Annotated in this window: 44 protein-coding genes and 4 pseudogenes (1 of these 48 cut by a window edge); 30 read left to right on the top strand and 18 right to left on the bottom strand. The window is 32.3% G+C overall.

Features of this window, described 5'->3' with window-relative positions; genetic code table 11:
* From GFJ36_RS14355 to GFJ36_RS14335, 5 genes are all read left to right on the top strand, one after another.
* The coding region (locus GFJ36_RS14355; RefSeq protein ID WP_242015995.1) for a M4 family metallopeptidase at positions 1–1,207 on the top strand (1,207 nt) is incomplete at its 5' end.
* 491 nt (positions 1,208–1,698) lie between these two features.
* Positions 1,699–4,257, top strand: coding sequence for a type I pullulanase (pulA, locus tag GFJ36_RS14350; protein WP_227557229.1), 2,559 nt, complete (start codon positions 1,699–1,701; stop codon positions 4,255–4,257).
* Positions 4,258–5,130: 873 nt separating this feature from the next.
* A complete protein-coding gene (locus GFJ36_RS14345) occupies positions 5,131–6,108 on the top strand; it encodes a SagB/ThcOx family dehydrogenase (protein WP_141522845.1) in 978 nt (325 codons plus the stop codon).
* Between the two features lie 32 nt (positions 6,109–6,140).
* Complete coding sequence (locus tag GFJ36_RS14340; RefSeq protein ID WP_157349660.1) at positions 6,141–13,151, top strand: non-ribosomal peptide synthetase; 7,011 nt, start codon at positions 6,141–6,143, stop codon at positions 13,149–13,151.
* 55 nt (positions 13,152–13,206) lie between these two features.
* Entirely contained in the window at positions 13,207–14,661 is a 1,455-nt protein-coding gene (locus tag GFJ36_RS14335) for a pyridoxal phosphate-dependent decarboxylase family protein (RefSeq protein WP_000164811.1), read from the top strand.
* Between the two features lie 111 nt (positions 14,662–14,772).
* On the opposite strand, the gene GFJ36_RS14330 is transcribed toward GFJ36_RS14335, so the two are convergent.
* Entirely contained in the window at positions 14,773–15,729 is a 957-nt protein-coding gene (locus GFJ36_RS14330; RefSeq protein ID WP_087984474.1) for an alpha/beta hydrolase, read from the bottom strand.
* Positions 15,730–16,041: 312 nt separating this feature from the next.
* On the bottom strand, positions 16,042–16,209 hold the full coding sequence (locus GFJ36_RS29160) for a hypothetical protein (protein ID WP_176546169.1): 168 nt from the start codon (positions 16,207–16,209) through the stop codon (positions 16,042–16,044).
* A gap of 530 nt (positions 16,210–16,739) precedes the next feature.
* On the opposite strand from GFJ36_RS29160, the pseudogene GFJ36_RS14325 reads away from it, so the two are divergent.
* The 3 genes and pseudogenes from GFJ36_RS14325 (at position 16,740) to GFJ36_RS14315 (ending at position 19,768) form a co-directional block, all read left to right on the top strand.
* A pseudogene (locus GFJ36_RS14325) lies at positions 16,740–17,337 on the top strand (undecaprenyl-diphosphatase).
* 308 nt (positions 17,338–17,645) lie between these two features.
* Complete coding sequence (locus GFJ36_RS14320; RefSeq protein WP_097890138.1) at positions 17,646–19,079, top strand: ABC transporter permease; 1,434 nt, start codon at positions 17,646–17,648, stop codon at positions 19,077–19,079.
* An 11-nt stretch (positions 19,080–19,090) separates the two neighbouring features.
* Entirely contained in the window at positions 19,091–19,768 is a 678-nt protein-coding gene (locus tag GFJ36_RS14315) for an ABC transporter ATP-binding protein (protein WP_087984471.1), read from the top strand.
* Between the two features lie 295 nt (positions 19,769–20,063).
* Here GFJ36_RS14315 and GFJ36_RS14310 read toward each other — a convergent pair whose 3' ends face one another.
* From GFJ36_RS14310 to GFJ36_RS14295, 4 genes are all read right to left on the bottom strand, one after another.
* Positions 20,064–20,246 carry a hypothetical protein gene (locus GFJ36_RS14310; protein ID WP_087984470.1) on the bottom strand — a complete coding sequence of 61 codons (183 nt, stop codon included), beginning with the start codon at positions 20,244–20,246 and terminating at the stop codon, positions 20,064–20,066.
* 328 nt (positions 20,247–20,574) lie between these two features.
* A complete protein-coding gene (gene bla, locus GFJ36_RS14305) occupies positions 20,575–21,507 on the bottom strand; it encodes a class A beta-lactamase (protein WP_087984469.1) in 933 nt (310 codons plus the stop codon).
* A 429-nt stretch (positions 21,508–21,936) separates the two neighbouring features.
* A complete protein-coding gene (locus tag GFJ36_RS14300; RefSeq protein ID WP_157349667.1) occupies positions 21,937–23,409 on the bottom strand; it encodes a sensor histidine kinase in 1,473 nt (490 codons plus the stop codon).
* Positions 23,402–24,067: a response regulator transcription factor gene (locus tag GFJ36_RS14295; RefSeq protein ID WP_087984467.1), complete on the bottom strand. Its 666-nt coding sequence runs from the start codon at positions 24,065–24,067 to the stop codon at positions 23,402–23,404. Before GFJ36_RS14295 ends, GFJ36_RS14300 begins: the two co-directional genes overlap by 8 nt.
* A 448-nt stretch (positions 24,068–24,515) precedes the next feature.
* Here GFJ36_RS14295 and GFJ36_RS14290 point away from each other — a divergent pair, with 448 nt between their 5' ends.
* The 6 genes from GFJ36_RS14290 (at position 24,516) to GFJ36_RS14265 (ending at position 29,339) form a co-directional block, all read left to right on the top strand.
* Positions 24,516–25,208 carry an HAD family hydrolase gene (locus GFJ36_RS14290; protein WP_157349666.1) on the top strand — a complete coding sequence of 231 codons (693 nt, stop codon included), beginning with the start codon at positions 24,516–24,518 and terminating at the stop codon, positions 25,206–25,208.
* Positions 25,209–25,409: 201 nt separating this feature from the next.
* Positions 25,410–25,781, top strand: coding sequence for a DUF4180 domain-containing protein (locus tag GFJ36_RS14285; protein ID WP_087984465.1), 372 nt, complete (start codon positions 25,410–25,412; stop codon positions 25,779–25,781).
* Positions 25,782–25,886: 105 nt separating this feature from the next.
* Entirely contained in the window at positions 25,887–26,390 is a 504-nt protein-coding gene (locus tag GFJ36_RS14280) for a MepB family protein (RefSeq protein ID WP_141542831.1), read from the top strand.
* A 138-nt stretch (positions 26,391–26,528) separates the two neighbouring features.
* The gene (locus GFJ36_RS14275) at positions 26,529–27,299 is read left to right on the top strand and encodes an arylamine N-acetyltransferase family protein (RefSeq protein WP_087984463.1); all 771 of its coding nucleotides are present in this window, start codon (positions 26,529–26,531) and stop codon (positions 27,297–27,299) included.
* A 144-nt stretch (positions 27,300–27,443) separates the two neighbouring features.
* On the top strand, positions 27,444–28,097 hold the full coding sequence (locus tag GFJ36_RS14270; protein WP_060486779.1) for a YdeI/OmpD-associated family protein: 654 nt from the start codon (positions 27,444–27,446) through the stop codon (positions 28,095–28,097).
* A 126-nt stretch (positions 28,098–28,223) separates the two neighbouring features.
* Entirely contained in the window at positions 28,224–29,339 is a 1,116-nt protein-coding gene (locus tag GFJ36_RS14265; protein WP_097890197.1) for an NAD(P)/FAD-dependent oxidoreductase, read from the top strand.
* 43 nt (positions 29,340–29,382) lie between these two features.
* Here the strand turns inward: GFJ36_RS14265 and GFJ36_RS14260 are convergent, their stop codons facing one another.
* The gene (locus GFJ36_RS14260) at positions 29,383–29,832 is read right to left on the bottom strand and encodes an NUDIX hydrolase (protein ID WP_087984461.1); all 450 of its coding nucleotides are present in this window, start codon (positions 29,830–29,832) and stop codon (positions 29,383–29,385) included.
* A gap of 48 nt (positions 29,833–29,880) precedes the next feature.
* The gene (locus GFJ36_RS14255; protein WP_087984460.1) at positions 29,881–30,138 is read right to left on the bottom strand and encodes a hypothetical protein; all 258 of its coding nucleotides are present in this window, start codon (positions 30,136–30,138) and stop codon (positions 29,881–29,883) included.
* A 201-nt stretch (positions 30,139–30,339) separates the two neighbouring features.
* Between GFJ36_RS14255 and GFJ36_RS14250 the strand changes: the two genes are divergently transcribed.
* The 4 genes from GFJ36_RS14250 (at position 30,340) to GFJ36_RS14235 (ending at position 33,478) form a co-directional block, all read left to right on the top strand.
* Entirely contained in the window at positions 30,340–31,770 is a 1,431-nt protein-coding gene (locus GFJ36_RS14250) for a PQQ-dependent sugar dehydrogenase (protein WP_087984459.1), read from the top strand.
* A 74-nt stretch (positions 31,771–31,844) separates the two neighbouring features.
* On the top strand, positions 31,845–32,417 hold the full coding sequence (locus tag GFJ36_RS14245; RefSeq protein WP_097890140.1) for a YybS family protein: 573 nt from the start codon (positions 31,845–31,847) through the stop codon (positions 32,415–32,417).
* 39 nt (positions 32,418–32,456) lie between these two features.
* Entirely contained in the window at positions 32,457–33,020 is a 564-nt protein-coding gene (locus GFJ36_RS14240) for a GNAT family N-acetyltransferase (RefSeq protein WP_087984458.1), read from the top strand.
* A gap of 77 nt (positions 33,021–33,097) precedes the next feature.
* The gene (locus GFJ36_RS14235) at positions 33,098–33,478 is read left to right on the top strand and encodes a nucleotide excision repair endonuclease (protein WP_001048941.1); all 381 of its coding nucleotides are present in this window, start codon (positions 33,098–33,100) and stop codon (positions 33,476–33,478) included.
* Positions 33,479–33,531: 53 nt separating this feature from the next.
* Here the strand turns inward: GFJ36_RS14235 and GFJ36_RS14230 are convergent, their stop codons facing one another.
* Positions 33,532–33,738 carry a hypothetical protein gene (locus tag GFJ36_RS14230; protein ID WP_087984457.1) on the bottom strand — a complete coding sequence of 69 codons (207 nt, stop codon included), beginning with the start codon at positions 33,736–33,738 and terminating at the stop codon, positions 33,532–33,534.
* 132 nt (positions 33,739–33,870) lie between these two features.
* Here GFJ36_RS14230 and GFJ36_RS14225 point away from each other — a divergent pair, with 132 nt between their 5' ends.
* From GFJ36_RS14225 to GFJ36_RS14205, 5 genes and pseudogenes are all read left to right on the top strand, one after another.
* Entirely contained in the window at positions 33,871–34,650 is a 780-nt protein-coding gene (locus GFJ36_RS14225) for an undecaprenyl-diphosphate phosphatase (RefSeq protein ID WP_060486786.1), read from the top strand.
* Positions 34,651–34,721: 71 nt separating this feature from the next.
* A pseudogene (locus tag GFJ36_RS14220) lies at positions 34,722–36,044 on the top strand (FAD-dependent oxidoreductase).
* A 62-nt stretch (positions 36,045–36,106) separates the two neighbouring features.
* Positions 36,107–36,637 (top strand): GNAT family N-acetyltransferase, encoded by a 531-nt coding sequence (locus GFJ36_RS14215; protein ID WP_087984455.1) that lies wholly within the window; start codon positions 36,107–36,109, stop codon positions 36,635–36,637.
* A 13-nt stretch (positions 36,638–36,650) separates the two neighbouring features.
* On the top strand, positions 36,651–37,172 hold the full coding sequence (locus tag GFJ36_RS14210) for a YfiT family bacillithiol transferase (RefSeq protein ID WP_087984454.1): 522 nt from the start codon (positions 36,651–36,653) through the stop codon (positions 37,170–37,172).
* Between the two features lies 1 nt (position 37,173).
* Positions 37,174–37,647, top strand: coding sequence for a GNAT family N-acetyltransferase (locus tag GFJ36_RS14205; protein WP_097890143.1), 474 nt, complete (start codon positions 37,174–37,176; stop codon positions 37,645–37,647).
* 121 nt (positions 37,648–37,768) lie between these two features.
* On the opposite strand, the gene GFJ36_RS14200 is transcribed toward GFJ36_RS14205, so the two are convergent.
* Positions 37,769–38,146, bottom strand: a complete 378-nt coding sequence (locus GFJ36_RS14200) for a PH domain-containing protein (protein WP_000522465.1) — start codon at positions 38,144–38,146, stop codon at positions 37,769–37,771.
* Between the two features lie 179 nt (positions 38,147–38,325).
* Here GFJ36_RS14200 and GFJ36_RS14195 point away from each other — a divergent pair, with 179 nt between their 5' ends.
* The 6 genes from GFJ36_RS14195 to GFJ36_RS14170 all read left to right on the top strand — a co-directional run bounded on the left by GFJ36_RS14195 (position 38,326) and on the right by GFJ36_RS14170 (position 42,795).
* A complete protein-coding gene (locus tag GFJ36_RS14195) occupies positions 38,326–39,177 on the top strand; it encodes a patatin-like phospholipase family protein (RefSeq protein WP_088063630.1) in 852 nt (283 codons plus the stop codon).
* 12 nt (positions 39,178–39,189) lie between these two features.
* Positions 39,190–39,561, top strand: a complete 372-nt coding sequence (locus GFJ36_RS14190) for a YxiJ-like family protein (protein WP_088063629.1) — start codon at positions 39,190–39,192, stop codon at positions 39,559–39,561.
* Between the two features lie 268 nt (positions 39,562–39,829).
* The gene (locus GFJ36_RS14185) at positions 39,830–40,195 is read left to right on the top strand and encodes a hypothetical protein (protein WP_088063628.1); all 366 of its coding nucleotides are present in this window, start codon (positions 39,830–39,832) and stop codon (positions 40,193–40,195) included.
* A gap of 80 nt (positions 40,196–40,275) precedes the next feature.
* A complete protein-coding gene (locus tag GFJ36_RS14180; protein ID WP_142314804.1) occupies positions 40,276–41,472 on the top strand; it encodes an alpha/beta hydrolase in 1,197 nt (398 codons plus the stop codon).
* 21 nt (positions 41,473–41,493) lie between these two features.
* Positions 41,494–41,901: a DnaJ family domain-containing protein gene (locus GFJ36_RS14175; protein ID WP_097890144.1), complete on the top strand. Its 408-nt coding sequence runs from the start codon at positions 41,494–41,496 to the stop codon at positions 41,899–41,901.
* Between the two features lie 78 nt (positions 41,902–41,979).
* Positions 41,980–42,795 carry a YwqG family protein gene (locus GFJ36_RS14170; protein ID WP_097890145.1) on the top strand — a complete coding sequence of 272 codons (816 nt, stop codon included), beginning with the start codon at positions 41,980–41,982 and terminating at the stop codon, positions 42,793–42,795.
* Positions 42,796–43,527: 732 nt separating this feature from the next.
* On the opposite strand, the pseudogene GFJ36_RS14165 reads toward GFJ36_RS14170, so the two are convergent.
* Both GFJ36_RS14165 and GFJ36_RS29630 read right to left on the bottom strand, forming a co-directional pair.
* Positions 43,528–43,671: pseudogene (locus GFJ36_RS14165) on the bottom strand (RidA family protein); the annotation flags it as partial.
* 2 nt (positions 43,672–43,673) lie between these two features.
* Positions 43,674–44,444: pseudogene (locus GFJ36_RS29630) on the bottom strand (LAGLIDADG family homing endonuclease); the annotation flags it as partial.
* Between the two features lie 293 nt (positions 44,445–44,737).
* On the opposite strand from GFJ36_RS29630, the gene GFJ36_RS14150 reads away from it, so the two are divergent.
* Positions 44,738–45,700 (top strand): MBL fold metallo-hydrolase, encoded by a 963-nt coding sequence (locus tag GFJ36_RS14150; protein WP_097890146.1) that lies wholly within the window; start codon positions 44,738–44,740, stop codon positions 45,698–45,700.
* Positions 45,701–45,760: 60 nt separating this feature from the next.
* On the opposite strand, the gene GFJ36_RS14145 is transcribed toward GFJ36_RS14150, so the two are convergent.
* From GFJ36_RS14145 to GFJ36_RS14120, 6 genes are all read right to left on the bottom strand, one after another.
* A complete protein-coding gene (locus GFJ36_RS14145; RefSeq protein ID WP_097890147.1) occupies positions 45,761–46,699 on the bottom strand; it encodes a hypothetical protein in 939 nt (312 codons plus the stop codon).
* Between the two features lie 97 nt (positions 46,700–46,796).
* Complete coding sequence (locus GFJ36_RS14140; RefSeq protein ID WP_097890148.1) at positions 46,797–47,309, bottom strand: NUDIX hydrolase; 513 nt, start codon at positions 47,307–47,309, stop codon at positions 46,797–46,799.
* Positions 47,310–47,331: 22 nt separating this feature from the next.
* Positions 47,332–48,462, bottom strand: a complete 1,131-nt coding sequence (gene dnaN, locus GFJ36_RS14135) for a DNA polymerase III subunit beta (protein WP_088063623.1) — start codon at positions 48,460–48,462, stop codon at positions 47,332–47,334.
* Between the two features lie 30 nt (positions 48,463–48,492).
* A complete protein-coding gene (locus tag GFJ36_RS14130) occupies positions 48,493–48,936 on the bottom strand; it encodes an NUDIX hydrolase (protein WP_088063622.1) in 444 nt (147 codons plus the stop codon).
* Positions 48,937–49,217: 281 nt separating this feature from the next.
* Positions 49,218–49,733, bottom strand: a complete 516-nt coding sequence (locus GFJ36_RS14125) for a DinB family protein (RefSeq protein ID WP_157349659.1) — start codon at positions 49,731–49,733, stop codon at positions 49,218–49,220.
* Between the two features lie 215 nt (positions 49,734–49,948).
* Positions 49,949–50,250 carry the 3' portion of a GNAT family N-acetyltransferase gene (locus GFJ36_RS14120; RefSeq protein WP_087984444.1) on the bottom strand. It continues 115 nt past the right edge of the window, so the window shows 302 of its 417 coding nt (coding positions 116–417); its start codon lies off the right edge, out of view; the stop codon is at positions 49,949–49,951.

Genomic DNA, 50,250 nt, shown 5'->3' with positions numbered 1-50,250 from the left:
CAATTTTATTTCTGAGCCTGAAGTTAAAGAAGTTATTTTTGTTGATGAAAATAATGGACAAGCTAGCAATGCATACCAAGTTACATTTGAAGCTGCAACACCAAAATATGTTTCCGGAACTTATTTAGTAAATGCACAAAATGGTGATATGTTAAAAAATATGGTACAAGAATCTAACTTAAAAGCAAGTGAAAAACTAGTTGGAGCATTAAAGAAAAGTAAAAAAAGCAATCTTACATCATTAACTGGAACAGGAAAAGATGATTTAGGTATATCACGTACATTTGGAATCTCTCAACAAAGTAATGGCAAATATGCTCTTGCTGATTATACAAGAGGGCAAGGAATCGAAACATATGATGTGAATTATAGAGACATTACTAAAGAAGAAAGCTATTATCCTGGTACATTAGCAACTAGTACTTCGACAACATTTAACGATCCAAAAGCAGTAAGTGCTCATTACTTAGCAACAAAAGTATTTGATTTTTATAAAGATAAATACAAGCGTAATAGCTTTGATAATAAGGGACAAAAGGTAGTTTCAGTTGTACACGCTTGGGATTCTGGAGATACGAATGATCCGAAAAATTGGCAGAATGCATTAAGTGCGAATAATGGAAGTATGCTTGTATATGGAGATCCTATCGTCAAGGCATATGACGTAGCTGGCCATGAATTTACACATGCTGTTACTTCTAGCGAATCTAATCTTGAATATTACGGTGAATCTGGTGCGATTAATGAGGCACTATCTGATATTATGGGAACATCTATTGAGAAATACGTAAATAATGGAAGCTTTAACTGGACGATGGGAGAACAAACTGGATCTGTTTTCCGTGATATGGAAAACCCGGCTTCTGTTCCATCTTCACTTGGAGTACCTTATCCAGATGATTACAGTGAATTTAACGATTTTAACGGATGGGATCAAGGTGGCGTTCATTTTAATTCAAGCATTATTAATAAAGTTGCGTATCTCATTGCAAAAGGTGGAACTCATAACGGAGTAACTGTTAAAGGAATTGGTGAAGATAAAATGTTTGATATCTTCTATTATGCAAATACAGATGAGTTAAATATGACTTCTAATTTCAAAGAATTGAGATCAGCATGTATTCGAGTGGCAACGAATAAATATGGAGCAAATACTGCTGAAGTTCAAGCAGTTCAAAAGGCATTTGATGCAGCAAAAATTAAGTAAGTTAGAAATATAGTTTCCATTCATATATTATTACGTTATGAAAAACAGCTACTGTCATTTTAAAGATGGTAGCTGTTTTTTTATACAGCAATGTATGATTGAAAATACACTTACTAAGCAATAATTAAGTTGTATATCTTTATGAAGTTACGACACATATATAAGGTTTAAAGTATATAAAAACAGAAAATTAATAATATATTGACCTCTTAATAGAAAGTGCTATAGAATGAAAGCGATAACAAACGATTGCTTTAAAATGATTTCCTTGATCTTTTAGTATTTACAAATATATGCAGACATAAATAAATCTATTTTTTTAAACATTAATGCAAACGTTTTCGTATTAAAAGATCATTGAAATACATATGTGAAAATAGCCAATATGGGGGTGAAGTAAAAGAGAGTTCTAGATTAATTTAAGTAGTGTAATTTAGTACGAGCATAATAAATTGTACGTACTATTTAAAGAAAGGGTGTATGTGGTGCAAATGATAAAAAGATTAATTAACAAATCAGTTTTATTACTTACTATAATCGTTATGTTATCATCTGTTTTCTCTTTTCAAAGTGTAAAAGCAGTTTCAAATTCGAAAACAACTGAAGTTATCATTCATTACAAAGAACAGTCTGGAAATACAAAGGATTGGAACCTTTGGTTATGGGGAGAAAATGCGAATGGTAAATCATATGAATTTACTGGTGAAGATGAATTTGGAAAGTACGCTAAAATTAATTTAGATGGTGACTATGATCGTGTAGGATTTATCATTCGTACAAATGATTGGGAAAAAGATGGTGGCGATCGTTGGATTGAAAATATAAAGGACGGTCGTGCTGAAGTATGGATTCTTTCTGGTGATGATAAAGTATATACTTCTAAGCCTTCTTCGGATCTATCAATTCAAAAAGCAACTATTGATAGTTTCAATGAAATTACTGTAACGACTAATGTGCCGTTTCATATTAAGGAACGGAAAATTGAAATTGAAGGCATTAGAATTAAGGATATTAGTCCTTATGATAGAAACAGTGGGAATGTTACGAATAAGTTTAAAATAATTACGGAGCAGAAAATTGATTTAAAACAATCATACAAAGTTAAAATCGAAAACGTAGCTGATACGTATACCGAAATCGGTAAAGTCATTCGTAGTGCGGAGTTTGATCATTCATTTTATTATGGTGGTAACGATTTAGGTAATATATATACACCACAACATACAAAGTTCCGTGTATGGGCTCCTACTGCGAGTGAAGCGAAATTAGTTACATATAAAAAATGGAACGATAAAATAGGTACTGAAATAAACATGCAACAAAGTGAAAAAGGCACTTGGAAAGCAGAACTTACAGGGAACCAAAAAGGCCTCTTTTATACGTATAAGGTGAAAATTGGGGATAAGTGGACAGAAGCAGTTGATCCGTATGCGCGTGCTGCTTCTGTAAATGGAGATAAAGGTGCAGTTGTCGATTTAGAAGAAACAAATCCTAAAAAATGGAAAATGAATAAAAAGCCAAAATTTAAAAATCCGGAAGATGCAATTATTTATGAATTGCATGTACGTGATCTTTCTATTCAGCCCGAAAGTGGTATAAAACATAAAGGAAAATATTTAGGTGTAACTGAAAAAGGAACAAGAGGGCCTAAAGATGTGAAAACAGGACTTGATCATATGAAAGATCTTGGTGTTACGCACGTACAGCTTTTACCGATATTTGATTATGCTTCAGTAAATGAAGAGAATTTAAACGAACCACAATATAACTGGGGATATGACCCGAAAAACTTCAACGTTCCAGAAGGATCCTATTCTACAAATCCATATGAACCAACTGTTCGAATAACCGAATTAAAGCAAATGATTCAAACACTGCATGATAATAATCTTCGTGTAGTAATGGATGTAGTATATAACCATATGTATAACGCTGCGGAATCTAATTTTCATAAGTTAGTTCCAGGTTATTATTATCGTTACAATGAAGACGGAACATTTGCAAATGGAACCGGAGTAGGAAATGATACAGCTTCAGAACGGAAAATGATGAGGAAATTTATGGTTGACTCCGTCACATATTGGGCAAAAGAATACAATTTAGACGGATTCCGTTTTGATTTAATGGGTATTCATGATTATGAAACAATGAATGAAATACGTAAAGCTGTTAATCAAATTGACCCTTCTATTATACTGCATGGAGAAGGTTGGGATTTAAATACACCTCTTGCTGCTGAATTGAAAGCAAATCAAAAAAATGCAGAGAAAATGAAAGGGATTGCTCATTTTAACGATAATATACGAGATGGATTGAAAGGTAGTGTATTTGAGGAGAAAGAAAATGGCTTTGTAAATGGGAAGGAAAACATGGAAGACCGTATTAAAAAAGGGATTACAGCAGGCATTGACTACGATACAAATTCGTCTACGTATAAAGATCCGGAGCAGGTGCTAACTTATGTGGAAGCGCATGATAATCATACATTATGGGACAAACTTGAGTTAACTAATCCAGGTGACAGTGAAGAAGTGCGAAAACAAATGCACAAATTGTCTTCTTCAATATTATTAACATCACAAGGCATTCCATTCTTACATGCAGGACAAGAGTTTATGCGCACGAAATATGGTGATCATAACAGTTACAAATCTCCTGATTCAATTAACCAAATGGACTGGTTACGCCGTGCAGCATTTAATAATGAGGTAGAATATATGAAGGGCTTAATAGATTTACGCAAAAAGTACTCAGCTTTTCGAATGACATCTGCAGAACAAATTAAAAAACAGGTCTCTTTTATTGATACTCCCAAAAATGTTGTGGCTTATTCAATAGAGGGAAATGGTAAGAAAAACGAATACTTTATGGTGGCTCATAATGCAAATAGAGAAACCGTTGACATAACGCTTCCATCGAAAGGTCCTTGGAAAGTACTAGTAGACGGTAAACAGGCGGGCAGTAAAACACTTTACGTTGTTCATGATAATAAAATTAAAGTTCCTGCATTAAGTTCATTAGTTTTAAAAACGGAGAAACCAATTAAATAAAAGCAAATAATGTGGAAGTATATATAGAATTGAGTAATTTAGATACGGATTATAAATGCAAAAAGCGAGGTGAAGGTTGTTTTCACTTCGCTTTTAAAGTTAATGTAATATAATTTCACATACTGTAATTATATTACAATTTAATAAAAGAAATAGACAAGAGATTATTGTTATTGTAACAGTGGGGGAAGAAGATGTCTTTGCGTTTATTTATAAAATTATCTGAAATACATTCTTAATTTATATAATTTTTATTACATATTCGAACATATAACGGACTAGAGGTTCGAGTTGTATTAATTCCTACAAATCGTTTAAAGATAGCAAAGGCGTAAAAAGTATATCGAATTAAAATAGAGAAAAGACACCTTGAATGGTGTCTTTTCTCTATTTTAAATACGATATGTAAGTGACTCACTTGTATGTAATAGTATGTTATATTTTTACACTAACTTCTAAAGAAAAATTTAAAACTCTATTCCTAATCTATTTGTAATAAATCGCATCAGAAAATTTTATCGATATAATAAATAAAACTTTCTCAACATTATTTGATTTAATAACTATATTCAACCGCTCTCCAATCCATTACAATAATTTCACATTGGAAATGCATGAGTATTCTCAATGTTCTAAATGGTTTATACCTTATAGGATTACTATGGGAAAGGATGTGAAATATCTAATAAAAAAACACTTTTTATGATGAAATAAAAAAAATTAATGAAGAAAAAGTTATTTCATTATTTTCAAGTTTCGTTGAAGTGCATGTATTTATAATCACTATGAGACAAGGATCAGAATCTAAAAAATATTTTTTGTAGATTTGAAAATTGCATTTCAAAAATAAGTTAAACGTTTATGGAGGGTTATATGAACGAGAAAATTTATTACTGGTCTCCTATTAAACATTGGGAGAAGTTGCATAATGAAGTTTTGATAGGGGAAATGAGATTTACAGGCATTCTGTCTGAGTGGTTTCCTGAGTTTTATTTTATGGCTCAAAAAGGTGTAAAAATTAGTGAACTAGTAGAGCGCTTTTCGTTAGGAAATATAGAAGAGACACAAAAAACAATAGAGCTTATGATAAAAAATCGTGTGTTAGTAAGTAACATATTACACCCAAGAGAAGTATTTTCTACACAAGAAAAGATTTTTACAAATCCATATAGCGACCAGATTCGCTTTTCTAAAGAAGAGTTAGATAAGTATATGAATGAACAATTAAATCGCACGCACGTTGCTGCACGGTCAACTGAAATTCAACTTGAAACAACAGATGAGTTACCTACTATAATCAAGGAACGTAGGTCTTGTCGTCAATTTGATATGGAAAAACATATTAGTTTTTTAGAATTTTCCCAATTCATATCAACTCTAAAACAGGTTAGGGAAGAAAAAATATACTATCATTACGCAAGTGCAGGCGGGCTATATCCCATTGATATCTTTGTTTATATAAAACCAAAACGTATAGAAGGTATGAAAGCTGGGTTTTATTATTATAACCCATCAAAAAATAGTCTTGTGATTGTAAACAACATTGATCAAGTAATCAAAAGTGATCATGAGTTAATTAACCAGGAATTATTTACTCAATCTGCTTTCTCAGTTTATTTGGTTTATAATGCGAACGCTTCCATCCCTAAATACGGTTCAGATGGATATTTATTTGCTTGTATTGAGTCAGGCATTATCACTGCTACCTTAAATATGGTTGCTGAGACATTAAATTTAGGCGTTTGTTCAGTTGGTCATATGAAATTTGAAGAGATTCAGCAATTTTTATGTTTGGATAACCATCAAGTATTTCTGCATGGGCTTGAAGTTGGCCTGAAAATTAACGAATAGAAGAAATGAATATTAGGGGGATAAAGATAAACATGCACATTAAAGATCGAAGTTCTATTCATGTAAATAAAGGGGTAGAAGCGTTTTGGAAGGAGCAATTATCTTCCGAGGTACTTGATTTTTCTGTATTTAATAGTGATTACCAACTAAATAAAGAAAATCCTTGTGAGCACGTTCAAATCATAATGAATGTAGAGTTGAGTAAAAGTATACAAAAAGAAAGTAAGTCTCAAGATTTATTATTATTTAGCTGGTTACAGACCGCGTTAAGAATTTGTTTGGCACACTATACAGATCAAGGAAAAATTACTATTGGTATTCCTGTAATCGAAAAAAATCTTGAACAAAGCGAGAATCTTAATAAATGGATTCCTTTAGGAAGTGAAATCCATCCGCATCATAGCTTTAAACAAGTAGTGAATCAGATTGAAGAAACGACTTTATTCGGGTATGACAATCAGGGGTATCCACTCTCAGAATTATTAGTGGAACATCCTTTAACTCCTTTTCAAATTGTTATTGGGATGGAAGGGTTACATAATAAAAATTCGATAGAAGAATATGCAGAGAATAATTTAGCGGTTTGGATACAAAGAAAATGGAATGAAATACATAATGAATTTGAATTTCAAATTTCTTTCAAATCTCATTCGTTTTCTTCTTTGCAACAGTTTGCAAATTCGTATCTTTATATTTTAAAGCAAGTATTAAAAAATCCGAATTTGGCAGTGAAAGATATTTGTATTATTGCAGAAGAAGAGAAAGAGTTGTTAGAAGGATGGAATAACAGTCAGACAAGCATAGACTTGTCTCTAACATTTCAAGATTTGTTTGAAGAACAAGTGTTAAAAACCCCAGATCAAATCGCTGTTGTTTGTAATGATCAATATTTAACATATAAAGAATTGAATCAGAAAGCAAATCAATTGGCTTCTATTCTTCAAAGTAAAGGTGTATCCAAGGAAAGTATTATTGGGGTTATGGTAGACCGGTCATTAGAAATGATCATTGGCATGATGGGAATTTTTAAAGCAGGTGCAGCATATTTACCAATCGATCCTAACTATCCAAATGAACGAATTGAATATATGTTACAAGATAGTCAAGCAAAATGTTTATTGAGCAAGCGAACGGAAGTAGAGTTACCGCAATTTGCTGGTGAAGTGCTGTATCTTGATGAGGAACATCTCTTCCAAGGTGAAGAAAGTAATTTAATTCGGGAAGGCGATCCTAATGATTTGGCTTATGTCATTTACACATCAGGATCAACAGGAAATCCAAAAGGAGTAATGGTGGAACAGAAATCTCTTGTTCATTTTTTAAGTGCAATGAGAGAAAAAGTAAAAGATAATCAATCATTCTTGTTTCTTGCTAGTGTTTCTTTTGATATTTCCTTGTTAGAAATATGTCTTCCTTTAACACAAGGCTCGAAAGTAGTCATTGCTACAGAGGACCAGTTTGCAACGAAAGAATTGGCTCATTTGGTCAAAGTACATAAGGTGGATTTATGGGAATCAACGCCATCGCGAATGGAAGTGATTTTAAGTGATCCAGAAGGGGTAAATTTTCTGAAAGATTTAAAATCTATTTTGTTAGCAGGAGAAGCATTTTCCATTGATTTGGTTGAAAAAATTCGATGCATCAGTGAAGCGACAATTTTAAATATTTATGGTCCTACAGAAACAACCATTTGTGCAACAGTAAAGGATTTGAGCTCCGCCAAAGAAGTTACGATTGGAAGTCCCAATCCGAATTATCATTCCTATATATTGAATAAGTATGGTCAATTAAAACCATTTGGAATTCCGGGTGAACTCTGTATTGGTGGCGTGGCGGTAGCACGAGGGTATCTTGGGAAATCTAAACTGACAGATGAAAAATTTGTACCGAGTCCTTTTACTGCAGGAGAAATGATGTATCATACGGGTGATCTCGTTCGTTGGTTGCCTAATGGAGATCTTGAATATCTAGGTCGAATGGATCATCAAGTAAAAATTCGGGGATATCGGATTGAATTAAGAGAAATCGAAAGCCAGTTAAGGGAATATCCAGAAATAAAGCAAGCTATCGTTGTTGATCAAGTATATGGAAATAGGAAATTATTAGCTGCGTACTATGTATCCGATAATAAGGTCTCTTTTGATGAAATCAGAAAATATTTAAGTGATAAATTACCTGAGTTTATGATTCCTGAAAAAATGATTCAGGTGGAAGAGATTCCGTTGAATCCAAATGGGAAAGTAGATAGGAAAAGGTTATTAGATATAACACAAACGGATTATGTATCAATTCCATACGTTGCCCCGCGCAATGAAATTGAACAAAAATTGGTGCATGCATGGGAAAAAGTTATGGAGACTGAGGGAATCGGTATTCATGATAATTTTTTTGCTTTAAAAGGAGAATCGATTAAAGCACTTCAGGTAATTAATTTATTAAGAAAAGACTGCTTAAAAATAAGTACAACAGATTTTTTTAAGCATCCTACGATTGCTCAACTTAGTTCTTGTGTAGAGGTAGATCATAAAGAGAAAAACTTTGAAAATAGACCAACTCATGTTAAAGATTTGTCTAAGTCATTTCCATTAACAGAGGTTCAGACAGCGTACATGTTAGGGAGGAATTCACAGTTTGAATTAAGCGGTATTTCACCTCAAACATATTTTGAATATGAAACAAAATTGGATATTAATCGTCTTTCAAAAAGTTTTCAAAAGGTAATTCATCGTCATCCAATGTTGCGAGCTGTAATTTTACCAGAGGGAGGACAGCAAATACTACAAAGCGTTCCTGATTACGAGATTGAAATAGTTAGTCTCATAGATTTAGATGATAGGAATCAAAATGCTCGCTTACAAGAAGAACGTTCTCGAATGACTAACCATGTATTCCCTTTGGGGAAATGGCCTTTGTTTGAATTAAAAGCCTTTCTTTTAAAAGAAGACACGTATTTATTATGTTTTCGATACGATGCTTTATTAATGGACGGAGCAAGCATGAACATAGTTGGACAGGATTTGTTGCATTATTATTATAAACCAAATCAAAAATTAGAATCTCTATCTTTTGATTTTCAAGATTACATGTTTATCTATGATGAAATGGAACAAAGTGAAGAATATAAAACAGCAAAAGATTATTGGACAAGTAAGCTTCCTGACTTTCCATTTGCACCTTCTTTGCTGTTAAAAAAGGATCCGGCAGAGATTGCTACTCCTAAATTCCAATCACTTACTAAGATCCTGGACAATGAAAAGTGGACAAAGCTACGAAAGTTAGCACAAGAGAAAGAAGTAACTCCTTCCGCTCTGCTTTGTACAATATATGGTGATGTGTTGGCATATTGGAGTAATCAACGTAAATTTGCAATTAATTTGACTGTATTTAACCGTTATCCTGTTCATGAAGAAGTAGAACAGATTGTGGGAGATTTCACATCGCTTATTTTGTTGGATGTTGATGTAAAACCAGAGCAATCTTTCTTTACTAGAGTAAAAGAAACGCAATCTACTTTATTGGATGGCCTTGAACACCGTCATTACGATGGAGTTAACTTTATTCGAGATTTTACTCGATACCACCAAATGACGCCAAAAGCAGTTATGCCAATTGTCTTCACCTCGATGCTAACAGGTACGGGTGCGTTTGCTTGGGAACAGCTTGGTTCTCTTCGTCATATTCATGCTCGGACTCCACAAGTGTATTTGGATAATGTAGTAATTGAAAAAAATGGAGAGTTATTAATTAGCTGGAACTATGTTGAAGAGTTGTTTGATGTTGATGTAATAGAAGCAATGTTTTCCCAATTTGTTGACTTATTGGAACAATTGGTGAAACAAAGCGACGTAACATCTTTGCAGATGAAAGAATCGGATCAAACTTTAATTGAGCAATACAATGAAACAACAGAAAAAATACCTTTAACTACTCTGTATCAATTATTTACAGACCAAGTAAAACGTACACCGGATGAAGTAGCAGTGGTATTTGAGCAAGAATGGTTAACATACTCGGAACTTCATAAACGCTCCAATCAAATTGCGCATTTCTTAAAAGAGCAAGACATTGGTCTAGGTGACAAAGTGGGTCTTTTAGCAAAAAGGCGAGTTGACACAATTGTTAATATGTTAGGTATTTTAAAATCAGGTGCCGCTTATGTTCCGATTGATCCCGATCATCCTTTAGATCGCCAAACATATATTTTAAAAAATAGCTCATGCAAGCTTTTATTAGAACCTAGTCTTTATGAAGAAAATCATTTGTCATTTTATACAACAGAAGATATGCCCGCTATTGCTGGTCCAGAAGATATTGCCTATATCATATACACTTCAGGAAGTACAGGAAAACCAAAAGGAGTAATTATTACTCACCAAGCGGTTACAAATACTATTCAAGACATAAATCAAAAATATGAGGTGAATGAAGATGATCGTATTATTGGTATCTCTTCCATGTGTTTTGACCTATCTGTATACGATATTTTCGGAGCTTTAAGCACAGGTGCAATGTTAGTAATGATTCGTGATCCGAGAGACATGCAAGAATTAATCCGCACTGTCGAACGTAGAGGGATTACAATTTGGAATACAGTGCCTGCAATCATGGATTTGGCATTGGATCAAGTAGGTTCTCATTTTGAATATCCTTCTTTACGTTTAGTTTTACATAGTGGAGATTGGATTCCGCTTTCTTTACCAGAAAAAATAAAAAGACATTTTCCGATTGCAGAAGTAGTTTCACTAGGAGGGGCAACAGAAGCATCGATTTGGTCAATTTATTATCCGGTCAAACAGGTGGAATCACATTGGAATAGTATTCCATACGGGATGCCCTTGGCAAACCAAACGTATTATGTGTTGAACTATGAAAAGAAAATGTGCCCTGTTGGTGTAATTGGAGATTTATATATTGGGGGAGTGGGCCTTGCTAAAGGATATTTAAATGATGAAAAGAAAACAAATGAAGCGTTTGTTTCACATCCTGATTTTGGTCTTATATATAAAACAGGAGATTGTGGAAAAATGCATTCTGAGGGATATATTGAATTTTTAGGCCGCCAAGATTACCAAGTGAAAATTCAGGGATATCGAGTAGAGTTAGAAGAAATCTCTCATTGTCTTCTAACTTATAAACAAGTCGAACATGCTGTCGTAATTGATCAAACAGATGAGAACGGGATAAAATTTTTAGTTGCATATGTGGTAACTGAGCAAAATATTAGTACAACAGAACTACGAAAGCATTTGCGAGATCACTTGCCAGATTATATGATTCCTTCTTATTTTGTTTATTTGGACCAATTACCCCTGACTCCAAACGGGAAATTAGATAGAAAAGCGCTCCCTACTCCGGAGAAACAAAAAAATGAAGTATTTATTGCCCCAAAAACTGAAATGGAAAAAATATTAACTAGTATTTGGCAAGAAGTACTCAAAATAGATCAAGTTGGAGTAAATGATCATTTCTTCGCCTTAGGTGGAGATTCGATAAAAGCAATTCAAGTGTCCGTTAGACTGTATCGACAAGGATTCGAGCTTGAACCAAAAAATCTATTTTCATTTCCTATATTAAGAGATATGGTTCAATTTGTTAAAAAGCTAGACCAGTTTTCAAGTTCACAAACAAATGATGTAAATATAATGAACGATAATAAAGCTACATTACTAAATGTTAAAGATAAACAACTTAATCAACATACACTTACCAAAATACAAGAAAAAATGCCGGATATAAAAATAGAACGTATTTACCCGCTAGCACCTTTCCAGGAAGTTATTTATGAGCATGCTACGAATGAACCTGATACAAATGCATATTTTGAACAAACAATTTGGGCACTTGAGGGGGAGCTGGATATTAAACTCTTTATTCAGTGTTTCCAACAATTAGTTGATCGTCATGATTCTTTAAGAACAATAATTGTGCAAGATGAACAAGCAAAACCTTGGCAAGCTGTTCTATATGATGTTCAAATAAATTCAGAAATAAAAAACTTGATTGAGATGACGAAACAAGAACAGCAAGAATTCCTAGATCAGTGGATGAATGAAAATTTAAGTCAAGGATTTAAAAATGGTGAACTTATGACCCGTCTCTGTATATTCCAACTAGGTAATAACGAGTATAAGGTAATTTGGAGTTCCCATCATCTATTATGTGATGGTTGGAGCGTCAGCATTTTGATAGACGAATTATTCCAGCTCTACGAAACTACAAATGCGGGAACTACGGCGGAGTTACCTATGGTAAAACCTTTTGAAACATTTATAGATTGGACTTTGGCACAAGATCATGAGAAAGCACGTCATTTTTGGCGAGATTATTTATCAGGATACAATCAGAAAATTAGTATTCCTAAAAAGAAAGTCCCATCTAAAAGTGAAGGGTTAAACTTCACTTTTATGGATTTAACATTAGACAAGGATTTGACTGATCAGTTACAGACATTTGTAACTAAAAATAATATAACTATGAATACAGCATTACTAGCTGTATGGGGAATATTACTTGGCAAATTTAACGGAACGAGAGAAGTAGTATTGCCTAATCTAGTATCAGTCAGACCTCCCGAAGTAGAAGGAATTGAAAATATGTTCGGTCTGTTCACAAATATTTTGCCTATCCGATTAGCATGGACAGAAACGCAATCTTTTGTGGATTTTCTGCAAAAGGTACAACTAGAGACATTGAAATGTAATGAGTATGCATACTATTCATTTGTTGATATACAAAAGCAAAGTGAATTAAAAACTGAGTTGACTGACCATCTTTGGGTTTTTGAAAACTATCCAACTAATCCAGCAATCTTTTCTTCAAATGAAAACAGACATTTTGCTATCACGGATTACGAAGTTGTTGATGAGCCACATGTAAAGTATGGAATTATGTGCTTCCCTGAAGAAAAACTTACAATAAAGTTTGGATTTGATCAAACGGTATATGAAGCAGAGAAAATACAGGAAATATTAAATCAGATCCATGGATTAATCAACATGATTCTTCAAAATCCAATACAAGCAATTGGTGATTACAAATTATAAAAAATAAAAAGGCGAGCAAGAACTCGCCTTTTTAAATAGAATAGGAGTAAATCAAATGACAAAAAACTTGCAGTTATCAGCCGAAGAGATGCGTCAGTTAGGATATCAAGCGGTTGACTTGATTGTTGATCATATGAATCATTTAAAAAGTAAACCAGTTTCAGAAACGATTGATAGTAATATTTTTAGAGACAAGCTAATTGAAACGATTCCGGAAAACGGATCTAATCCAAAGGAATTACTTCATTTTCTTAATAACAATGTGTTTAATCAAATTACTCATGTGGATCATCCTCATTTTATGGCTTTTGTGCCAGGTCCTAATAATTATGTTGGTGTATTAGCAGATTTTTTAGCAAGTGGGTTTAATGTATTTCCTACAGCTTGGATAGTAGGTGCAGGTGCCGAACAAATTGAATTAACGACAATTAACTGGTTAAAATCAATGCTAGGATTCCCTGATTCAGCTGAAGGACTATTTGTCAGTGGTGGTTCCATGGCTAATTTGACTGCACTTACTGTAGCGAGACAGGTCAAGCTGAATAATGACATAGAAAATACGATTGTTTATTTTTCTAACCAAACTCATTTTTCTGTAGATCGAGCACTTAAAGTATTAGGTTTTAAACAGCATCAAATTTGCCGAATTGAGACAGATGAAGACTTAAAAATTTCAGTTAGTACTTTAAGAAAACAAATAAAAGAAGATCGATTAAAAGGGAAAAAACCATTCTGTGTTATTGCTAATGCAGGGACAACGAATTGCGGAGCGGTGGACTCCCTCGATGAATTGGCTGATGTATGTGGTGATGAAGATATATGGCTACACGTGGATGGGGCTTATGGGGCTGCAGCAATTCTCAGTGAAAAAGGAAGGGAGTTATTAAGTGGAATTCATCGTGCCGATTCTTTAACGTTAGACCCGCATAAATGGCTTTTTCAGCCTTATGATGTTGGTTGTGTACTTATTCGAAATAGCCAATATTTAAGTGAAACATTCCGTATGATCCCAGAGTATATTAAGGATACAGAAACTAATATAGAAGAAAAAGTGAATTTTGGGGAGCGTGGAATTGAACTTTCTCGTAGATTTAGAGCATTAAAGGTATGGCTTTCTTTTAAAGCATTCGGAGTTACAGCTTTTCGTGAGGCAATTGATCATGGCATTATGCTAGCTGAACAAGTTGAAGAGTTTTTAAGGAAAGAAAAAGATTGGGAAGTAGTAACACCTGCCCAATTAGGAATTGTTACTTTTCGTTATATTCCATGTGAGCTAACATCTACAGATACAATTCATGAAATAAACAAAAAATTGGTGGAAGAAATTAATCAAAGAGGATTTGCTATGCTAAGTACGACTAAATTAAAAGAAAAAGTAGTAATTCGACTTTGCTCTATCAACCCAAGAACCACAAAAGAAGAAATACTTCAAATCATGATGAACATAAAAGCGTTAGCAGAGGAAATAAACACATCGCCTAAACATCTTATATCTGTTTCTCAACCTTAATATATTAGGCGGATTTTACATATTAATAGCCGATTCTTATTTAGAATCGGCTATTATATTTAAATGATAAATACATATATACTATTTATAAGTGTTTCTCTTGTAATGGGATTAAGCCTCAACCTTGGATACTCGTTTGAAACCAGTCTTTATTGCTTGTACTATTTCGTTCACAGCATAAATAGATACATCGGCATTTGGATTTAACCCTTCAAACCAGTGATAGGCATTTGGATATAAATGAAACTCCACATCAACACCAGCTTGTGCTAGCTTGCTTACATAGGTTAATGTTTCGCTGCGGAATGGATCTAATTGACCCACAAATGTGTAAGTATACGGTAAGTCACTATAATCCTCAGCTCGAGAAGGTGCTGCATAGGCAGGGATTTGATCCGTTCCATACATTTCTCCTAAATACATTTTCCAGCCAGCTTCATTTGCCTTTTGGTTCCAAATAAATCCCTCTTTAATTTCATTTGCTGAAGGTGTATCATTTCTGTCATCAATCATTGGATATAGTGGCATTTGTAAACAAATTGAAGGATATTTTCGATCTCGGGCTAATAATGATAATGCTGCTGTTAGTCCACCGCCAGCGCTTACTCCTGCAACCCCAATTCGATTCGAATCAATGTTTAATGACTTTGCATTATCAGCAATCCATTTTAAAGCTGAGTAACAATCCTCAATTGGTGCTGGGTAAGGGTGTTCAGGTGCTAAGCGATAGTCTACAGATACGACCACACAGTTAGCTTCTTTTGCAAACCTCATACAAGTATCATCGTTATCATCTATAGAACCTAAGATATAACCACCACCATGTATCCATAATAAGACAGGTAAAGATTTATGATTTGATTTTGGACGATAAATTCTTAATGGTAAAGGATTAGCATCTGGTCCAACAATGACTTCATCTGTTAACGAAAGGGAGTCATCAACAACGGTAGATGGTCTCATTTGAGCTATTCCTTCTCTAATTGATTGCAAGTTTTCCGGGCGTAAATCGAGATCTGGAAACATCTCTAACCCTTGTAATAATTCTGGATTTACTCTATTTTTCATTTGAGCACCTCTATTTGTAATTATTTTCAAATAAATGAAGTGTATTCTAAGTAGTTTAATTGTGAAAGAACACCATAATTAAATTGTAAATTGGATATGTTATAACAGTCAACAGAATATTCAGAAATAATAACCTTTCTCAAGAAGGAGTTTCACGCAACCAATAATACAAGTAGTGGATTTAGGAACAAAGTGTTTTCATGTCGTTGTATTTATGTACACTTAGTTTTCTAACTAAACCAAGTGATGATCTTTTTTATTTTAATGACATATTGCAAATGATACCTGTTCGAATTCATACTCGGTAAGAATTCATACATTTGTATTCCTTAAATGAAGATCGATTAATTTTGGAATTGTATAAGAGTTATGTCTTACTTTATTAGTAGCCTCTTTAATAACTGTATGAAGTTCATCCGCTGAACCATCTTTATTTCCAGCTACATGTTTAATTGCATTCTCTCCGCAATATGCTTTCACAATTTCCTCATCAGTATTGATGATACAAAACTTTACAATTGGACTTTAACTAACTACATATAAACTCCTTATATCTTAGATAAACTACCGATTAGCTCCATATAAACTCTAGATAACTAAGCTATCAAGGAGGTAAGAAAAAATGAATTTTATGATTGGTCTTATCGAAAATATCTCCTCAACTTCACAAATGATTATTTATATTGTATCGATTGCAGGTGCGATTATGTGAATGTTCCTGAACCACCATACACCGCTGTATCAGGGCTCTTACCAGTATAATAAGTATCAGGATTAAACGCCGCTTTAGATTCTTCAGTAAACATGAAAAATGACAAAACTGTAAGAATGCATGAATGTTTGTAAGAAAGTTCGATGTTTTCCTTTGTCTTTTTTTATTAAAATAAAAAAGAAGAAAGCGATTTCATAAGAGGTTGATATTTTAAGATGAGTACAATAACCAAAACTATTCAAGTAATGAAGGTGTAAGGCAATCAGTAAAACACCTTACTAAAAAGGAGGGATTTGAAATGTCTTTTTCTCAATTCAATATTGATATTTTTCGAGCAATTAATGATTTAGGTAAACAATATTCATTCCTAAACTCAACCATCGTATTTTTGGCAGAGTATATGGTATATATTTTTGCTTTAATTATTTTAGCTTATTGGTTTACTGGTCCCAGAAAAAGTAGAATGATGGTTATGCAAGCGATGTTTGCTTTTGTAATTGCTGAGGTGATTGGAAAAATAGCAGGGAAATTCCATCTAAATTATCAACCGTTTGCAGTATTGCCGGATGTGAATAAACTTGTCGACCATGCTGTAGATAATTCATTTCCTAGTGACCATACGATACTTTTTTTCGATTTGTTTTTCGTTTTGGCTTGTTCGTAAAAAAACTGGATGGTTATGGCTTATACTTGCATTTTGTGTAGCGATTTCCCGTATTTGGGTAGGGGTTCATTATCCTTTTGATGTTGCAATAGGGGCTTTAATAGGATGTGTTTCAGCATTGTTTTCTTATTGGTTAGTACCTAAATTTTCTTTTATCAAGCAATTGCTTACTATATATGAAAGAGTAGAGAAACATGTTTTACCATCCAAAAACAATTCAAAAGAATTTTGAGTATACAAGTATAAAAAAGACGTTATCTTTTCTGTAGAATTATAGGAAAGATAACGTCTTTTTCGTTTTATCGATATTGCAAAATATTAGATTGATAGTGATGTATCGGGACCCCGTAGTTAAATATAAGTTTGTTCAATTTTATCCAACCATTCAAAATAGCTTATTTTTTGTTTTTTAGTTTTTCTTGACTAAGCCAATGAATAACTACACATAAACTCCTTATATCTCTAGATAAACTACCGATTAACTCCACTTAAACTCTAGATAATCTATATAGAATACGAGTTATCAAGGAGGTAAGAAAAATGAATTTTATGAAACGTGCAATTCTCAGTATGAAAAAAAGGATAGGAACATCATTAATTTTGATGGCAGTTTTTCTGATTGTTACAAATTTGGTTCTTTCAGGGTTCACAATCCAAAATGCATCAAAAAAAGCTGCGGATGCAGCAAGAAAAAAACTAGGTGCAGATGTTACTTTAAGTCTTGATTTTGACAAATTAGGTCAACAAGCTCGGGAAACTGGCGAGATGCCTAATCCACCGAAGCTTAACACAAAAGAAACAGATCAATTAGCGAAGTCCAAGCATGTAAAAGACTATAATTACATAGCTAACACTTTCGGTATTTCTGATGGACTTAAACTAGTAGGAGCTTCAGAAGGAGAAGAAGAAGGAAAAGGTAAAGCGGGAATGGCGGCTGTGCGAGGCGGTTCAAGCTCTGGTACAGAAATAGATATGAATGCTTCTTTTATGATTGAGGGGGTTCGCAAGACTGCATTACAAGAAAGCTTTAAAAACGGAAAAAGTAAAATCATTGATGGAAAACCAATTACAGAGCAAATGAAGAATCAGAATGTAGCTTTAATGGAAAAACGATTAGCGGAATTAAACAATTTGAAAGTAGGAGACAAAGTTAAAGTGCAATCAGGAGATAAGAAGGAAACCCTTGAGGTTGAAATTATCGGTATTTACGAAACAAATGAGCAAGCAATGGGTCAACAAGCTCCTCCTATTATGGATCCAGCTAATAAACTATATATGCCGCATTCAACTATGAAAAAATTAGAAGTAGACCAAGGTATAAGTAGTGTTCAAGTCGTGTATTTCTTGAATGATCCACAATATATTGATGCATTTAAAAAAGAAGCAAAAAAATCTAATATTGATTTTAATTATTATAAATTAGATGCGCATGATTCATTGTACAAGCAAATGATTGGTCCTATCGAAAATATCTCTTCGACTTCTCAAATGATTATTTATATTGTATCGATTGCAGGTGCGATTATTTTAGGATTAATCATTATGCTATCAATTAAAGGACGTCGTAAGGAAATGGGGATTCTGTTATCTATTGGAGAGAAAAAGTGGAAACTGATGGCACAGTTCGTAGTAGAAGTAGTATGTATCGCTATTTTAGCATTTGGAGTATCCATAACAACAGGAGCCAAAGTTTCTCAATTTATAGGGGATCATTTACTTTCGAGTGAAATTGCTACAACAAGCGAAGAAACGGACACCACGCGAAATAATAGTACTGTAATGATGTCTGGACCTGGTGGTACTCTACAAAATCAAAAAGAAGATCCAATTGATAAAATTGATGTAAGTGTAACAGGAGAAGATGTAGGGAAAATGGGGGGGATTGGACTAGCTATTGCTATAATAGCAACGCTTCTTCCAGCATTATCAATTCTACGTTTAAATCCAAAACAAATTCTTTTAAAAGATGAATAAGGAGGAATAATATGGAAACAATTTTGCAATTTAAAAATTTGGATTATTATTATGAAAGTAATGGAAAAAATGTAGCGATACTAGACAATGTTAACTTTTCTTTTCAAAAAGGGCATTTCTACACGATTTTAGGACCATCTGGATCTGGTAAAACGACAACGTTAAGTTTAGGTTGTGGACTAGATGTCCCTAAAAATGGTTATGTACTGTATAATGGCAAAGATATTAGAAAAATTGGTTTGGATCGATACCGTAATCAAAATGTATCTGTAATTTTCCAATCTTATAACTTAATTACCTATATGACAGCTCTTCAAAACGTCTTAACAGCAATGGAAATTACAGGTGTTAAAGTGAAAAATAAGATGGTAAAGGCATTAGAGTTATTAGAGAAAGTAGGACTCACAGAAGCTGAAGCGAAACGAAACGTCTTGCAACTAAGTGGTGGGCAACAACAGCGTGTAGCAATTGCTCGAGCATTATCTTGTAATGTTGATTTACTTATTGCAGATGAGCCGACAGGAAACCTCGACGAAGAAACAGCAATGGATATTATAGAACTGTTTCAAGAACTTGCACATAAAGAGAATAAATGTATTATTGTTGTAACGCATTCACAGGAAGTTGCTAAAAAATCCGATCGTGCAGTTTATTTAAGTAAGAAGAAGTTGGTCGTAAACCAAATCTAATACGAATATCTTAGTTTTTTAATTCGCATAATTTTCAAAAAACAATCATTTCGAAAGCTTATATTTGATATATAATAAAATCAAGCCATAATCAAAATGGTCTCCCTGTATTGAATGTGAAGATAGTTTGTTGTTTCCTTTTTAACAATATTTGAAAAAGAACTTGTAGGATATTCTACAGGTTCTTTTTGTTATGATCAGTTACCTATATTATTGAGGAATTACATATAAAAATCGGGACATTAATTAGATGTAGAATCTAAATAATGTCCCGTTTAATTGTTTATCTGCATAGTTATTGAAGAATTAAACCTACTATCATAATTAAACTAAATACTATCATCCAGCCAAATGCACAATAGCCGAAGATTCTAATCCATTTAGGTAATTGATTCATGTTAACTTTATTTGTGGGAACTCCTTGCATAGAAAACACCATTTGTTGATCTCTATCCCTATTATTTTGTTGTTCATACATAACATCATCACCTTTCTAGAATAGTTGTATGTATAATATATCAGTCTGGAGAAAACTAAGTACCGAATATTAGACGAAATAAAAGTGATTCGACAAATATAGTGGATGGTTCTCTTTTCCAATACAGTATACTATATTTCAAAAAACGAAAATTTGATTACTCAAAAGCTATATATACTAAAGTATTTGCTCATTTAAAATATAGTAAACCTTTATCAAGAGATACTTATTATTCGATATTGATTAATTCGGATAAATTCACTAATACTTCTTAGCGTTTAGACACGTGTATGTCTTTCAAAATATAAGTACCGTAAAGTAGGAGTAATTATTTATTCTTTATTTTTAAAGCATTTAACGCTATTTTAGTTGCGTCTGCAATAAGTTTATCATCGTATTTCGCATCCTCTTTAGCATGATTAGAAAGTATCGCAAGTACAATTGGATTTTTATTTGGTGGCCAAATAATTGCGATATCATTCCTTGTTCCATAAGACCCAGAGCCAGTCTTATCGGCTACTTCCCATCCTGCTGGAACTCCAGCACGGATTAAGTTGTCTCCCGTAGTATTTCTTTTCATCAAATCTATTAAAAAGTTCCGTTTCTCAATTGGAAGGATATCACTTAGCGCGTAAGTTTGAAGACTAGTAGCTAATGCCATTGCGGTACTAGTATCACGAGTGTCATCTGGCTGCACTTCATTTAATTCTGGTTCAAAACGTTCAGGATTTGTAACAGAATCTCCTATTTCTCTTAGTGATTTTTTGAATTCACTTGGCCCACCTAATTGTTTAAGAATAAGATTTTGTGCAGTATTATCACTATATCGAATGGAAGCATCTGCAAGCTCCTTCAGAGTCATACCTGTTCCTACATATTTTTCTGTAATTGGATTGTAGTTCACAAGATCTTTGCTGGTATACTTAATTTTTTGATCTAAATCTTCTATTGATTTCTTTTGTAACAGTGCTCCAACAGCAAGGGCTTTGTGGGTAGATGCGTATGCAAAGCGTTCATCTGAACGATAAGTAACAGTTTGATTCGTACCAGTGTCCAATGCATAAATACCAAGTTTAGCATCATATTCTTTTTCAAGCTTTACAAAAGAATGCCTACTTGTATTTTCTTGTTTGGTTTGTTTCGATGGTTCGGATTGAATATTACTATTGGAACAGCCTATAAGCGTTACACATGAAAGTAATACTACAGGTAGCATCTTTTTATAATGTGCAATGTGAAGAACCTTCTTTGAAACTATCATACATTTTCAACCTCTTTCAAGAATATATGGATTTTGTATAAGTATTTTACATACCTATACAATTAACAAATGCACTGGATAGCACTCCTCTTGTACAAAATGAGAAGACTACCAAGAACACCTTTTTTATACGTAATAGACAATCTAAGTAACACATTTGTTCCATTTATGATTAAGCTTTTTAACATATCTATTAACTTTGTTTTTAGCATCGCAAACTCCATTTTTTTGAACTCTACTTAATTTAATATGGATTTAGATTGAGTTTTTCTTGTAACGGGAATTTCAATTGGATATCGCATATATAACAACTACTGATTTCATTTTAAAGTTGGATGGTAGAAATAAAGAGCTTAAAAAAACGAAAAGTCCCCCTTATTGATTCCTAATAAGATTATACTTGCTACAAAAACAAACAAACTCGTCCTACTAAGAGGGGAGTTTGTTTGTTTGTTGTTTAGATAAAGGAATGTTCATGCAAAATTGCACACTATGTTCCATATTTTTTATAGAATACTTTATATTTAGCGTTTCAAGAATTTGTTTAACAATATATAGCCCCAAACCACTTCCGCCAGTATTTCGATTCCTTGATTTTTCAATTCGATAAAATGGTTTGAAAATTTGTTGTATATCTTCATCTTTAATATTGATACCTGTATTTATAATTTGCATTTTAATTTGATCTTGTTTAGAATCCTTACTTAACTTTATATAGACTTTTTCATTATGTGGTGAATACATAACTGCATTATGGATAATATTTTTACATGCTTTTTCAAAAAGTACACGATCTGTATAAACAGAAAGGTCAGAGTCAATTTCTTTTATTATTTGGATGCTTTTTTGAGAAGCGAAAAATTCGAGACCTTTTGTGATTGTACCTATTAACTTTGAAAGATTAACTTCTTCTATTTTTAGTTTAAATGTGTGTTGTTCTAACTTTGACATACTTAAAATTTCACGAACTAATTGTTCCATACTTTCAATAATTTGATGATTTTTTTTTAAATATTGATCACGATTTTGATAAGGGCCAATATTGTATATCATCCCTTCTAAGTATCCTTTCATTACAGTAAGAGGAGACTTTAATTCATGTGCTACAATCGCAAAAAACTCTCTGCGTTTTGTTTCTATTTCTCTTTCTTTTTCAATATCATTTTTTAATTGTTCATTTGCTTTTTTTAAATCAAACATAGCTTGTTGTAAGTTAATAGACATGTCATTCAAACTATTAGATAATTCTCCTAACTCATCTGTGGAGCGAACCTCAATTTTTTCGGAGAAATCTAAATTTGCCATCTTTTGTGCACCCTCATTAATATAAATAAGTGGCTTTGTAATAAACCTGGAATAGAAATAAGCACTCCCTATACCAATTACGATCACAATGATACTAATATAGGGGAGAAAGCGCGCTAATACTTGCGAAGCTTCATCAATCGGTTGAAATGTTGCGAACACTACAAGCGTTAAACTAGCATCTTGGAATTGAATTGGTTCCGTAACATTATATGAATTGCTAATGGTACCTGCATTCTCAAATCGTGCTGCTTTAGTAACTACTGTTGTTTGTGTACCACTTTGAATAAAAGAAAATGAAGGCGAGTAAATAATTATTCCTTCTTTATTTTGAAGCGAAAGCATCGCGTTATTTTTTTTTGCGTATTCATCAAAAAGTGGTATCGCATCTTGAAACGTAAGATCTTTGGATTTATCAATTATTTCTTTTATCCCTGTTTGAAGTTGATCTGTTTTGTATTGCTCATAAAACGTAGGGAGAAAGAAATATAAAGTTAAATAAATCAACACTGCAAAGGATAACAAAATGAGAGATGTAGTCATAAAGAGTTTATAAGTAATTTGCTTCATCTTCATGATTTTTACAATTCTATTCATCAATTTTATAACCAATCCCCTTTATTGTTTTAATATAGGGGATAGCTAGTTTTTTACGTAGATTTTTAATATGTGTATCTATTATTCGTGTTTCTCCAAAATAATCGTATCCCCAAACTTTTTCTACGATATTTTCTCTTGTAAGTACTTTTCTTTCATTTTGAAATAGTAGTTGTAGAATTTCGAACTCTTTTGTCGTTAACAAAATTTCAACATCATTTACATATACTCTATATGCATCAACATCAATGCGCACTTCTTTAAATACCAAATAATTATTTACATTTTTATCATAACTTCTTCTAAGTACAGCTTGGACTCGTCTAATCAAAACATGAAACGAAAAGGGTTTTGTTATATAATCATCAATCCCAAGATCGAACCCTTTCATTTGATCTTCCTCTTCTTCTAACGCAGTTAGCATAATAATTGGTATGTTTGACTGACTTCGAATCATTTTAGCAACTTCAAATCCATTAAGATTGGGCATCATTACATCTAGAAGAACTAAATCAAAGGATTGCTTATTAAATTGTGTCATACCCTCTAATCCATCAGAAGCAACTACCACTGTATACTGTTGTGTCATTAAAAATTGTTTAATTAATTCCTGAATTTCTTGATCGTCCTCAACCACGAGGATATGATAGTTTTTCATAATATCACCTCTGGTAGTCATTATAGCCGTACTATCTGTAGTTTATGTGGAGATACAGTAGGAAACTTCATAGGACGTTTAACGTATTAACTCCATTTTCAAGATTGTGTATTCTCCATGAAAAAGTATTATTACCCATATTCCTTTTTTATGGAGAAATATTTGTGTGCTTGAAAAAACTTATCATATAAAAAGCTGAACGATTAATATTTACAAAAAAATAATGTATAATAATGTAAATTGTATGTAGTTTTTTTAAACTGTTTGAAAATATACTTTCGATATTTTACTAGAAGGGGAAAGGGAGATGAATTTAAATATAAAAGAAGCCAGCGAAATTTTAGAGCGTACGCTACAAACTTTTTAGTTTTTTTGCTAATTTAGTAAAGGCCTAAGGTGCGAACAAGGGATTATTTAAATCATGTGAGAAAGGTTGTGAAATTATTTGATGGGTTATAAAGCGATGCTGTTTGATTTAGATGATACGTTAATTGATAGGGATAAGGCAGTAGATAACTTGTTTTTATTAGTTTTAGAAAAAGGTTATGAGGATGTTAGTGATACAGTCAAAAACAATATGTTACAGAAATTCAAAGAATACGATAAAAGGGAATACGGCATTAGTGATAAAACGATAGTTTTAGAATCATTATTTGATGAATTCGCGCCGAAATATAGATTGCCACGCGATTATATCCAAGATTTTTGGAATTTAAATTTCCCTAAATGTTTTTCGATAGACCAAAATACTATTCATTTCTTAAATCATATAAAGAGGCACTTTAAAATTGGAATTATAACAAATGGCTCAACGCATAGACAAAAAGCTAAAATAATTAACACAAATTTAAACAATTACTTTGATACTATCATTATCTCTGAAGAAGTGGGACTTAGTAAACCTGATAAACGTATATTCGAATTAGCATTAAATAAGCTAAATGTACAACCAGAAGATGTATTATTTATTGGAGATGACTTAGAAAAGGATATTGCTGGTCCTCAAAATGCAAATATAAAAGGTGTGTGGTTTAACCCTCAGAAAATCAAGAATACTACCCAAATACAACCATATGCCGAGATTAACACTTTGGATAGTTTGTTAAGTTATGTTAATCCACAATATTTTTATAACAAGTAAAAGCAATTTCATATATATATTCAAAAATATAAAAAGAGAAACTATCATTAATTTCATTGACCGTATTAGTAATAAAAAATAGATATTTACAATAATAAATAGTGGCGATTTTAATAGTTGCGGCTAATTTAATCTATGGTTAATACGAAGTTTTTTAAAATAATTTTACTCATACTGTGTAAATTATAAAGGGGTGGGACTATGGAAATAAAGAAAGTAGTAATCGATGGAATCAATATTGCGGTCATTAGAAACGATAAGGTATTAATATCGGATGTTCAGTCTGCAATAGATACTATGGCAACAGTTCAATATGAAGTAGATGCTAAACATATTATTATCGACAAATCATTAATAACTGAAAGTTTCTTTGATTTAAAAACACGCCTTGCTGGTGATATCCTTCAAAAGTTTATAAATTACAGAGTAAAGATTGCTATTATTGGAGATTTCTCAATGTATACGAGTAAAAGCTTAAAGGATTTTATTTATGAATGTAATAAAGGGAAAGACATTTTTTACTTAGCAACTGAACAACAAGCAATTGAAAAACTAAGTACATTGAAGCATTAATAATACCATAGTAAAATCTCCCTCTTTTTCACGTCGCTTATTATTTACAACATATAAGAACTGATGTTTGTGGTAAACTAAGAGATGAATAAAGGGGGAGTTTTCTTGTACAATTTTAATGATACAATCCGAAATTTAAACAATTTAGTTTACAAACCTAACAATTTAATGATTACGAATCTAAAAGAAGAAAAGCAAAACGCAGAATATGTAGGATGTTTATTTCACTTAAATAACAAAACTATCCGTTTTAGAGTATCAAAAATTACGCCTAATAAAATTGGTCAATTTGTTTCTTTTTGGGAGAAAGATGACAATATGCATAATCAAGCATTTTCTTATGACGCTGCTCCTGACTTATTAGTTATCACTTGTATAGATGATAATCAACTAGGACAATTTATTTTCCCTAAAGAAATTCTTCTTAAAGAAAAAATATTAAAAACGCAAAGTCAAAAAGGGAAGATGGCTATGAGAGTTTATCCAATTTGGGATACCCCTGTTAGCAACCAAGCTAAAAAGAGCCAAATGTGGCAACTTCAATATTTTGTTGATATAAGAGATCATAATAATTTACCTATAGATAAACTATTACATTTGTATTTGTAGCTTCTTTTCTTAAGTAATCTTGTGAATTAGACTTTTTGTACCGGTACAGTTAAACGAAATGTACATTGTTTCAGTACCCCATCAAATTTACAATCAGCATATACTATTTTAACTTATAAATGTTAAGGGGTGCTGAATATGACAAGTCTACAATACAAACTGTTTACAAGATTGAATCTTACAAACCGTACTGAAGTGAAGTTTGAAGAATTAAATACAATTCTCTTTGCATTTGCACACACTATACCATTTGAGAATTTAGATGTTATAGCACGCAATGCGAATACAATTACTATGGAAAATTTACAGAATAAAATTTTAACTACATCTCGCGGCGGACTTTGTTATGAATTAAATACTCTTTTTTACTACTTTTTAAAAGATTGTGGTTATGATGTACAACTTGCACTTGGAACCGTATATAAAAATGAAATCAATGCATGGGCACTTGAGGATGGACATATAACGATTATTTTAAAGTATGCTAACGAACGATACTTAATTGATGTAGGTATTGCTTCCTTAGTACCTTTAATCCCTGTACCTTTTACTGAAGAGCCTGTTTCCTCTAAAAATGGTTCGTATCGAGTGAGAAAACGAGACACAAGTAAAGGAAATTACGTTCTAGAAAGAAAAGATACGAACGGAGAGTGGAAAGTTTGTCATGCCTTTTATAATCGTATCATTGATGAGACAGTAGTGAACGATGTTCAAAAAAGAGTAATAGAAGATGAGAAATCTATTTTTAATAAGGGACCAATTGCAGTGAAATTAACGGACTATGGCCATGTCTCTTTAACGAATACGAGTTTAACCGAAATAATTTATGGAGAAAAAACGAAACGGGTAATTACAGAAGATCAATATAGAGAGCTATTAAATACTTTATTTGCTATTGAGTTGAGATGAAACGAATAGATAGCCGGTTCTTACGCAGAATCGGCTATTTTATTAACTTTAATTTAAAATCACTATTAAAGTTTAATTTTATTAATAGATATAATACACTAGAACAGTATGTACAATGAATTTTGAATGTAAAGGAAGATTTTTATGTCAATTATTGATAAATTGAAACTTAATAAGTATACAAATATGGTCGTAATGAATGAACCTAGTGATTATGACATTTTCACAGGAAAAGAAACTGCATTTTCAAAAGAACACGATGCCATTTTTATTTTTGTAGAAACACTTGATGAAATGGTGAAACAAACGAATTATATTATTAGTAATGAAGAATTACTAATTGAAAAAGGCTACATATTCTTCGCGTATCCGAAAAAAGGTAATTCTCGTTATAGTACGTTTATTCACCGTGATGAAATGTTTCCTGCATTAAGCGTTGGCGAAGATGGGTATGTAGGACAGAGTGATATTAAATTTGCACGAATGGTAAGTATGGACGACGTCTTTACTGTTGTAGGCTTAAAGCGTGAAAAGAAAAAAGAGAAGAAAACGCCTGCTATGAGTCAATGTGTTGCCGATTATGCAGATCGTATTAAAGATGTTGAAGCATTATTAGTTAATCATCCAAATGAACTTAAATTTTATCAAAGTTTAACACCTGGATATCAAAAAGATTGGGCGCGTAATTTATTTTCTGTAAAACAAGAAAAAACACGTGACAAACGTCTTGAGAAAATGATTGAAATTCTTTCACAAGGCTATAAAACAATTGAATTATTCCGCAAGAAGAAAAAATAATGGTTAGGAAAATCACAATGGTGCAACAATTAATTGCGCTTAGCACATTGAAAAAAGGATTCCTTTCAGTATACTAAAGTAAGTTCTTATATTTAAATAATTAGCAAAAGAGAAAAGGTGTTTGAAATGAAATCGTATATTATAGTTGGAGCTGGTATTTTAGGAGCGTCTACTGCTTATCATCTTGCTAAAGCAGGTGCGAATGTTACTATCGTTGATCGACAACAATTAGGGCAAGCAACTGATGCAGCAGCTGGTATTGTATGTCCTTGGCTTTCACAGCGTCGTAATAAAGCGTGGTATAAAATCGCTAAAGGCGGTGCACGTTACTATTCTTCTTTAATTCAGCAATTAGAAGCAGACGGTGAAACGGATACAGGATACAAACGTGTAGGTGCAATTAGTTTACATACTGATGAGAAAAAGTTAGATAAAATGGAAGAGCGCGCTTATAAACGACGTGAAGATGCACCAGAGATTGGTGAAATCACTCGCTTATCAGCTGAAGAAACGAAAAAATTATTCCCAGCATTATCTGAAGAATACAGTTCTGTTCATATTAGTGGCGCTGCACGAGTAAACGGAAGATCATTACGTAACGCATTAATAAGTGCTGCAAAAAAACATGGCGCAACTTTTATAAAAGGAGACGCAGTATTAGTCCGTGAAGGTAATCATATTATTGGAGTTAAAGTAAATGACGAAACAATGGTAGCAGAAAAGGTAATTGTAACCGCAGGCGCATGGGCGAATGAAATATTGAATCCATTAGGAATCAATTTCTTAGTTACATTCCAAAAAGGACAAATTGTTCATTTACAAACGGAAAATACAGCAACAGAAAATATGCCAGTTGTTATGCCGCCAAATGATCAATATATTTTAACGTTTGACAATGGTCATGTCGTAATTGGTGCTACTCATGAAAACGAAACTGGCTTCGATCATCGTGTAACAGCAGGTGGTTTACATGAAGTATTCCATAAAGCATTAACTGTTGCACCTGGTTTAGATGATGGTACTATGCTTGAAACGAGAGTTGGATTCAGACCATTTACTCCAGGATTCTTACCTGTTATCGGACCACTTCCTAACTTCGACGGTATTCTTGTTGCAAACGGATTAGGAGCTTCAGGTTTAACAGCTGGTCCATATTTAGGTTCAGAACTTGCTAAATTAGCACTCGGACAACCAATTGAATTAGATTTAAACGATTATGACGTTGCTGGTGCAATTGAATAACAAAAAAAGATTAGGATTCGCTCCTAATCTTTTTTATTTATAGCTAATACTTTAATTGCTTTAATAACCTTTTGTTTAATTCCCACAATGCTGTTTTGTTACTATCCCATTTCAAAAGCATTACTGCATCCTCAAAGCATAACCATTTATAATTGGAGTGTTCTTTAGATAATGAAATATTTTTTGTAGAAACTTTAACTCCAAAAGAAAATTCTTTTATTACATAAACATCTTCTCCCCAAAGAAATCCTCCGACTACATCCTCTACAGGTAGTGAAGAAACAGAATCTAATTTTATATAGGGACATTCTTTTATAATACCAGCCTCTTCAAACGCTTCTCGTTTTGCTGATTCAATAGGAGTTTCACCATCTTCTCCACCACCAGCTATTCCTTGCCAATAACCATAATCACTTCGGTTAAAAATAGCGTATTGAATAGAATCTTCAATTATTATATAAGGAAATATTAATACTTGATATGGTGCTCTCATTGCATAACCTCTTTCTGAAAATAAGCTTTAAATAAACATGAATAATTGTTAATTATTATATGGAGTGGGAGTTCTTTTGAATAAAAACACCACTGATAAAATAAAGATTACAGCCTTCAAACTCCCCCAATACGGATAAACAGTATGATCAGTTAAACTAGCATATTGAAAGATATTCTCTAAACCGAAAATCCCAATAACGACTGCTAAGAGAAAAGCAGCTTTTCCAATAGTACTATTACGATAGAGGGTAAATAAGTATATTGCACATATAAGTGGTACGATGATTTGTAGTAAGATTGCCATGAATTGTCCCCCTAATTTTTATTTTATACTTATATTATATCAAAAATGTAATAAAAAGGAATGTAAGTTAATTGATGCTAAGTAGAAAACAGACTTGTACGAACAGGGATATCACACTTTTACGTCTATAGTTTTGATACTAATTTAACTACTCTCATCATATTCTTCTATTAAAAAGAATAACAAGGAGTGTAAAGTTAATTGACAAAAGTTAAGGTTCGTTTACGGCCCATCGTTCATAAAGTAAATTTACCGACTGTATTGAAAACAGCTATACTTCCAGGTGAATCGATCGAAAGACTATTTATCGCAACTCAATTAGGAGAGGTTTTTTACATAGGAGACGGAGCTATAAAGACATTTTTAAATATTCGTCACCGAATTATTAAATTAGGTACATTTGAAGAAGGTGTTTCTAGTAGCGGTTATGATGAACGCGGTTTGCTGGGACTAGCGTTCCATCCACAATTTAATCATAACGGCTTATTTTACCTTCATTATTCAATAGCTGGAACTCAAGGACCAGGTTCGCTTTCAGAACAATTTAAACCGAATCCTTGTGACCCGAAAACTTTAAATTTAAAGTGGACAAATAGAGATACTCAATATGATCATATTGATACAGTTGAAGAATGGGTTTTACAATCAAATGGCCAACCTCAAAAGCGAAGAACATTACTTAATATAAAACGGCCATTTTTTAATCATAACGGCGTAAATAGCTTAAACTTTTCACCTGAGACTGGAAAACTTGTTTTTACTAATGGAGATGGTGGTTCTGGCTATGATCCGTTTAATTTAAGCCAGGATGATTTAGAAATAGCGGGTAAAATAATTGAAATCGATGTAAGTAAAAATACGTCCATAAATAATCCTCCAGTAGTTACACGTTTTAATGAACTTCCTCTATCTATTCAAGAAACTCTTACATTAATTGCAAAAGGCGTACGTAATATAACAGGTATTTCATTTCAAAGGTTGCATAATCAATATATCAAATATGCCGGTAACGTCGGACAAGATATTGTAGAGTCTATTTTTTCTTTTGTTCTATATAAATCAATACCAGTTACCGAAATCGTTCAAACCCATTTAATGAGAGATACTCCTGATCAATATGGATTTATTAATTTTGGGTGGAGAGGATGGGAAGGGGAATTACCTACTTCTTTTATAAGGCACTGTTCTGAGAATCCTACTTTGGATGAGAGGATAACGGCTTATTATGATGAAACAATAGTAACATCAGTAAATCGTATTCAACCTCTAATAAGTTATTATCATAAAGATTCCAGACCGGATAAGTTTGGAGGAACTTCACTTACAGGAGTTCAACCATATATGGGGACTGCAATCCCAAATTTAACAGGTAGCGTCGTATTTACTGACCTTGCTAAGAAAGAAGAATCTCAGTCTCCAGTAAAGGGTGCGTTAGCTTATTCTAGAGCTGGTACGCATGGTAAACATACTGACTTTCATGTTATTGAAATCGATTATGATTTTGGTACGCAAGCGGCTTTTTATATGAGTTTGGGAACAAATTTAGATCAAACTAGATTATATTTAGGGGTCTATGGTTCTATGAAAGTAACGGATTTTAACAAAGGTACTATTTTTGAAATCGTTCCTTAATATGATAGACACTCTCGGAATTATTCATTATATAATCGTCCACTGTATAATTAGATATCTTTAGGGGGATTTTGATGAATCACTTTAGAAACTATTGGTATCAACCGATGATCGCGCATGATGCGAATTTTGTTCATAAAAGAAAGATGACGCCAGCAAAGAGGTTAGTGATTACAGCGTTACTCGGTTCACTTGCTGCTATTTTTCAATCTGCCGGGAACCTACTCCCTGGTATAGGCTTATTTATTAGTCCTTTTGCGACGCTGCCTATATTTTTCGCTATTTGTTATTCTACTCGCACGGGAATACTTTCTTATATTCTTACTATTCTCCTATTATTTATTATTGAGCCAAGCGAACTAATTGTCTTTCCTTTTACTACAGGTTTATTAGGTATAGCGTTAGGAGTATCCTTTATACAATTCAAGAGAAGGATTTGGATTGTTTCCTTTTCGGCGATATGTTTACTTATAGGAATTATGGTCGTTCTTGATATCTTTCGATTTCCTGTATTAGGTCCTACTGTTCATACAACTTTGGATATAAAAATTATTCTATCAATATTTATTCTGAGCTTTCTATACTGCTGGATCTATGTAGGCATTTGTAGAATAATGTTGAATAGAGTATATAAAGTATGGTATTAACAATTCCTCTTATATTATAAAAGAATGGAGATTTAGGTCGTGTATAACATTGAAATTAGGAGACCCAATTCGGATGATATAGATGAAATGAATTTGTTTTTTCGTCTTGTTATTACTGACACATTTAATAATGAAGGGTTATCACAATTATTGGATGACATAGAAAATGAAATACATACGAAAAAACAGTATTTGAAAAATGATATAGAGAGCAATGGAGACAGTCGTTACTTTTTATTAGCAATTGATACAAGTAATGATAAAATCATTGGAACAATTGAAATCGGTCCAGCAAGTACATTGATTCATAGCTGTACAGGTGGTGTATTTAAAGATTTATATGAAATAGGAACTGTATTCGTACTACCTGAATATCAACAAAAGGGTATAGGTAATTTATTACTACATGCAATGTATATTACGTTACTTAGCAGAGGAATAACAGAATACTGTTTAGATAGTGGATACAAAAAAGCGCAAAGTATATGGACGAAGAAGTTTGGAGAGCCTAGTTATGTACTGAAGGATTATTGGGGAGCATCAAGTGATCATATGATTTGGAAAAAAAGTTTACATGATATCCCTATAATATTTGAATTATAAAATGAAATATACCTCTGAACGTAGCTTTTCTTACATATGTATGCTATTATTTATCTTTATAATAAAAGAGGACGTGAATGAACTTGATTAAAATTAATATTCCTGAAGCTGATGTTTCAATTACTGAACGTAAACAAGTTATTAAAGGAGACGAGCCAATAATTACTCCAATTAATGGATTTATCGATTTCCACTTGTTCCCTAGAGATAAAGGCGGCATTTTTATGTTTTACAATATTAATGACGAACTTCTTTTCGTAGGTAAAGCTCGTAAAATTAGACAACGTATTAAGAAGCATTTTGAAGACAATGTTTCACCAATTAAAAATCACCGTGATGAAGTATACCGCATTGATGCATGTATCGTAGAGGATCCAACAGAAAGAGAAATTTACGAAACTTACATTATTAATGAATATAAAGCAAAATATAACGTTGATAAAGTATTCTATAAATAAGTAACAAAAAAACAATCCTAGCACATAGACTGGGATTGTTTTTTTATTTAAATTTAGTCCCCATATTTTTCTCCTTTTTTTAAATGATTCGCAACAATAAAACAGCATACACCTATACATATAAATACAATTCCAATTGTTTTATGTTTTCCTTCAAAGAAAGGAATATCAGAAATAACATTTGTCATACATAACCCTATAAACACAAGGATAGGTCCTGCCCACAGTAATACATTGCCGAATTTCGTATGTTGCCACATAGTAACCCTCCTTACTTCTGTTTACATATATATCCATAAATTAAAAGTAAATTCATAGAGAAATATAGTTTTTTTCATATCGAAAATTTAACCTTCATATATTGGTACAAGCAAACGAGAAAGGGGACCATCATGAATTGGTTAGAAGCTTTTATTTTAGGGATCATACAAGGTTTAACAGAGTTTTTACCGATAAGTAGTACAGGGCATCTTTATTTAGGAAGGCATTTGTTTCAATTAGATGAAGCCGGATTGTTTTTAGATACGATGCTTCATATTGGAACTTTACTTGCTGTGTTTATTTATTATAAGAAAGAATTTATATATTTAATTAAAAATCCATTTTCAAAACTAATGTTACTACTTATTGTTGGGACGATACCCGCAGTTGTAATCGGATTATTATTTAAAGACTTTTTTGAGGATATTTCAAAAACAGGTATTACGATTGGTTGGGAGTTTTTAGTGACAGGATTCTTTCTATATATGGCCGATAAACAAAAGAATGGTCGTAAAAAAATGGACGACATTACATATAAAGATGCATTTATCATTGGTTCCTTTCAAGCGGCTGCTATTTTTCCAGCAATTTCTCGTTCTGGAATGACAATTGTCGCCGCATTATGGAGGAAATTAGACCGCGAAACTGCTGCTTACTTTTCTTTTTTATTATCAACGCCAGCCATTGTCGGAGCTATTATTTTGCAATTAGCAGATGTTTATCAAGGGAAAGCAGAATCTATTTCTAGTACATCTTTAATCGTCGGCACATTATCAGCAGCGTTTTTCGGTTATATAGCCGTTTCATGGATGATTCAATATTTAAAACGTCACTCCTTAAAAGTATTCGCGTATTACGTATGGGGATTAGGCATTTTAATTTTAACGTTACAATTTACTCATGTGTTTTAATGTAGTAACTATTCGTTTAGATCCTGTTTCATTCATACAAGGCAGGGTCTTCTTTCATTAAGGGGGAAAATATGTTTAATAAGGCTATCGTTATTGGCGGAAGTATCGCAGGAAAACTCGCAGCAAAAGCATTATCATCTACTTTTAAAGAAGTAATCATTATAGAAGCTGGTGAAAGATGGGATGGAAAGTCTTCGAGAAAAAGAGTTCCACAAAGTAATCATCCTCATGTGTTATTAAAAGGTGGAGAAAAAGCGATTGAGGAATTGTTTCCTACTATCACTAATGAATTAATTGAAACAGGTAGTATCGTAAATAACTTTACTCGTGATATAAAATGGCATCAATTTGGTTTATGGAAACAGCAATTCATAGGTAAAGTACATATGATTCAACAAAGTAGGTTTTTGCTTGAATGGCATATCCAAAAACGAATTGATGATATTTCAAATGTTACGACTAAATATGGAACATCGGTTGAAGGGTTATTAATAGATGGAAAACGTAACAAAGTATGTGGAGTAAAAGCGAAATGTTTAGAGACTGGCACACAAGAAGAAATTCAAGCAGATATAGTTGTTGATGCAAGTGGATTCGGTTCAAAAAGTATAGCGTGGTTACGTGAATATAATATCGAAGTGCAAGAAGAGAAAGCGCGTATTGATTTATTTTACGCAACTAGAATGTTTAAACTTAAAGGAAATGAAAAATTAGACTGCTGTAATATGCTAATGTCTCCAAGTTTCCCAGATAATCCGTATGGTGTTCTTATTCAAACGATTGAGGATAATCGCTATTTTGTTACTTTCAGCGGATATGCAAATGAGAAAGCACCACAAACAGATGATGAGTTTTATGATTTTGCTGAAAACCTATCAATTTCTAATGTGACAGATTTTCTAAATAAAGCTGAGGCAATTTCAAATATCAAAACGTACAAAATTCCTTATCAAGTACGTCGGCGATTTGATTTAGTTAATCATTTACCAGAAGGATTGTTAGTAGTTGGGGATGCACATTGTCGTTTTGATCCTGTTTTTGGGCAAGGTGTTTCAGTTGCAGCTATGGAAGCGCACCAATTGCAGTTACTTTTGCAAAAGAGACAAAAACTTGATAAAACATTTACACAGCGATTTTATAAAAAGACCGCTAATATTATACAAACTCCTTGGGAAATGACTACAACGGAAATATCACGTCATCCTCAGCTAACAAGAAAATTATCGATGAAGCAAAAATTTCAGCTATGGTATACGAAATAAATATATGAACTATCTGCAACTGACTCTGATGTTTATATTCGATTAGTAAGAGTGATGAATTTAATTCGTAGTCCATTGCACCTATTTCATCCGAAAGTACTACTTGCTGTATTACTGAAGCGAAAGAAATAGCAGGAAAATAATCGATTAAAAAGAATATATAACAGTTAGTATATATAGAAGGAGTGAGCGAGATGAAAATATACATAGAACAATTAAAGAAACACGATGCTAAAGATTTATTTACGTTTGAACTTACGAATAAATCTTTTTTTGAAACAATGGTACCAAATCGTGGCTCACAATATTTTAATTTTGAATATTTCCGAAAGCTACTAGACGATTTATTAATAGAACAAGCGGATGGAGATTCTTATTTTTATTTAATTCGTAATGAAGAAAAAGAAATTGTAGGACGAATAAATTTAGTAGATATTGATACAGAAACTCGAAGCAGTTCATTAGGGTATCGAGTCGGAGAAAAGTTTACTAAAAAAGGGGTTGCAACAGCAGCTGTAAAATTAGTTTTAGACGTAGCGAAAAATAATAAAATTAATGAGATTCATGCTAAAACAACTACTAATAATCTCGCATCACAAAGTGTATTAGAAAAAAGCGGGTTTTCTTCCTATCATAACGAAGCAGATACAACATCTGTAGAATTAAATGGAGAACATGTGAATTTTGTACATTATATATGGAGAAATACTTCGCGCTTATATTAAGGGGGACTTATACATGAATGATTTACGTTATCCAATTGGGCAATTTACATACAAACGTCCTATAACTGAAGAAATGATTGATACATGGATTCAAGAAATTGAAGATTTACCTAATGAACTAGCAAAAGCAATTAAAGATTTAGATCAGAAGCAGTTAGACACACCATATCGAGTTGGTGGATGGACGGTTCGTCAAGTAGTTCATCACGTTGTTGATAGCCATATGAATAGCTACATACGCTTTAAATTAGCACTAACAGAAAAGAATCCTACTATTAAACCATATAAAGAAGAGAAGTGGGCAGAACTACCTGATTCTAAATTACCAGTAGACGTTTCACTAGTAATGTTAGAATCGTTACATAAAAGATGGGTTAACCTTTTATATTCTCTAGAACTAGAAGATCTAGAAAAGACATTTAATCATCCAGAAACTGGTGAAACAAAACTTGCTGCTGCAATTGGACTATATGCATGGCATGGACGTCATCATACAGCGCATATAACTTCATTAAGAAAGCGACTAAATTGGTAACATGGAGATTGCATTAGAGAAGGCAACAGAAAATGATGCAGCAGTTTTATTTCAAATGCAAATAGACTCATTTAGCCCTTTATTAAATAAATATAAAGACTATGAAACAAATCCAGCAAATGAAACTATTGAAAAAACTATTTTAAGGATAAATAATCCAAGCAACAACTTTTATAAGATGATAATAGATTCGAACCTTGTTGGAGCGATATGTATATCCCAAAAAGAACTACCTTATAAATTTTGGATCAGTCCAATGTTCATTCATCCAATCTATCAAGGGAAAGGAATCGCTCAAAAGGGACTTATTTTAATTGAAAAGATGTTTCCAAAAGCAAGGAGTTTTGAACTTGCTACGATTTTAGAAGAAGAAAGAAATTGTTTTCTATACGAAAAAATGGGGTATAAAAGAACAGAAGTAATAAAGAAATTAAATGATAAAACTACACTCATTTATTACAAAAAAGAAAGGTAAAGCATTTGAAATACGCTTTACCTTTTTCTGTTACTTAAGATTAAATATACGAAATTGATGCATATTCTTCCGAAATACTCGGGTTAGTAATTTTGGAAACGAATAAATATACATAAAAGCGTTATTTCGTCGTATATGTTACTAACGCTTTTTGAATGCTTAAAACACTATCGTCACCTTTAAATTCTTTCGTAATTGGTGTACTCAAACTAGATACCCAAATTTTAAGCTCAGCGTCTAAATCAAAATGCCCAGCTGTTTCAATGCTAAATTGTGTAATGCTTTTATAAGGAATAGAATGATACTCTGTTTTTTTACCTGATATCCCTTGTTTATCTACTAAAATAAGACGACGATTTGTAAATACGATTAAATCACGAATTAATTTATAAGCATGTTCAACTTTCTCATCGTCTAACATAATCTTCTCTAAATCACGTTCTACACTTTCTGTACTCGCATTTGATGCATTTCCTAAAATACCGCTAAATAAACCCATATGAAATTCCTCCTCGGTTAATTGTGGAATGTATTACTTATATTGTACCATGCTATTTACTAAGAAATTATGACATTACTTTAGTAGTTTCTGGTTATTATTGCAATTCGTTTATATAACCTCGTCTTAAAATCTTGTGTTAACATGTAAGTAAGAAAAAAGAAGCAGAGGGATATAGCATGAAAAATATAGGTTTAGTATTAGAGGGCGGAGGAATGAAAGGTCTATATACTGCAGGAGTACTCGAATATTTTATGGAAAAGAACTTATTCTTTCCGTATGTAGTTGGCGTATCCGCTGGTGCATGTATGGGCGCAACTTATTTATCACGTCAAAAAGGAAGGAATAAAAAAGTAAATACAGAGCTAGTGTCAGATCACCGATATATATCTTATCGAAATTTGATTCGAAAACGTGAATTATTTGGAATGGACTTTTTATTTGATGAAGTCCCTAATAAAGTTGTTCCATTTGATTTTCAAACTTTCTTAAATTCCAATGAACAATTTGTTATAGGAACGACTGATTGTGATTCAGGAAAAGCAGTTTATTACAATAAAATAGAACACGGAAATGATATTTTAAAAATCATTCGCGCATCAAGTTCTGTACCGTTTATAGCGCCTGCTGTAGAATATGATAATCTAAAATTGCTAGATGGAGGGATTATAGATCCTATACCGGTTCTAAAAGCACAAACTGATGGTTATCAAAAGAACGTCGTGATTATGACAAAGCCAGAAGGATATGAGAAGCAGCGGAATAAATTTTCTGGTCTGGCTAAAATTTTATATAGTAAATATCCGAAAATCGCAGAACATTTAGTAGAACATTATCGTTATTATAATGAAACCGTAACTTATATGAATGGCAACGAACAGAAAGATAATTTTTATGTAATTCAGCCTAGCTCACAACTTCCTATAAGCGGAATAGAAAGAAATAAAGAAAAGCTAGTTAATTTATATAATCTTGGCTATACAGATGCTCAATATCATTATGAAAAATTATTAAGTTGGATAGAGAAATAAAGGGGTGGAAAGTTGCTATTAGGTAAAATGGTTATTTTTAATGAATTGCAGAAAATGCATAGTCTGCTGCATAAACCGTTTCCGTATCGTGCTACAGGAAAATTGCAACGAGACTTAAAAAGTAAATTTACAGATGATGACTGTATAAACGCTGATTTTAATCATTATTGGATGCATACAGCAGGTACTTTAAGTTCTGTACTAAATGGAAACGAACAGAACATTACGTTTCAGCAAATAAAGTGGTTAAGGAAATCGTTTTTTGAATGGTTTCCGCAATATCGTTCTATAGAAACAGAAATTGTGAAGTATCCCGTTTTGTATAGAGATTTCATGAATTATGAGAAAGCGCGAAAACTATTACTATATTATCTTACTGAATAAAAATTAAAACGTACAAGTTATGCTGCTTGTGCGTATTTTGTTCATAAAAAAGACAATATTTATACCTTGCTTATATAGGAATTTTAATGTGCAGAAAGAAGTAATTATAGAATGAAGTAAGGGAGGAGAGGCGTTTAGCGATTGTTTTCCTTTAATGGATTGTCCAACTCGAATATCGTTAGTTATTTATGATAAAATATTTCGAGTGAAATCAAGTACTTATTATATCCAGTATTAAATAAGTTAAGCCAGGAGGAACAACAGTAAAATGGAAAACGTATCAAATATAGATAAATCGGAATCAAGAAAATCTTTACAATCGACTATTCGTAAACTTGAAAATGCACTATTACAGATGACTCAAAAAGGTGCAAATACTACATTAGTGAAAAAACGACTTAAAGCCGTTTGTGTAGGGTTAGCAGTACTAGAAAACGTTTGGAATCAAGAAAGTCACCAGTATAGTCAAGAAGAGTTAGCAGAAGCTCGTAATGTCCTTGTTGGTTTACTTCCATCAATTGAGAGAGCCTATGATAAGTCTAAAGTAGGTAGTCCGCAAAGAACTCTTTTAACAAGACGAATCAAAGCGTTGGAACTTTCTATTCAGGCAATTGATAAACTTTCTAATAAATAACTCATCTAAATACAATATCATCCTAATCCTAATTTTTATAAAAGCAATCTAGTGAAAAGAAATACAAAGGAGGAAGATGGGTGACTTCAATAATTAGTCCTAAATTAGAGGAGCTTAATAATCAATTAAAAAATGGAAACGAGAAAGCTTTTTATACTTTTTTGCATGAAATAAAGTCAAATCATACGCCACTAATAGAACAATGTCCTGTAAATAATCAGTATAAGCTTATAACGTATATATGGTTAGGGGACCAAAAAACTGAAAATGTTTATGTATTCGGTAGTTTTCCTGGTTGGGATCTGTCTGTAAATCAATTAAAACGATTGTTACAGACAGATATTTGGTATGAAACGTTTAGGACGGATAAGAGTTTTATTTCAACTTACTATTTTTCAGTAAACGATTTTTTCGAAAATGATTGGATAAAGCGTAGTGAACAGTACGAACTAGACCGATTTAATGGAAATACATTTGGAGAAGGTGCTAATAAAGCATCAGTGTTAAGTATAGGGATGGAAGTGCAGTATAGCAGTCGTTTCCCTTCAGATCATTATCCATCTGGAAAAATTGAAACATATTCTTTTCATAGTACGATTTTAAATAACACACGTAACATTCATATTTATACGCCTCATGACTATTCTCACACTTCACACCTTCAAGAACTTCTCATTGCATTTGATGGGAATTCATTCATTAATAACCTTTCAATCGCAAGAACACTCAATTATTTAATATACGAAAAAGAAATCCCATCTTGTATTGCTGTTGCAATAGATCCTGTTGATCGACTAGAAGAGCTAACTTATAACGATAAAATGAATGCATTTTTAACGGAGGAATTACTTTCGTGGATTCATGCTAAGTATCGTGTGCATCAAGAAGCGAAACATACAACAATTGCCGGTTTCAGTCTTGGTGGCTTAGCAGCTTTTTATGCAGCACTTCAAAATCCACATGTTTTCGGAAACGTGTTGTCAATGTCTGGATCCGTGCATTGGAAAAAGGATGGTTATGAAAATCAAATTCCTTGGATTGAAAATCAAATTTCATCTATAGATTCCGATACGAGTCAACCTCATTTTTACATAGCAGCAGGAGAACTTGAAAACAAACCTCTTTTAACGGCTAATAGACGCCTGTATAAAGCTTTAAAAGAAAAAGGGTACCAAATTACTTATGAAGAGTTTCAAGGCGGACATGACGGTGTTTGGTGGCGAGAAAAGTTGTTTGATGGATTGAAAGCATTAAAACTTACAAAAACAACACTCTAAATTAAAAAGGAGAGAGAGTCTATGAATCAAGAAGAACTAGATAAAAAACTAAAAAAGCAAGAGATATTAGTAAAAGATGAGAAAGTTTGGTCTTATACGTATGAGGATCATATTAGTTCTATCGTTAAAGAAGCAGAAAAGAAAGGGTCTTTTGATAATTTGCCAGGTAAAGGGAAACCTCTTAATCTTGATAAAGACCTTTCATACAATCCTGAAAAGCAACTTTATAGAACGTTAAAGAATAATCATGTTTTACCTAGGTGGATTGAGCTTTCAAAGGAAATTGATGATTTAAAAGAAAAGCTAAAAGAAAATACAAATACTACAGAAGCAGCGGATTTAATTCGAACTATTAATAAAAAGGTTTTAGAACATAATCTACTTTGTCCACCAAGTGCACAAAAAACGAGGGTGAAAACGGATTTTTAACAATTTTCAATGAAGCTATCTTTTGCTATATAATTAAGTAAGGCATTTTCAATTCATTATTAAAGGGAGGCAAATGTAATGAAGAATACGTATCAGCTTCAAATTCCGAAAGAACTAGAGCAGTATCGTAGTATTTTAGAAGAAAGTGTGAAACCTTATATTAAAGTGTCTGGAACATTAGCAGAGACAACGCTTTTTGAAAGTAAATTTGGTGGTTATCCGTATTTACCTATAGATCAAGAGCATCCTAAAGATTCAAATGGACAACCTATGATGTTACTAGCGCAGCTAAACTTTGAAGAAATGCCGCATGTTGAATATATGCCTCAAAAGGGTATGCTACAGTTTTTCGTAAGTGCTGAAGATGAACTTTACGGAGCAGATTTTGATCATCCAACAATCCAAAAAGACTTTCGAATTATTTATCATTCTACAATTATAGAAGATTTAAATAAGGTAATTACTGATTTTAGTTATTTAAACACTTCAGAATTAGAGAACTTTATCATTCCTGAAGCAGCGAAATTAAAGCTTGAATTAGGTTATCAACCAGTAACATCAAGGGATTATCGATTTGAAAAGATGTTTAGTGAGGAAATTGATTGGGAAAAAATTGTTGATGAAGAAAATAATACTGAATTAGGCGAACTATATGATGATTTATGTAAAGATCAAGGGCATAAAATTGGTGGTTATCCATTTTTCACACAGACAGATCCAAGGGAATGGGAAGAAAAATACCAGCAACATGACATGTTATTGTTGCAAATTGATACAGATGATTCATTAAATATTATGTGGGGAGATTCTGGTGTTGCTAATTTCTTTATAAAGAAAGACGATTTATTAAATCTAGATTTTTCCAATGTTATTTACAATTGGGATTGTTATTAAAAACATATAACTGAAATACTAGCAAGCTAAAAAATCTTCCTAAAGGTGAGGGAGATTTTTTTATGTTAAAAATAAACGTTATGTTAACTAGAATAAAGAACGGTAAGTACAATAAAAGTCAAGTGTAACTGACAGAAATAACAACAAATAATCTAAAGTTATAAAACGTGTGTAAATAGCAATATAAATTTATTAAGTAAAACATAAAATGAATTTAATAATTTATATTTTGTATAGAAATAATTTTTCTGTATAAAAATTTCTTGTCGATCAAAAACATTTTTGATTCGATAATTCTTAATGGATTATTGATTTGAATTTGCTGTGATGGATTTATAACAAAAAGAATGATAAAAACTGTAGAAATTCGTTTAGATACGATTTTATGTAAATCTCACTAAAAATCTCCGCTCCGTCTCATTAAGTATAGTTTACTTGGTTTTTGATACCTGATATCGCTTTTTTCTACAACTGCCTATAATATATATTATGTTAACTAACTTAGAATAATAAACTTATTAAATGTTAGCGTTGGTGATTAGCCTCCCCTTGTTCTTTTTAATCATTCTGTGTGATTGATTGTTTAGTTGTTTGTTTTTTTGTTGTTTTATAAGTTGTTGATAAAAATGTCTCCAGATATAAATTATATTTAAGACAATAAAAAATGCAATTCGTTTTAAATGAACGCATTAAACGAATTGCATTGATATGATTACGAATAAGTTTTTAAAATTAGTTTGCTACAGCAATTGCTTCGATTTCAATTAATAAGTTATCGTTAATTAACTTTCTAACTTCTACAGCCGAACTTGCTGGTGGATTCTTAGTATCAATGTATTGATCTCGAATATCTCTAACAATGGCCATTTGAGAAATCTTAGACTTTCTTTCTGAAACACTTCATATTTTCTATGCAAATAAATATCTTTGTCTTTATAAATCCAATTTGAAAATAGTTGTATTGATTTTCTTCCAGATAAAATAAAGCGATAATGTTTGTTTTGATTTAGTAAATCGGCTCGTAAATTGTGATTTTGAAGAATTTGATGTAAAGAATTCATAAATCTATATGATCCTCCTACAAAGCTTACTATATAATTTTCATACTTGACGTAACCATCCCCATCAAAATATCCACGAACAAAATGATGTAAATATTCTTCAGGCACGAATGGGAATTTGATATTTAATGATTTACATGGCATGATTCCATGTATATTCATAAGGTCGTCTTTTATTGTTTTGCTATTAATGTTTAGCATCTATACGCCTGTTTTTTTATTTTGATATAGTGGCTGGTTGGTGTGTAGTTCTTGTTTTATATCTTCTAAAATGTAACTTTCTTTTTGAGATATACTGACACATTGATTTTCTTTCTGTATAACACCATCTGCTGCTATAAATCCTAAAATATAAGCCATGTTATTTGACCATGTTTTAAAATAATCTTCTGATATGTCATACTTCCTTTTCCAACTCCCTATAGCACGCCTTGGAACGTTATTGTCTGTTAAAACCATACGAATATATCTAGCAGACACATTGGCAAGCGTAGCTATTTCTGAGGTACTCTTCCCTTCTGCATATAGCTGAGTTATTTGAGATTTTGATAGTTTACATTTTGATTTCTTTTTTCTCTCTATTTGCACTTACATCCTCTCCTTCCTTTTAATAATTAGAGACGTATTTTCTTCTACAACATATAACAAAACGTATGTTCTTCGTTGTTTATAAGAAAGTATTTACCAAATTAAAACAATTTACATTTACTTTATATTTGTTTTATCTGCTGCCTGATTTATTTTTTATATATAAGAATAATGAATTTGACAAATTTATGAAATGTACTGAATTTAAGATGAAAGGTAAATTAATTTCGTTTAAACTACAAATAGCTACAATAACAACATACGTATATTGTTAAACGTAAAAAGGAGAACGAATGAAAAAGAAATATATGAATCAAATTCATACTGATGTAAATTTTAAACCGAAAGATATAATCGGTTTAATGACTGATTACTTTAAAATGAAATCAAAGCTGCGTCCTTTAAAGAATTTACCTATTGTTTTATCGGATAAAAATAATGAGTCTTTAGAGAGTGTGACATGGTTTGGGCACTCTGCTTCTCTTTTGAAAATAGAAGGTAAAACATTGTTATTAGACCCAATGTTTGGAGATGCCTCTTCCCCATTTCCTCTGTTTAATAGTAAACGTTATAGTGGTATTTTTTCTTTAGAACGTGAAGACCTTCGAGAAATTGATGCGATTATCATTTCACATAATCACTATGACCATTTGAATTACAAGAGTATTATGCAGTTAAAAGATCGTGCGAAGCATTTTTATGTTCCAACTGGAGTTGCGCAATATTTAATTAAATGGGGTGTTTCACCTAGCAAAATTAGTGAACATAATTGGTGGGACGAAATTACGTTTGATAATATAAAATTAGTTTGCGCACCTGCAAGGCATTTCTCAGGACGAAGTATGACAGATAGAGATTGTTCGTTATGGTGTTCATGGCTTATTCTTGGTCAAGAGACTAAAGTTTTCTTTAGTGGTGATAGCGGGTATGCTCCTCACTTTAAGGAGATTGGTGATAAATACGATCCATTCGATCTTACGTTAATGGAATGCGGGCAATATGATCCAAGGTGGTCTGCTATTCATATGTTACCAGAAGAGACAGTGCAAGCTCATATTGACGTGAAAGGAGAATTACTTCTTCCGATTCATTGGGGTGCTTTTACATTATCATTACATGAATGGAGTGATCCTATTGAACGTGTGACAAAAGAAGCAAAGCGTTTAGGAGTTAATATTGCAACGCCACAAATTGGTGAATCTATCACGTTAAAATCTACAGACTATCCTTCATCAACTTGGTGGAGAGAAATTTAACTATAAATAAAAAAGAGCGATCTCTATTATAAGGAATTCGCTCTTTTTCTGTATTTAACCTTATTTCACTATATTTGCTTTACCGCTATCTAAAACTCTATTTGTTTGTACAGAGGTAATATTAATAACCGTATTCATACTTTTATCAGTTAGTTCAATAAGTTCGTTTTCGTGATTGATTTTCTGTAAATCCCACACCATTCCATTGAACTCGTTATGTTGTCCACTTACTCTTAATATATTTTTCGTTTTACTTGATGGCTGTAATTGTAGATTTGTAAATTGATTACCGCTAATTTCATTTGGTGTAGTTACATTACTATCCATATAAATCATATTTACACAATCTTCAAGTGAGAAGTTTATAAAACGGTTGGCATTTATCCAAGCATAACCAGATTGCGGTTTCTTTGCTACTAATTTCAGCCCAGTTTCCATTCCTACAACTTTTATATTTTCAAAGTTAATAAATGAAATTTCATTTTCTTTCCCACCAGAATACAAAGAAATTCCAGTACCTTTATTTGTTTCTGTCCAATTAATAATATTTATATCTTTTATTTGTGTTTTGTGCCAAGTGTTATAATACTTATTTTTGCCGTCTAAATATATAACTTCAGAATTAAATGTAGGATCGTTTACAGCTATATAGGCTCCTTCGATAGAAGCGTTTTTTTCTAATTCTAGAACTCTGAAATTACCTTCAACAACAAACTGTGTTCCATAACCGAATAATAATTTTACACCTTTTTTCACTACGATTGGTGACGTGATTTTATACTTCTTATCCTCAAGCAATACTGTTTTAATTGTACTTGATTCTGCTTTATTAATAGCAGATTGTATTTTATTTGAATCATTTTTTCCTTTAAAGTCTTCTACATACACTTTATCATTTTTAGCTACGCTATCTTTTTTGTTGTATTGATAAAAAGCAAAAGTAATTAGAACTATAGCTATGAGTAAAATAATTATTTTCTTCATTACACTCATTCTCATATAAGTTTTCTCCTTAGCTACTCTTCGAATAATCTATGGCTTTTATATTTAGGTTATAATGATTGTGCTGCGTATTATAGATTACAATTCCTGCTTTTTATAATTGAACTATCTTATCTATAGAACTTTCCTGCTTAATCAATTCCGCATTCCTATAATCTATTAATTTATGATTAGATAAAACAAAATTGTGTTCTAATATTAATTCATTGTGGAGTAAATCCGGTAAAAATTTAGGTATCATCTCTCCTACGCCGTAATTATAGTCACTTAGAATCCAAGAAATCTCTTTCCAATCTAAAATTCCTTCTGATACTTTTTTGGGAGTGTGATATGTAAATTCATTATGTAGCTCTACTAAATAAACATACATACCACCAGAGTAAGATGAGTCCTCCCACTTAATAATGCCTTTAAACTGAATTTGTTCATGCGTAACTTCTATACTAGTCTCTTCTTTTATTTCACGAATCGCATTTTCTAAAGGTGTTTCTCCCTTTTCTATCTTTCCACCTACCCCGTTCCATAATCCTTTTACAGGGTCATATTCTCTATTTAACATAAGTATCTCTTCATTTCTCTTTATAAAACATAAAGTGTGCTTGTACATAATATGATTCCTTCCTTTGTTATTAATAAGCTCTTACTGGAGATATAAGATGTACTGCTGCAGATGGTGTTCCTGCTTCAATTAATATTGGTCTCATAGAACCGCTGAAACTTAAAGTAACCGTTTCTTCTTTTATCGCCTTTAAAGCATCCATCATAAATCGTCCATCGAAAGATATATTTAATTGTTTTTCACCTTGAATCTCATCTATCTGTTGTGTCTCGGATATTTTTCCAATCTGAGAAGCGTTAGAAGAAATTTTAATTGTGGATTCGTCTATGATTTCTAAGTTAACATTGTTATTTGCCCATTCACTTGATAATAAGCTGGATCGATCTACACCTTGTAAAATTCTTTTTCTATCTACGTTAATGACTGTTTGAAATTCATTTGGAATTAAACTAGATATATTAGGATATTTTCCTTCAATTAATCTTGAATATAATGTAGTTGTACCGAATGTAAAAATAATGTGACTTTCTGAAAGATAGATGTATACGAATTCTGAATTACTATTCATTAATTTTAGCAGTTCACTAATAGTTGCACTTGGTACGATACAACTTGCTTTTACCTCTGTAGAAATTATCGTTTCGCGTATAGCAAGTCTATGTGAATCAGTTGCAGCACAAATTAATTTGTTGTGTTCTAATTCGATATGTACTCCCGTAAGAACGGGTCTAGATTCATTTTTAGCTACTGCAAAGACAGTTTGTTTAAATACTTCAATCAATTGTTCTGTTTCTGCTTGTATTTTTGCATGATCGTCTATAAGTGGTACTTTCGGAAACTCATATGCTGGAAGTCCATTTAAGTTTAATGTGATTTCTTCTGACTGTATCGTAATTATTTGCTCATTCGTACTTTTTATTGATACATCGCTTGGCATTTTTTTTATAATTTCAATGAAATATTTTGCAGGTACTACAATAGTTCCTGCTTTTACTATAGTTGTAATTTGGTCGCCTTCAGTGGAACTAGGGATGAATTTTTCGATGAAAATATTTGAATCACTTGCGATTAAAGTAATTCCCGATTGATCTACAGTTATTTTTATGCCAGATAATATAGGGATTATAGCTTTGGTAGATATAGCTTTACTTACTTCTGAAAGTGCTTGAGTGAAATGTTTATGATTAACGATAAACTCCATTTTTTCCCCGCCTTACATGAATTGATAATGTTATGAAGATTGATGAACGATTGTCCCGTTAAAAAAGTAAGGCACTGTTTCTTTCCTTTGTAATATATTAAGTAAGTGTTCTGGTATACGTAAATGCGGTGCTGCTTCATGTAATTCCATCCAAGTAATCTCTTCAATTTCTTTTGGCCTTGTTATATTTGCCTGCCCGTCAATTATTTCACCTAAAAAATTAAAGAAAATTGCATGGTGTCCTCTCTCTTCGAAAAAAGCTTCGCTAATGTAACAAATACCGTTTACAGTTATATGTAGCCCGGTTTCTTCTTTCACTTCCCGAGTTACTGCCTCTTCTAACGTTTCTCCCAATTTAACTGCGCCACCTGGTAGCGTGTAATAAGAACCGTTCTTTCCTTTATTTTTTACCATTAAGATCTTTTCATTTGTTTTATCGTATAAAAGTGCATATGTAACATTTACTTTTTTCATACGTACCTCCTCTGTTTTTACTAAAAGGAATTTTCTGTCTATTTATCATTCTATCATTAACTTGTTTTAATAGTAAGTTCACGAAGTATTAGAATAAAAATTGATTAAATTAATACTAGATGAAAATGCCAGAATAACTCCTAAATTAGTAAAAACCCCGCTCCTATTTTGAGACGAGGTTAAACTTATATAACAAACGGATTCCAAATTAACGTTTCTTTAGATCAATTTTAAAAGTATACATATGAAACCCGTATTTTTTGTTAATAGCCAAAGATTTTTTACTTCCCAATTTCACAAAGTAGTTTTATCTCTTTGATTTGTTCTATATGACGCTGTTCATGCAAATAGATCAGTTCTATCCACTGATCAAGATGTAATTCTCCAAGAGCTGGATGCATCACTGATTTAATCGTTAATATAGATTCATCTTCTATTGTACTTAGGAAACGCATTAATTCTTTTCTCGATTCGTTTAACATATCGATTATTTTCTGCACTTCAAATGGTTCTAAACTTGGTTCAATCATTCCTGGAGCTATAAATTTTAGCGATCTATCTTGTAATATAGAGCGGATTTCTCGACTCTCTTTTAGGGTACTATCAATCTTTTTTAAGCCAGATGAAATAACCTTTATGACCACTTTATCCAATAAAACTAAGTGATGACATACTTGTGCTATACTCCATTTATTCTTGTCTGGCTTACTATTGAATTGAGCATCATCCAATATCATAATTTCCTCGAATAGATGTTTTCTCGTTTCATCAAACCTATCATTTACAAATGAATTCATAACATTTCCCCCTTCATCTGAATGCATATATTTAGATGCCTATTTTAGGTATATTCGCTATAAATAATTAGTTTCCCGTAACTAATATTCCACTTCGATCTTTTTTTGCTTTAGAAGTGCCTCTAATTATGAATTCACTCAAGATTCTCCTTTAAATACATAATCCAAAAGGATAAATTTGTATTCAAAATACTAATGTTAATTCAATATACACTTTATAAACGTTTTTCTAAATAGTAATGATTATGTCCTTTCGGATGATCTTCACTTACTCCAATCACTTTATATCCATGCTTTTTATAAAACGCAGGTGCCTGAAAGCTAAAAGTATCTAAATTGATTAGCCTACACTCTTGTTCAATTGCAAATTCTTCAATAAGCTTTATTAATTGGCTTCCGTAGCCTTCGTGTCTATACTCTTCAGAAACCCAAAGGAAATCGACATGTACGTGGTGCCAAAATGTAATTGCAGTTATTCCGCCTACAATTTCTTCCTTTTCATTTCTCACTATAAAAC

Origin of the sequence: Bacillus sp. EE-W1, from assembly GCF_009760835.1 — a bacterium.
Taxonomy (GTDB): Bacteria; Bacillota; Bacilli; order Bacillales; family Bacillaceae_G; genus Bacillus_A; species Bacillus_A wiedmannii.
Note: the sequence above shows the minus strand (reverse complement) of the source record. Positions and strands in the feature narration are given on the sequence as shown.

Coding starts and splice junctions, on each gene's coding strand:
- pulA (WP_227557229.1), top strand. CDS start 1,699: ATGATAAAAAGATTAATTAACAAATCAGTTTTATTACTTACTATAATC.
- GFJ36_RS14345 (WP_141522845.1), top strand. CDS start 5,131: ATGAACGAGAAAATTTATTACTGGTCTCCTATTAAACATTGGGAGAAG.
- GFJ36_RS14340 (WP_157349660.1), top strand. CDS start 6,141: ATGCACATTAAAGATCGAAGTTCTATTCATGTAAATAAAGGGGTAGAA.
- GFJ36_RS14335 (WP_000164811.1), top strand. CDS start 13,207: ATGACAAAAAACTTGCAGTTATCAGCCGAAGAGATGCGTCAGTTAGGA.
- GFJ36_RS14330 (WP_087984474.1), bottom strand. CDS start 15,729: ATGAAAAATAGAGTAAATCCAGAATTATTACAAGGGTTAGAGATGTTT.
- GFJ36_RS14320 (WP_097890138.1), top strand. CDS start 17,646: ATGAATTTTATGAAACGTGCAATTCTCAGTATGAAAAAAAGGATAGGA.
- GFJ36_RS14315 (WP_087984471.1), top strand. CDS start 19,091: ATGGAAACAATTTTGCAATTTAAAAATTTGGATTATTATTATGAAAGT.
- GFJ36_RS14310 (WP_087984470.1), bottom strand. CDS start 20,246: ATGTATGAACAACAAAATAATAGGGATAGAGATCAACAAATGGTGTTT.
- bla (WP_087984469.1), bottom strand. CDS start 21,507: ATGATAGTTTCAAAGAAGGTTCTTCACATTGCACATTATAAAAAGATG.
- GFJ36_RS14300 (WP_157349667.1), bottom strand. CDS start 23,409: ATGAATAGAATTGTAAAAATCATGAAGATGAAGCAAATTACTTATAAA.
- GFJ36_RS14295 (WP_087984467.1), bottom strand. CDS start 24,067: ATGAAAAACTATCATATCCTCGTGGTTGAGGACGATCAAGAAATTCAG.
- GFJ36_RS14290 (WP_157349666.1), top strand. CDS start 24,516: ATGGGTTATAAAGCGATGCTGTTTGATTTAGATGATACGTTAATTGAT.
- GFJ36_RS14285 (WP_087984465.1), top strand. CDS start 25,410: ATGGAAATAAAGAAAGTAGTAATCGATGGAATCAATATTGCGGTCATT.
- GFJ36_RS14275 (WP_087984463.1), top strand. CDS start 26,529: ATGACAAGTCTACAATACAAACTGTTTACAAGATTGAATCTTACAAAC.
- GFJ36_RS14270 (WP_060486779.1), top strand. CDS start 27,444: ATGTCAATTATTGATAAATTGAAACTTAATAAGTATACAAATATGGTC.
- GFJ36_RS14265 (WP_097890197.1), top strand. CDS start 28,224: ATGAAATCGTATATTATAGTTGGAGCTGGTATTTTAGGAGCGTCTACT.
- GFJ36_RS14260 (WP_087984461.1), bottom strand. CDS start 29,832: ATGAGAGCACCATATCAAGTATTAATATTTCCTTATATAATAATTGAA.
- GFJ36_RS14255 (WP_087984460.1), bottom strand. CDS start 30,138: ATGGCAATCTTACTACAAATCATCGTACCACTTATATGTGCAATATAC.
- GFJ36_RS14245 (WP_097890140.1), top strand. CDS start 31,845: ATGAATCACTTTAGAAACTATTGGTATCAACCGATGATCGCGCATGAT.
- GFJ36_RS14235 (WP_001048941.1), top strand. CDS start 33,098: ATGAACTTGATTAAAATTAATATTCCTGAAGCTGATGTTTCAATTACT.
- GFJ36_RS14230 (WP_087984457.1), bottom strand. CDS start 33,738: ATGTGGCAACATACGAAATTCGGCAATGTATTACTGTGGGCAGGACCT.
- GFJ36_RS14225 (WP_060486786.1), top strand. CDS start 33,871: ATGAATTGGTTAGAAGCTTTTATTTTAGGGATCATACAAGGTTTAACA.
- GFJ36_RS14215 (WP_087984455.1), top strand. CDS start 36,107: ATGAAAATATACATAGAACAATTAAAGAAACACGATGCTAAAGATTTA.
- GFJ36_RS14210 (WP_087984454.1), top strand. CDS start 36,651: ATGAATGATTTACGTTATCCAATTGGGCAATTTACATACAAACGTCCT.
- GFJ36_RS14205 (WP_097890143.1), top strand. CDS start 37,174: ATGGAGATTGCATTAGAGAAGGCAACAGAAAATGATGCAGCAGTTTTA.
- GFJ36_RS14200 (WP_000522465.1), bottom strand. CDS start 38,146: ATGGGTTTATTTAGCGGTATTTTAGGAAATGCATCAAATGCGAGTACA.
- GFJ36_RS14195 (WP_088063630.1), top strand. CDS start 38,326: ATGAAAAATATAGGTTTAGTATTAGAGGGCGGAGGAATGAAAGGTCTA.
- GFJ36_RS14185 (WP_088063628.1), top strand. CDS start 39,830: ATGGAAAACGTATCAAATATAGATAAATCGGAATCAAGAAAATCTTTA.
- GFJ36_RS14175 (WP_097890144.1), top strand. CDS start 41,494: ATGAATCAAGAAGAACTAGATAAAAAACTAAAAAAGCAAGAGATATTA.
- GFJ36_RS14170 (WP_097890145.1), top strand. CDS start 41,980: ATGAAGAATACGTATCAGCTTCAAATTCCGAAAGAACTAGAGCAGTAT.
- GFJ36_RS14150 (WP_097890146.1), top strand. CDS start 44,738: ATGAAAAAGAAATATATGAATCAAATTCATACTGATGTAAATTTTAAA.
- GFJ36_RS14145 (WP_097890147.1), bottom strand. CDS start 46,699: ATGAGAATGAGTGTAATGAAGAAAATAATTATTTTACTCATAGCTATA.
- GFJ36_RS14140 (WP_097890148.1), bottom strand. CDS start 47,309: ATGTACAAGCACACTTTATGTTTTATAAAGAGAAATGAAGAGATACTT.
- dnaN (WP_088063623.1), bottom strand. CDS start 48,462: ATGGAGTTTATCGTTAATCATAAACATTTCACTCAAGCACTTTCAGAA.
- GFJ36_RS14130 (WP_088063622.1), bottom strand. CDS start 48,936: ATGAAAAAAGTAAATGTTACATATGCACTTTTATACGATAAAACAAAT.
- GFJ36_RS14125 (WP_157349659.1), bottom strand. CDS start 49,733: ATGAATTCATTTGTAAATGATAGGTTTGATGAAACGAGAAAACATCTA.